Origin of the sequence: Mesorhizobium onobrychidis (assembly GCF_024707545.1) — a bacterium.
GTDB lineage: Bacteria > Pseudomonadota > Alphaproteobacteria > Rhizobiales > Rhizobiaceae > Mesorhizobium > Mesorhizobium onobrychidis.
The window spans coordinates 4,775,533-4,832,579 of sequence record NZ_CP062229.1; the positions used below are offsets into that span (position 1 = coordinate 4,775,533).

At 62.1% G+C, this 57,047-nt stretch carries 47 protein-coding genes, 2 tRNA genes and 4 pseudogenes (1 of these 53 running past the window's edge); 27 read left to right on the forward strand and 26 right to left on the reverse strand.

Features of this window, described 5'->3' with window-relative positions; genetic code table 11:
* On the forward strand, positions 1-225 hold the 3' portion of the coding sequence (gene tyrS, locus IHQ72_RS23815; protein ID WP_258117651.1) for a tyrosine--tRNA ligase. 1,029 nt of this gene lie to the left of the window's left edge; only the last 225 of its 1,254 coding nucleotides appear in the window; the start codon falls outside the window, past its left edge; its stop codon occupies positions 223-225.
* Between the two features lie 152 nt (positions 226-377).
* The gene (locus tag IHQ72_RS23820; RefSeq protein WP_258117652.1) at positions 378-2,108 is read left to right on the forward strand and encodes an adenylate/guanylate cyclase domain-containing protein; all 1,731 of its coding nucleotides are present in this window, start codon (positions 378-380) and stop codon (positions 2,106-2,108) included.
* Positions 2,109-2,287: 179 nt separating this feature from the next.
* Here IHQ72_RS23820 and IHQ72_RS23825 read toward each other — a convergent pair whose 3' ends face one another.
* A complete protein-coding gene (locus IHQ72_RS23825; RefSeq protein ID WP_258117653.1) occupies positions 2,288-5,671 on the reverse strand; it encodes a YhdP family protein in 3,384 nt (1,127 codons plus the stop codon).
* Positions 5,672-5,767: 96 nt separating this feature from the next.
* On the opposite strand from IHQ72_RS23825, the pseudogene IHQ72_RS23830 reads away from it, so the two are divergent.
* From IHQ72_RS23830 to IHQ72_RS23865, 8 genes and pseudogenes are all read left to right on the forward strand, one after another.
* Positions 5,768-6,219 (forward strand): annotated as a pseudogene (locus tag IHQ72_RS23830) (peroxiredoxin).
* Positions 6,220-6,404: 185 nt separating this feature from the next.
* Entirely contained in the window at positions 6,405-7,694 is a 1,290-nt protein-coding gene (locus IHQ72_RS23835; RefSeq protein WP_258117654.1) for a M23 family metallopeptidase, read from the forward strand.
* Between the two features lie 395 nt (positions 7,695-8,089).
* Positions 8,090-9,256 (forward strand): ROK family transcriptional regulator, encoded by a 1,167-nt coding sequence (locus tag IHQ72_RS23840; protein WP_258117655.1) that lies wholly within the window; start codon positions 8,090-8,092, stop codon positions 9,254-9,256.
* Positions 9,253-10,017 (forward strand): ATP-binding cassette domain-containing protein, encoded by a 765-nt coding sequence (locus IHQ72_RS23845; RefSeq protein WP_258117656.1) that lies wholly within the window; start codon positions 9,253-9,255, stop codon positions 10,015-10,017. The genes IHQ72_RS23840 and IHQ72_RS23845 overlap by 4 nt, the downstream gene beginning before the upstream one ends.
* 39 nt (positions 10,018-10,056) lie before the next feature.
* Positions 10,057-11,097 (forward strand): sugar ABC transporter substrate-binding protein, encoded by a 1,041-nt coding sequence (locus tag IHQ72_RS23850; RefSeq protein WP_258117658.1) that lies wholly within the window; start codon positions 10,057-10,059, stop codon positions 11,095-11,097.
* A 139-nt stretch (positions 11,098-11,236) separates the two neighbouring features.
* Entirely contained in the window at positions 11,237-12,232 is a 996-nt protein-coding gene (locus IHQ72_RS23855; protein ID WP_258117659.1) for an ABC transporter permease, read from the forward strand.
* Complete coding sequence (locus tag IHQ72_RS23860; protein WP_258117660.1) at positions 12,229-12,999, forward strand: SDR family NAD(P)-dependent oxidoreductase; 771 nt, start codon at positions 12,229-12,231, stop codon at positions 12,997-12,999. The genes IHQ72_RS23855 and IHQ72_RS23860 overlap by 4 nt, the downstream gene beginning before the upstream one ends.
* Before the next feature lie 429 nt (positions 13,000-13,428).
* The gene (locus IHQ72_RS23865; protein ID WP_258117661.1) at positions 13,429-14,544 is read left to right on the forward strand and encodes a hypothetical protein; all 1,116 of its coding nucleotides are present in this window, start codon (positions 13,429-13,431) and stop codon (positions 14,542-14,544) included.
* A 189-nt stretch (positions 14,545-14,733) separates the two neighbouring features.
* On the opposite strand, the gene IHQ72_RS23870 is transcribed toward IHQ72_RS23865, so the two are convergent.
* From IHQ72_RS23870 to asnB, 5 genes are all read right to left on the reverse strand, one after another.
* On the reverse strand, positions 14,734-15,972 hold the full coding sequence (locus tag IHQ72_RS23870) for a flavin-containing monooxygenase (RefSeq protein WP_258117662.1): 1,239 nt from the start codon (positions 15,970-15,972) through the stop codon (positions 14,734-14,736).
* Positions 15,973-16,378: 406 nt separating this feature from the next.
* A complete protein-coding gene (gene nadE / locus IHQ72_RS23875; RefSeq protein WP_258117664.1) occupies positions 16,379-17,386 on the reverse strand; it encodes an NAD(+) synthase in 1,008 nt (335 codons plus the stop codon).
* Positions 17,383-18,930, reverse strand: coding sequence for a class I adenylate-forming enzyme family protein (locus IHQ72_RS23880; protein ID WP_258117666.1), 1,548 nt, complete (start codon positions 18,928-18,930; stop codon positions 17,383-17,385). The genes nadE and IHQ72_RS23880 overlap by 4 nt, the downstream gene beginning before the upstream one ends.
* 22 nt (positions 18,931-18,952) lie before the next feature.
* Complete coding sequence (locus IHQ72_RS23885; RefSeq protein WP_258117667.1) at positions 18,953-19,216, reverse strand: acyl carrier protein; 264 nt, start codon at positions 19,214-19,216, stop codon at positions 18,953-18,955.
* A 20-nt stretch (positions 19,217-19,236) separates the two neighbouring features.
* Positions 19,237-21,174, reverse strand: coding sequence for an asparagine synthase (glutamine-hydrolyzing) (asnB, locus tag IHQ72_RS23890; RefSeq protein ID WP_258117668.1), 1,938 nt, complete (start codon positions 21,172-21,174; stop codon positions 19,237-19,239).
* A 1,038-nt stretch (positions 21,175-22,212) separates the two neighbouring features.
* On the opposite strand from asnB, the gene IHQ72_RS23895 reads away from it, so the two are divergent.
* Positions 22,213-22,575: a pentapeptide repeat-containing protein gene (locus tag IHQ72_RS23895; RefSeq protein ID WP_258117670.1), complete on the forward strand. Its 363-nt coding sequence runs from the start codon at positions 22,213-22,215 to the stop codon at positions 22,573-22,575.
* A 121-nt stretch (positions 22,576-22,696) separates the two neighbouring features.
* Here the strand turns inward: IHQ72_RS23895 and IHQ72_RS23900 are convergent.
* Positions 22,697-22,772 (reverse strand) — tRNA-Val (locus IHQ72_RS23900).
* Positions 22,773-22,987: 215 nt separating this feature from the next.
* Between IHQ72_RS23900 and IHQ72_RS23905 the strand changes: the two genes are divergently transcribed.
* Both IHQ72_RS23905 and IHQ72_RS23910 read left to right on the forward strand, forming a co-directional pair.
* A tRNA-Asp gene (locus tag IHQ72_RS23905) sits at positions 22,988-23,064 on the forward strand.
* Positions 23,065-23,236: 172 nt separating this feature from the next.
* Positions 23,237-24,011, forward strand: a pseudogene (locus IHQ72_RS23910) (ion transporter).
* Here IHQ72_RS23910 and IHQ72_RS23915 read toward each other — a convergent pair.
* Together IHQ72_RS23915 and IHQ72_RS23920 are read right to left on the reverse strand one after the other, a co-directional pair.
* Positions 24,008-24,130 (reverse strand): annotated as a pseudogene (locus tag IHQ72_RS23915) (hypothetical protein); the annotation flags it as partial. The pseudogenes IHQ72_RS23910 and IHQ72_RS23915 overlap by 4 nt on opposite strands.
* 8 nt (positions 24,131-24,138) lie before the next feature.
* The gene (locus tag IHQ72_RS23920; protein WP_258117671.1) at positions 24,139-24,750 is read right to left on the reverse strand and encodes an EF-hand domain-containing protein; all 612 of its coding nucleotides are present in this window, start codon (positions 24,748-24,750) and stop codon (positions 24,139-24,141) included.
* A 276-nt stretch (positions 24,751-25,026) separates the two neighbouring features.
* On the opposite strand from IHQ72_RS23920, the pseudogene IHQ72_RS23925 reads away from it, so the two are divergent.
* A pseudogene (locus tag IHQ72_RS23925) lies at positions 25,027-25,805 on the forward strand (ion transporter).
* Between the two features lie 312 nt (positions 25,806-26,117).
* Here IHQ72_RS23925 and rbsK read toward each other — a convergent pair.
* The 3 genes from rbsK to IHQ72_RS23940 all read right to left on the reverse strand — a co-directional run bounded on the left by rbsK (position 26,118) and on the right by IHQ72_RS23940 (position 28,649).
* Positions 26,118-27,044 carry a ribokinase gene (rbsK, locus tag IHQ72_RS23930; protein WP_258117672.1) on the reverse strand — a complete coding sequence of 309 codons (927 nt, stop codon included), beginning with the start codon at positions 27,042-27,044 and terminating at the stop codon, positions 26,118-26,120.
* A gap of 4 nt (positions 27,045-27,048) precedes the next feature.
* On the reverse strand, positions 27,049-27,501 hold the full coding sequence (locus IHQ72_RS23935; RefSeq protein WP_095495871.1) for an RbsD/FucU family protein: 453 nt from the start codon (positions 27,499-27,501) through the stop codon (positions 27,049-27,051).
* Between the two features lie 89 nt (positions 27,502-27,590).
* Complete coding sequence (locus IHQ72_RS23940; protein WP_258117677.1) at positions 27,591-28,649, reverse strand: ABC transporter ATP-binding protein; 1,059 nt, start codon at positions 28,647-28,649, stop codon at positions 27,591-27,593.
* Positions 28,650-28,942: 293 nt separating this feature from the next.
* Between IHQ72_RS23940 and IHQ72_RS23945 the strand changes: the two genes are divergently transcribed.
* The 3 genes from IHQ72_RS23945 (at position 28,943) to IHQ72_RS23955 (ending at position 32,760) form a co-directional block, all read left to right on the forward strand.
* A complete protein-coding gene (locus tag IHQ72_RS23945; RefSeq protein ID WP_258117678.1) occupies positions 28,943-30,607 on the forward strand; it encodes an ABC transporter substrate-binding protein in 1,665 nt (554 codons plus the stop codon).
* Positions 30,608-30,707: 100 nt separating this feature from the next.
* Complete coding sequence (locus IHQ72_RS23950; protein WP_258117679.1) at positions 30,708-31,829, forward strand: carbohydrate ABC transporter permease; 1,122 nt, start codon at positions 30,708-30,710, stop codon at positions 31,827-31,829.
* 13 nt (positions 31,830-31,842) lie between these two features.
* Entirely contained in the window at positions 31,843-32,760 is a 918-nt protein-coding gene (locus IHQ72_RS23955; protein WP_258117680.1) for a carbohydrate ABC transporter permease, read from the forward strand.
* A 205-nt stretch (positions 32,761-32,965) separates the two neighbouring features.
* On the opposite strand, the gene IHQ72_RS23960 is transcribed toward IHQ72_RS23955, so the two are convergent.
* Entirely contained in the window at positions 32,966-33,709 is a 744-nt protein-coding gene (locus IHQ72_RS23960; RefSeq protein WP_258117681.1) for a creatininase family protein, read from the reverse strand.
* Between the two features lie 301 nt (positions 33,710-34,010).
* Here IHQ72_RS23960 and IHQ72_RS23965 point away from each other — a divergent pair, with 301 nt between their 5' ends.
* Positions 34,011-35,033 carry an aldo/keto reductase gene (locus IHQ72_RS23965; protein ID WP_258117683.1) on the forward strand — a complete coding sequence of 341 codons (1,023 nt, stop codon included), beginning with the start codon at positions 34,011-34,013 and terminating at the stop codon, positions 35,031-35,033.
* Between the two features lie 110 nt (positions 35,034-35,143).
* Here IHQ72_RS23965 and IHQ72_RS23970 read toward each other — a convergent pair whose 3' ends face one another.
* The 4 genes from IHQ72_RS23970 to clpP all read right to left on the reverse strand — a co-directional run bounded on the left by IHQ72_RS23970 (position 35,144) and on the right by clpP (position 40,653).
* Positions 35,144-35,416: an HU family DNA-binding protein gene (locus IHQ72_RS23970; protein ID WP_023798342.1), complete on the reverse strand. Its 273-nt coding sequence runs from the start codon at positions 35,414-35,416 to the stop codon at positions 35,144-35,146.
* Between the two features lie 298 nt (positions 35,417-35,714).
* A complete protein-coding gene (gene lon, locus IHQ72_RS23975) occupies positions 35,715-38,126 on the reverse strand; it encodes an endopeptidase La (RefSeq protein ID WP_258117685.1) in 2,412 nt (803 codons plus the stop codon).
* Positions 38,127-38,455: 329 nt separating this feature from the next.
* Positions 38,456-39,730, reverse strand: coding sequence for an ATP-dependent Clp protease ATP-binding subunit ClpX (gene clpX / locus IHQ72_RS23980; RefSeq protein WP_027155315.1), 1,275 nt, complete (start codon positions 39,728-39,730; stop codon positions 38,456-38,458).
* A gap of 293 nt (positions 39,731-40,023) precedes the next feature.
* Complete coding sequence (clpP, locus tag IHQ72_RS23985) at positions 40,024-40,653, reverse strand: ATP-dependent Clp endopeptidase proteolytic subunit ClpP (protein WP_095485814.1); 630 nt, start codon at positions 40,651-40,653, stop codon at positions 40,024-40,026.
* 333 nt (positions 40,654-40,986) lie between these two features.
* Between clpP and IHQ72_RS23990 the strand changes: the two genes are divergently transcribed.
* The gene (locus IHQ72_RS23990; protein WP_258117691.1) at positions 40,987-41,577 is read left to right on the forward strand and encodes a hypothetical protein; all 591 of its coding nucleotides are present in this window, start codon (positions 40,987-40,989) and stop codon (positions 41,575-41,577) included.
* A gap of 1 nt (position 41,578) precedes the next feature.
* Here the strand turns inward: IHQ72_RS23990 and IHQ72_RS23995 are convergent, their stop codons facing one another.
* Positions 41,579-42,682: an NAD(P)/FAD-dependent oxidoreductase gene (locus IHQ72_RS23995; RefSeq protein WP_258123917.1), complete on the reverse strand. Its 1,104-nt coding sequence runs from the start codon at positions 42,680-42,682 to the stop codon at positions 41,579-41,581.
* A gap of 158 nt (positions 42,683-42,840) precedes the next feature.
* Between IHQ72_RS23995 and IHQ72_RS24000 the strand changes: the two genes are divergently transcribed.
* Positions 42,841-44,094, forward strand: a complete 1,254-nt coding sequence (locus IHQ72_RS24000) for a cytochrome P450 (RefSeq protein ID WP_258117692.1) — start codon at positions 42,841-42,843, stop codon at positions 44,092-44,094.
* On the opposite strand, the gene IHQ72_RS24005 is transcribed toward IHQ72_RS24000, so the two are convergent.
* The 5 genes from IHQ72_RS24005 to IHQ72_RS24025 form a co-directional block, all read right to left on the reverse strand.
* Complete coding sequence (locus IHQ72_RS24005; protein ID WP_258117693.1) at positions 44,095-44,445, reverse strand: cupin domain-containing protein; 351 nt, start codon at positions 44,443-44,445, stop codon at positions 44,095-44,097.
* Between the two features lie 21 nt (positions 44,446-44,466).
* On the reverse strand, positions 44,467-45,747 hold the full coding sequence (locus IHQ72_RS24010) for an O-acetylhomoserine aminocarboxypropyltransferase (RefSeq protein ID WP_258117694.1): 1,281 nt from the start codon (positions 45,745-45,747) through the stop codon (positions 44,467-44,469).
* A gap of 147 nt (positions 45,748-45,894) precedes the next feature.
* On the reverse strand, positions 45,895-46,416 hold the full coding sequence (locus tag IHQ72_RS24015) for a CoA-binding protein (RefSeq protein WP_258117695.1): 522 nt from the start codon (positions 46,414-46,416) through the stop codon (positions 45,895-45,897).
* Positions 46,417-46,571: 155 nt separating this feature from the next.
* Positions 46,572-46,994, reverse strand: coding sequence for a VOC family protein (locus IHQ72_RS24020; RefSeq protein ID WP_258117697.1), 423 nt, complete (start codon positions 46,992-46,994; stop codon positions 46,572-46,574).
* A gap of 2 nt (positions 46,995-46,996) precedes the next feature.
* Entirely contained in the window at positions 46,997-47,818 is an 822-nt protein-coding gene (locus IHQ72_RS24025) for an enoyl-CoA hydratase (RefSeq protein WP_258123918.1), read from the reverse strand.
* Between the two features lie 177 nt (positions 47,819-47,995).
* Between IHQ72_RS24025 and IHQ72_RS24030 the strand changes: the two genes are divergently transcribed.
* From IHQ72_RS24030 to rpsI, 3 genes are all read left to right on the forward strand, one after another.
* A complete protein-coding gene (locus IHQ72_RS24030) occupies positions 47,996-48,460 on the forward strand; it encodes a PaaI family thioesterase (RefSeq protein WP_258117699.1) in 465 nt (154 codons plus the stop codon).
* Between the two features lie 231 nt (positions 48,461-48,691).
* Positions 48,692-49,156, forward strand: coding sequence for a 50S ribosomal protein L13 (rplM, locus tag IHQ72_RS24035; RefSeq protein ID WP_023798353.1), 465 nt, complete (start codon positions 48,692-48,694; stop codon positions 49,154-49,156).
* Between the two features lies 1 nt (position 49,157).
* The gene (gene rpsI, locus IHQ72_RS24040) at positions 49,158-49,640 is read left to right on the forward strand and encodes a 30S ribosomal protein S9 (protein WP_023717316.1); all 483 of its coding nucleotides are present in this window, start codon (positions 49,158-49,160) and stop codon (positions 49,638-49,640) included.
* Between the two features lie 79 nt (positions 49,641-49,719).
* On the opposite strand, the gene IHQ72_RS24045 is transcribed toward rpsI, so the two are convergent.
* Entirely contained in the window at positions 49,720-50,628 is a 909-nt protein-coding gene (locus IHQ72_RS24045; protein WP_258117704.1) for a LysR family transcriptional regulator, read from the reverse strand.
* Positions 50,629-50,723: 95 nt separating this feature from the next.
* On the opposite strand from IHQ72_RS24045, the gene IHQ72_RS24050 reads away from it, so the two are divergent.
* The gene (locus IHQ72_RS24050) at positions 50,724-51,596 is read left to right on the forward strand and encodes an aldo/keto reductase family oxidoreductase (RefSeq protein WP_258117705.1); all 873 of its coding nucleotides are present in this window, start codon (positions 50,724-50,726) and stop codon (positions 51,594-51,596) included.
* Between the two features lie 70 nt (positions 51,597-51,666).
* On the opposite strand, the gene IHQ72_RS24055 is transcribed toward IHQ72_RS24050, so the two are convergent.
* Positions 51,667-52,725 (reverse strand): glycerophosphodiester phosphodiesterase family protein, encoded by a 1,059-nt coding sequence (locus IHQ72_RS24055; protein ID WP_258117706.1) that lies wholly within the window; start codon positions 52,723-52,725, stop codon positions 51,667-51,669.
* Between the two features lie 437 nt (positions 52,726-53,162).
* Between IHQ72_RS24055 and speB the strand changes: the two genes are divergently transcribed.
* Genes speB through IHQ72_RS24070 form a run of 3 tightly spaced genes read left to right on the forward strand, consistent with a single transcriptional unit; the run spans position 53,163 to position 55,966 of the window.
* A complete protein-coding gene (speB, locus tag IHQ72_RS24060) occupies positions 53,163-54,170 on the forward strand; it encodes an agmatinase (RefSeq protein ID WP_258117707.1) in 1,008 nt (335 codons plus the stop codon).
* A 23-nt stretch (positions 54,171-54,193) separates the two neighbouring features.
* The gene (argC, locus tag IHQ72_RS24065; RefSeq protein WP_258117708.1) at positions 54,194-55,126 is read left to right on the forward strand and encodes an N-acetyl-gamma-glutamyl-phosphate reductase; all 933 of its coding nucleotides are present in this window, start codon (positions 54,194-54,196) and stop codon (positions 55,124-55,126) included.
* Positions 55,127-55,966, forward strand: a complete 840-nt coding sequence (locus tag IHQ72_RS24070) for an aminoglycoside phosphotransferase family protein (protein ID WP_258117710.1) — start codon at positions 55,127-55,129, stop codon at positions 55,964-55,966.
* Here the strand turns inward: IHQ72_RS24070 and IHQ72_RS24075 are convergent.
* On the reverse strand, positions 55,956-57,047 hold the full coding sequence (locus tag IHQ72_RS24075; protein WP_258117712.1) for a COX15/CtaA family protein: 1,092 nt from the start codon (positions 57,045-57,047) through the stop codon (positions 55,956-55,958). The two genes, IHQ72_RS24070 and IHQ72_RS24075, sit on opposite strands and share 11 nt — an antisense overlap.

Here is a 57,047-nt window from a genome sequence, read left to right on the forward strand (position 1 = left end):
GCCGATCTGGAAAGCGGCGTCGGCATATTGTCGCTGTTCGTCACCGCCGGGCTTGCCGCGTCCAACGGCGAGGCGCGGCGACACATCCAGGGCGGCGCGGTGCGTCTGAACGACCAACCCGTGTCCGACGATCGCCGGTTGGTGACACTTCAGGATCTCGGCCCGGAACAAGTCGCAAAACTGTCGCTCGGCAAGAAAAAACACGTTCTGGTGCGGCCGGTCTGACCAGCGCCTGATCGATCCCGATGGAATCGGGATGGGGCTCCATTAGACCTTTTCCGAAACCGGTTTCACTTCTTGCTGCGCTGACCTTCGGTTCGCCCAAATTGCTGGATTTGGCAGCCCAGGAAGGATAGGCTTGGTTTTTGGTTCAAGCGATGGAACAGAGACTAGCCGCAATTCTGGCTGCCGATATGGCGGGCTACAGTCGGCTAATGGAGGCCGACGAATCCGGCACGCTCGCACGCCTTCGGACCCATCGCATAGAACTGGTCGATCCCGCCATCGCGAAGAACAAGGGCCGCATCATCAAGACCACCGGAGACGGCATGCTCGTTGAGTTCCAGAGCGTGACCGATGCCGTGAAATGCGCCGTGGAAATCCAACAGCGCATGAAACGGCGCAATTCGGATGTGCCGCAAGAACGGCGTATCGAATTCAGGATCGGCATAAATCTCGGCGACATCATTTTCGACGATGAGGACATTTTCGGCGACGGCGTCAATATTGCCTCGCGCATCGAGCAACTCGCCGACGTCGGCGGTATCTGCGTGACCGCAGCGGTGGCGACCCAAATTGCCGACCGTCTCGAAATTGCCATGGAGGACCTGGGCGAGAAGACGTTAAAGAACATCAGCCGCCCGGTTCGCCTCTATCGCATTGGGTTTGACAGTCATGTCCTGCCAGAAGTCGAGGCAAAGCGATCCATCTCGAAACCTTCGATAGTGGTGCTGCCATTCAACAACATGAGCGGCGACCCCGAGCAGGAATTTTTCGCGGACGGACTGACCGAGGACATCATCACCGAACTGTCCCGCCACCATGAGCTGTTCGTCATCTCGCGCAATTCCAGCTTCGTCTACAAGAACCACGCCGTGAATGTGCGCGAGGTGGCCGAGAAACTCGACGTCCAATACCTGGTGGAGGGAAGCGTCCGCAAGATCGGCGACAGGGTGCGCGTGACGGTTCAGCTCATCGACACGGCGAATGACGCTCATATTTGGGCAGACAAGTATGACCGGAAGCTGGACGACATATTCGCGATTCAGGATGAGGTGACCGCGGCGATCGCAGCCACGCTGCCCGGTCGTGTCGAGGCGGCTCAGCGGGACCAGCTCGCGCGGGCGAAACCTGCAAACATGGCCGCGTATGAATGTGTGCTTGCTGCCAAGGTGCTGCATCACCGAAGCACGATTGCGGATAGTGAACGCGCGCAAACCTTGATAGACAGGGCCGTCGCGCTCGACCCCGATTATGCCCATGCCCATGCCTGGCGGGCCTGCATTCTTGGCCAGGCCTGGGTCCATAACTGGTGCGAAGACAGGGATGCCGTCTGGAACGACATCATGGCAGCGCTGGACAGGGCGCTGGCGCTGGACGACAACGATGCCGATGTCCACCGCATCCTCGCTGCAGTGAACGTGAACAACAATGAGCTGACCACAGCGCGCTACCATCAAGAGCGCGCCCTCGCCCTCAATCCCAATTACGACCTCGTGGTGGTGCAGCAAGGCGAGTTATTGACGTGGCTGGGGAGGCCGGAAGAGGGAATTGAATGGATCCGCAAGGCAATGCAGTTGAACCCGCACCACCCGGAGAGGTTCTGGAGCCATCTGGGAAAGGCGCATTTCGCCGCGCGCCAGTATGGCGAGGCGATCGAAGCTTTCATGCATCTGTCAACCATGGACTCGGTTCAGCACGCTTTCGCCGCTGCCTGCTACGGCTGGCTCGGCGACGAAATCGCGGCCGCGGCGCATCTAGGCAAGATCAGAACGCTCGATCCCCAATTCGACCTCGATTCATTTATCGCCACCCTGCACTATGCCCAGGAGTCTGATGTGCAGCACGTCCGCGAAGGACTGCTGAAAGCCGGTATTGCCCACCTGTAGCCAGCCCGTAACTACGAACCAGATCCAATCGGGGACAGGCAAAAAAGACCCGCCCCCACCCGATACGGACCTTGTGGCATGACCGTACGACGGGCGGCTTAGGGTCATGGGCGTGAATTCGGCCGGGGCGATCCACTTAGGGTCAAGACTCGGTCGCTCGAAGTGATTGGGTTTTGACCTTACCGATACTCGAAGATCGACCTGAAAATCCCGGGGGCGATCACCGACAGCGGATTGACGTCCAGTTTCGGCTTGTTGGCATCGCCCCTGAGCCGGTAAGTCACGCCGATCAGGCCGCGATCGCGGCCATTGCCGAGCAGCGCGCCGAACAGCGGCAGTTCGCCGAAGATGCGGTTGAGGCCATAGACCGGCATGAAGGTGCCGGTCATGTCCATGTTGTTGTTCCGGTCGTAGAGCGTGCCCTGGAAGGTGGTGCCGATGCGCGGGCCGCGCAGCACCCCATTGGCCAGCTTCAGATAGCCGGCGCCCTTTTCGATCTCGGAAAAGCCGCGCTCGAACTTCACTCTCGACGTGTCGATATTGGCTTTGACAGCTTCGTTGAGGCTGCGGCTGTCGCCCGCCGGCGTCGTCGATACCAGCGAGGCGAGTTTCGGCTCGTTGACCACGAAGAAGTCGTGCGAGTCGACCTGACCCTTCATCGGCCCATCGCTTGACCCGGCGAGCGCCAGCGTGATCGAACCGCCCTCCATATGCTCGTAGATGTTGAGGAACCGCAGGATGGCGCCCGCATCGGCCGACCTTACGTTGAGGGCGCGCTTGCCGGCGCCGGTCGTATTGCTGATGCTTATGGCAGCACCCGAACTTGCCGTGGCGCTCACCTTGAGCCCATTCACCCTGGAGCCGGCGGCGCTGTAGTCGAGCTTAAGGTTCGACAGCGTCTCGTTGTGGAAGCCGGTCAGGGAATTGACATCGGCGCTGACCGAAATCGCGTCGGAACCCGTGGCCTTGGTGGCGGTGTCGACATCGGACGTGAATTGCTTGATCAACGAGCGGGCGTCCAGCGCGCTGCCGCTGATGTCGATCGCGTAGCCCTTGCCCGATCGCTTCACGGAAACGGCAACATCGTCTCCCCGGTTCAACTTGACGTTGCTGAACCGCGCCGAGGACAGCGCGCCGTTGACCAGCACCACGCCGCCGTCGATCGAAAAAGTCTTTCCATTCAGGTCGAAGTCGGACAGCGTCGTGGTGTCGCCGGACTTGGCCATGGCAAATGTGACATTGGCTGAAATGCCAGGCCCCTTGCTCCAGCCCGCCCAGGGAATGTCCAGCCTGGCATTGGTCAGGTCCGCCGAAACAGTCTCGTTGCCCGTGCCGCTCTTGTCGATCTCAACCTTGATGGTTCCGGAAAGTAGCGCCGACAGGCCAGGCATGGCGGCTGCACGCATCTTGTCGTCGAGCACCAGCGCCACTTTCCGGCTGCGTGGCGGTCCGCCATCCCTGAGCGGTTCGATCAGGTCGAGTTCGGCTGGAATGCCGTTGAGCAGCGCCTTGGCGGAGATCACGGCCTTCTCAGGCTCCACACTGATCGAACCGTCGGCGTCGGTCACCGTCTGGCCTTCGAACGGCTTGCCCAGCGACAGGTCCTTGTAATCGAGCGTCACCAGCCAATCGAGTTTCGACCTGTCGACGCCGGACTGTAGCGGAATGTCCGCCTTGACGTGGCCGGTCACCGTGCCCGACAGATCTTCCGGCAGCAGGCCGACATGGCGCATGGCATTGATCGGATCATAGGAGGCGAGTTCGGCGATTGCGGACGCTTCCCCGGCGACGTCGATATCGAGCGCGCCGATCACCGGCGGGCGGTTCGCCGCCTTGATCGTCATCGTGCCGTTGCTTGCCGCCACCGTGCGGCCGCTGCCCATATAGACGTTGCCCGAGGACAAGGCGATGTCGACGTCGTTGCCGTGGAATTCGGCGACGCCCACGGCATCGCGTATCGGCGGGATGTGGCCGGCCGTATCGAAACGCGATCCCTCGATCTGGAAACGGCCGAACACTTCATCTGATGAAAGCGGGATCCCGTTGCCGAGACGCCCTGGCACGACCTGGAATTGCAGGCTCGCATCGACGACGCGGCCGCCGAACAGGTTCTTCAGCACCCAAAGGCGAGCCTTTCGCGCGGAAAACCAGGGCCACAACTGCTTGACATGCGAGACCGGCATGTCGTGGACATTGAAGGCAACAGATATGCCCGGCACCTTTCCCTCGACGAACTCAACCGAAGCCGTGCCCAACGCCTCGCTGGCGGACCCCGACCTGATGCCGATCTGCTCGGCCACGAGCTTGTGGCTGCGGGTCTGGTAGACGCCGGCGACGCGGGCGATGAAATCGAGCGCAGGTTCGGACGATTCCGAAGGCGCCAGCGTCGAACGGTCGCTGGTCAGGTCGTAGCGATAGGACGGCTCCTCGCCCGCTGTCCCGGTCGCAGGCTTCGGCCCGATCGAACCGGCGAAATTGAAGATCGAGCGATCGGTTTTCAACAGCAGCTTGTCGACATGGATCTTGTTCGACCCGGCGACAAGTGTCGCATCCAGATCGGCGTCTGCTGTAAGCGAGCCACGCGAGCCAAAATCGAGCACGGAACCGGCGAACGACAACGAGGCCGTCAGCCGCGACGCGTTCTCGCCGGATCCTTCCGACCCCGCCAGCTTCAAGGCAATCGCACCCAGCGTCCCGCCCGGCGCGGCCGCAGCCTTGTCGGCCTGCGCTATCTCGACGCTGGCATCCAACGCCGTCACGCGCTGTGTCGTCGTATCCCGGGTGGCTGAGGCAGCGATGGTGAGCGCCCTGCCGTCGATATCCGCGTCGGATGAAAACTCCATGCCGCCCGGCCCCGACTGCGCAACGGCGGCATCTGTGATCCTGACCAGTTTGACCGACCCCGCCTCGGGCAGAACGAGGTCGACATTGTGGAGGTCGATCTGGCGCATCGAATCCTCGCGCACCGCATCGAGCGCGTGGTTGATGTTGGCAAAGACCGCATCGGACAGTCTTTCCGGATCGACGAGGCCGTCTTCATTGCGCAGCGCCGCCGTCCAGTCGCCGCCCGACGGCAGCGCCGCCATCACGATGCGTGCATCGGAAATCCTGGCGCTGGTGAGCCGCACCTCGCCCGAAAGCAGCGGTATCAGCCTTATGCCGAAGCGGACACGCCCGGCGTCGGCCATTGGCTTGCCGTCGGCGGCTTTGAGGCTGACGTCGCTGACCTGCAGCGCGATGAAGCTCGACCCGTCGAGCGTGAGACGGGCCGGCCCAACCGCAACATCGACGTCGACGCCGGCCAGTTTCTCGATGGCCGCTTCCGCTTCGGCCCGCAGCCGCTCGGCGCCGAAACCGGACATGCCGATCGCATACACAGCGGCGGTGGCCAGCAGCACAAGGACCACAAGGCCGGCAAACAGCCGCGCAATAATACGAACGCCGCGGCCGATCGACGCCTGGCCGAGCGGCGGTACGCGGCACGCGGACGGGAAGGCACCCAGGTCGGTGATCTCATCACGCCTGAATCTGATCTTCTCGTGCTGCGGCTGCTCCTGATCCACGCAATTTTCCGTTGAACGAACTCGACCGGTGGACGAATCCCAGTTTGACATTATATCGATGCGGCTTGGCGCGTAACCACAAACAAGGGCATCGATATGGCTGATCTCGACGTCGGCGATCTGGCGCCGCAATTCGATCTTCCCCGCGATGGCGGCGGATCGCTCAGCCTCGCGGCCTTGCTGGGAACGCCGGTCCGCAAGACGACACCACAGGCTGTACCAATGAGGCGATTGGCTTTTCGCAGTTGAAGCCGGAGTTCGAAAAGCTCGGCGCCGCCGTCATCGGCCTGTCGCCGGACAGCGTCCGAAAACACGACAAATTCAAATCAAAATACGATCTGACCATCGACCTTGTCGCCGACGAGGAGCGCAAGGTGATCGAAGCCTATCACCTGTGGGTCGAGAAGAAGCTTTATGGCCGCCGCTATATGGGCGTCGAGCGTGCAACGTTCCTGATTGGCAGCGACGGACGGATTGCCAGGATCTGGCGAAACGTTCGGGTCAAAGGCCATGCCGAGGCGGTGCTGGAGGCGGTACGCGCGCTTTGACGTAAACACCGGCTGTGGCCTGATGCCCCATGTGAGGCATCAGGCGCCGGAGCCTGCGCCTCAGCCCTGATGCCAATTCGGCTGCAACCCATGGGCTGCAAAGAGCTGGGCGCTAGCAACCGACCGTTAACCTTAATGATGTGTAATCAGGCTTGTCGTTGGTGTCGTAACGAAAGCTTGGTCCCGTGAACGTAGCCGGTCAGTCAACGGTCTTTGGCAGGCGCAAGGAGCCCCACACGGTCATTATCGCCCGGGGCAACGAGATAAGGCATTTCACCATACGGCCATGGGTAGCCGCATTTTGCGGCTCCGCGCTGGCGGCGATGGCCATAGGCTATCTGCTGGCGACCTCCTACCTCGTGCTGCGCGACGACCTGATCGGCGCGACCACGGCACGGCAGGCGCGCATGCAGCAGGCCTATGAGGACCGCATCTCGGCACTGCGCGCCCAGGTCGACCGGATCACCAGCCGCCAGCTTCTCGACCAGCAGCTCATGGAAACCAAGGTTGGCGAACTGCTGGAACGACAGACCCAGCTCAGCCTGCGCCATGGCCGTCTCGGCCCGCTCCTCGAACGCAGCGAGAACGACGTTGGAACGCCACCTGCCGCAGGCACTGCTGTGTCGGCAAAGTCGGATAAACGCGCCGACGCGACCGACGCCCAGCCGCAGGCCTATTCGGTTGCCGGCGTCGGCGCCAACCTTGGCGCCGGCGACACCAGGCCGTTCTCCTTGTGGTCGACCCGCTCCGATCCGCTGCCGAGCGACACGGCGGCCGATCGTGCCGACAGACTGTTCGTATCGATCAACGAGTCGCTCAAGGCGATAGAGAGCCAGCAGCTCACCCGCATCACCACGCTGGCCGACAACGCCTACAGAAACGCCGATGCAATTTCTCAGGCGCTCGAGGCGGCTGGCCTGCCGGTCGACAGCGATTTCGGCAAGAGCGATGCCGGCGGTCCGCTGATACCGCTCGACAGTTCGATGACGTTCGACAGCAAGGTCAAAGAACTCGACGAGGCGCTAGACGCGCTCGACCGGCTGAAGACGGAGGCGCGACGGCTGCCGCTTGCCAATCCCGCCCCCGGTCGCTCGGTCACCAGCCCGTTCGGCGTGCGCACCGACCCGCTGCTCGGCACCGCCGCGCTGCATTCAGGGATGGATTTCAGGGCGCCGACCGGAATGCCCGCCAAGGTCACGGCGCCCGGCATCGTCGTCAAGGCCGGCTGGAACGGCGGCTATGGCCGCATGGTCGAGGTCGACCATGGCAATGGCTTTGCGACGCGCTATGGACACCTCAGCAAAATCAACGTGACCGTCGGCGAGAGGCTCAACGCCGGCGACGTCATCGGCAAGACCGGCAGCAGCGGCCGCTCGACCGGCCCGCACCTGCACTACGAGATCCGCCACAATGGCGAAGCCATCGACCCGCTGCGCTTCCTGAGGGTCGGCAAGAAGGTCGCGCAGTATCTTTAGTCCCCGGCAGGGGTCCTTCTGACAAGTCGGAGGCCTGTCGGCTGCGAGCGTCACGTCGGTGCAGGACCTTTGATGCTGGCGGGACAGCGCCCCCCTCTGTCCTGCCGGACATCTCCCCCACTTGGGGGGAGATCGTGCTCACGGCGGCTTTCGCCAATCTCCACCGCAAGAAGAGCGCCACCGGCGAAGCTGCCAATCTCCCCACTTGTGGGGGAGATGTCCGGCAGGACAGAGGGGGGCGCGAAGGATCGCTACAGAACGGCTTAATTCTGCGCCGCTTTGAGGCTCCCGCGCCTTCGTCGCTGCGACGGCAAGCAAACCGATTTTATTTTTGAATTCCATTTGACTGAATAAATATTCGGTGCGAACCTCAATGTCTCCTAGGGACGCAAGACATGGCACTGCGGGGGACCAATCAGGAATTCGGGCGGCCTTACAACAGGCGCATCGTCCTCGAATCCATCCGCCTTCACGGTCCGATCGCCCGCGGCGACATTGCCCGGCGGGTCGGGCTCACCGTGCAAACGGTATCGACCATCGTTCGCGAGCTGGAAGAACACGGCTACGTTCTGTCCATGCGCGAAGAGCCGCGGGGGCGCGGGCTGCCTCCGGCGACCCTGCGGATCAACCCGGAGGGCGGCTATGCCGTCGGCATCCACGTCACCCCGCTGGGTATCAATGCGGCGCTGATCAATTTGAGCGGAGACGTGATCGAGAGCACCTACCGCGAGGCCCACAACGCAACGCCCGATCATGCCTTCGACCTGATCGGCGCGATGGTTCTTGAATTGACCCGACTGCGGCCTGGCGGTCGCGTTCTCGGCATCGGCATGGCGCTGCCCGGCCCTTTCGGCGTGGAGTCGATGAGCTTTATCGGCCCGACGACGATGACCGGCTGGAAGGACGTGGCGCTTCGGGAACGGCTGGAGGCCTCGACCGGGCTGCCCGCGTTTTTTGAGACCGACATGGCGGCCGCGGCAATGGGCGAGCGCCTGTATGGCCTCGGGACGGGGTATTCCGAATACTACTATCTCTATTTCGGTGTCGGTCTTGGCGGCGTCATGGTGCATGAGGGAAGCGCGTTGCGCGGCGCCTGGGGAAATGCCGGCGAAATCGGACACATCCCTGTCGTGCCTGGTGGCGAGCCGTGCCCCTGCGGCAATCGCGGCTGCCTCGAACGGTACCTCTCGCTTGAGGCGCTGCGGCGCCGGAACATCAGCGACGCCGACTGGGTCAGCGAAATCGGGCCAATCTTCCGCAACGCCATCACCATCATCGAGAACCTGTTCGATCCCGAAACCATCATCCTCGGCGGACTGGCTTCCACCGATTTGCTTGAACGGCTGGCCGGTTCGGTTGCGAACCTTCCCAACTCGATCTCGGCGCGAAAGGACCGCACGGCGCCCCGTGTCACCGTCGCACGCGGCGGCCAGCATGCGGTGCTGCGCGGGGCCGCAGCGCTTGCCGTCTCAGGGGTGCTTTCGCCACGCTTCGGCCAGATATTCGCCGCCGAGCGCGAACGCGGGCGAGATATCCTGCAAGGCAAGGGGATCGCGGCATGAGTGAACCTCTGCTGGTGCTCGACAACGTCGCCAAGAACTATGGCGCGATCGAAGCGCTCAAGGGCATCAGCTTCTCGATCGGCAAGGGCGAGGTGGTGGCGCTTTTGGGCGACAACGGCGCCGGCAAATCGACACTGGTCAAGATCATCGCCGGCGGCCTGGAGCCGACCTCCGGTCGCATGCTGTTCGAGGGAAAGGAATACCTGGCCAAATCTCCCGCCGAGGCCAAGGCAGCAGGGATCGAGACCGTCTACCAGGACCTCTCGCTTTGCACCAATGTCGACGTGGTGGCCAATTTCTTCATGGGCCGCGAGATCATCAGGAAATTTCTTGGTGTTGCCGTGCTTGACGAACCCGCCATGGAGCAGGTGGTCGAAAAGGCGCTGGCCCGCGCAGGCACGCGCATCCCTTCGCTCAGAACCAATGTCGAGCACCTCTCGGGCGGGCAGCGGCAGGCCATCGAGCTCAACCGGTTCGTGCATTTTGGCGGCAAGCTCGTGCTTCTCGACGAGCCGTTCGCAGCACTCGGTGTCGAGCAGACGCGGCGCGGTCTCGACATGATCCGCCAGGTGGCGAGCCAAGGTATCGGCGTCGTCATTATCACCCATATCATGCAACAGGCCTTCCAGGTCGCCGACCGGATCGTGGTGATCCGGCAAGGCGTCGTGGCGGGCGATGTCGCGCGCAACAAAACAAGTCCCGACGCGGTGGTCAACATGATCACCGGAGAGACGCTCGCTGGTGCCGGACCGGCAGGCTGAGGGACAAACGAGGGGTCCGGCGCAAAAGGAGCGAACGACATGAAGAAAATACTTCTTGCTGTCTTCGGTATCCTGGCACTGGCCTTTGCCACGCTCACGCCGGCATTCGCCCAGTCCAAGGGCACCGTCTACTACCTGGTGCCGACATTGCTCGACGAATTCCAGACCGGCTCGGTGAGCGCTCTGGAGATGTTCCTGAAGCAGGTCGGCTACGAGATGAAGACGCTGAACGCCGATAACAAGACCGACGCTCAGCAATCGCAAATGAACGACGTTATCGCGCTCAAGCCGTCAGCGATCATTCTCGCTGCCGTCGATTTCAATGCGTTGAAGCCGTCTATCGAGGCCGCCCGCGCCGCCGGCATCCCGGTGGTCGAGTTCGATCGCCAGATCACCTCGACACCGTCCGACTTCACGTCGGTGGCGGGAACGGTCGAGATCGGCCAGATTGCCGCCGATCAGGCCGAGAAGCTCTTGAAGGCGAAGCACGGATCGGTGAAAGGCAAGATCCTCCAGGTGCTCGGCGATCCCGGCGACCCCTACACGCTCGACATCCAGAAGGGTTTCGAGGAGAAGATGAAGGCGTTCCCGGACGTCAAGATCATCTCGGTTCCGGCCATGCAATGGGCGGCGGATGCAGCCGGGACCATCGTCAACGACCAGATGCTAGCCAACCCTGATATCGACCTGATCTTCAGCCATGCGGCTCACCTCTCGGTCGCCGCCGTCGCCTCGCTCGAGGCCGCCGGCAAGAAGCCGGGCGACGTCATGCTGATGAGCTCGAACGGTGCGCCGGTCGGCCTCGACCTGATCCGCAAAGGCTGGCTCAACGTCGAAGTCGAGCAGCCGCTCTACGCTCAGGCCGCCGCCGTCGCCATGTTCATGGACAAGGTCGTCAACAAGCAGGAGATCAAGCCGGGCGAGTACGACGTGCTCGGCCTGAAGTCGACCGTGACCATTGAAGCCTGGGGACCGAACATCAAGATCCCCGGCGCTGCGATTACCAAGGAAAACGTCGACAACCCGGCCTTCTGGGGCAATCTGAAGCCGCCCTCGGGCACCGTGAAGCCGGTTGAATAGCAAAGTCGCCTAGGGCTTCGGGCCACGCTGGCCCGGAGCTCAACCGGCGCGTTCGAACGGACGCGCAAAGGGAAGCTGGAGCAATTTTCAATCCGCGCATGATCCTTTCGGAGAATCGATGCGCTAGACGGATCAGCACATGAATCCCCGCACGCGCCACGCCCTCGAGTTCGTCCTCGACAACCTCGTCTGGTTCATGCTGGTCTTCGTGCTGGTGGTCTTCTCCATCTCCATTCCGAACTATTTCCAGCTCGGCATCTTCGCCAACATCATAGAGGCGTCGAGCGTGCTTGGCGTCATGTCGATCGGCCTGGCGCTGGTCATCATCACCGGCCACATGGACCTGTCGGTCGAATCCGTGGCGGCGCTCAGTGCGATGGCGGTCGGTATCCTGTTCTGCTCGGCGGGCATCGGTCTTGGCGTCCAATTGCATCCGGAATGGCTGATGGTTCCGGTTTCTCTGCTTATTGCCCTTGCTGTCGGCGGCATCATCGGCGCCATCAACGGCTACCTGGTCGTCAAGGTGAAGATGAGTGCTTTCATCATCACGCTGGCGTCCTACATCTGGGTGCGCGGCCTCGTGCTGGTTATTTCGGGCGGCCGTTCCGCACAGGATCTTGCGCCGGCAATCCGCTGGTTCGGCATTCAGCGCCTTCTTGGCCTGCCGCTCACCGCCTGGATCGCCATTTCGTGTTTCGTGGTCTTCTCGCTGATCATGGCCAAGACCCCCTTCGGCAGGCATCTCGTCATGATCGGCGGCAGCGAGACCGCAACCTTCCGCGCCGGCATCCGCGTCAACCGCAACCTCGTCATTGCCTTCGTTCTCGCCGGCGCCATCGCCGGCCTTGCCGGCTGGCTGCTGGCGATCCGCACCTCCGGCGCCACCGCCAATCTCGGCGTCGGCCTGCTGTTCAACGCCTTCGCCGCCGTCGTCATCGGCGGCGTCAGCCTGAAGGGCGGCGTCGGCACCCTGCCCGGCGTCTATGCCGGCGTGCTTTTGCTGTCGGCCATCAACACCGCGATCAACCTCATGGGCCTTCCGGCCAACTTCACCCAGGTGATCCACGGCCTGCTGGTGCTTGCTGCCGTGCTGCTCGACGCTTTCAAGCAAACCATTCGCCAGAGGCTGGCATGACCGGCCGTCTCGAAGACAAGATCGCGCTGATCGTCGGCAGTGCGCGCGGCATCGGCAAGGGCATCGCACAGCGCTTTGCCGAAGAGGGCGCGAAACTGGTCCTGGCCGATACCGAGGTCGAGGCCGGGCAAGCGGCCGCGGACGAGGTCGGCGCTGCCTTCATCCGCACCGACATCTCGCAGATGCCCGATGCGGAGGCCGCCGTTGCGCTGGCGCTCGACCATCACGGCTGTCTCGACATCATGGTCCAGAATGCCGGCATCTATCCGTGGCAGTTGCTGGAAAACACCAGTCCGGAGGACTGGGACCGTGTCATGGCGGTCAATTTGCGCGGCAGCTTCAATGCCGCCCGTGCCGCACTGGTTCCGATGAAGGCGCAGCACTTTGGCCGCATGCTGTTCACCTCCTCCATCACCGGCCCGCACGTCACCAGCCCTGGTCACGGCCACTATTCGGCGACCAAGGCCGGCATCAACGGCCTGATCCGGTCGGCCGCTCTCGAATTCTCGGCCTATGGCATCACCGTCAACGGCGTCGAACCCGGCAATATCCTCACCGAAGCAATCCAGCTGCATCGCGGCGCCGCCTATATAAAGAACATGGAGGACTCCATACCGCTCGGCCGCCTCGGCAGCCCGCGCGACGTGGCCAATGCTTTCCTGTTCCTGGCCTCGGACGACGCCAGCTACATCACCGGCACGACTATAATCGTCGACGGCGGGCAGCTGCTGCCCGAAGGCAAGGATTTCCGGCTCCTTCCGCCATGATCCTCGATTTCGGCGCCGGTTTTTTTCCTGCACCAGGCAACAGCGGCAGATCATGCAGCACTTGCCATGGTTCGTCTCAAGACCGGCGACGCGGGCCAGGATGGTAGCCAAGCGACTTGGCTTCGCGCCGGAAGTTGCAGACTGAGGCTTCGCCGGACGTGCGGCGGCGCCCCCGATAAAACTCGATTCGCTACCAATACTTCAACATCGGTTTACCCGAAGTTGGTAACAGCAACGACGCTCGTTTTCATGATCAAGCAAAGGGCCTACCTTGTCGCAGCATTGCAGCTCTCGTTTCGGCCGTCGGGGCGATTGCAACTGGTCGAGATTGTACCGCTATGAACACCTGACGGTCGCCGCGATGGCCGATGGGAAGCCTGGCCTTGCCATGGTCTGGAAACGCGGGGACTCCGGTGCCGGGAGCGGGGCTTGAGCGTCATTCGCGCCCTGGAAGGTGCCGATCTTCCGGCAGTCGCGGGCATGTTTCAACGCGTGCTGCGCAAAGAGCGGACCGAAGCACCGGCCGCGCTCATCGACTATATGAGACGGTTTTATCTGGAGGCGCCCGGTTGCGGAGGCGAACTCCGCTCGCTTGTCCATGTCAACGACGCCGGCCGCATCTCCGGGTTTGTCGGCGTTCACGTGTTGCCGATGCAATTCAACGGCCGACAATTACGCGCCGCCATCTGCAGCTCGCTCATGGTCGAGGATCATGAGCGCGACCCGATGGCCGGAGCCCGCTTGTTGAAAGCTTACCTGGACGGTCCGCAGGACATCTCCTTCAGCGAGACGGCCAATGATATTTCCACGAAATTGTGGACCCGGCTGCGCGGCGTTGTCCTGCCGCAATACAGCCTTGACTGGGTACGCGTGATGCGGCCGTCGAGCTTTGTGCTCGGCCTTTCCGCCAGTCGCATGAAGCTTGCCAGAATGCTTAATCCGTTTGCGCATGCCCTCGACCGATTTTATTGCAGGCGAATGAAGTCAAGCGAACGACGCTGGTCCGGTGTGGCGGCGGACGGGGCAGGCCATGGCGCTTTTCGGACGTCGGAAATCGACAGCGGCACATTTGCCACGCTCGTCGAACCGTTGACCGCCCAGTTCGCCCTGCGCCCGGCGTGGGCGGAAAGCCAACTTGCTCATATCCTGACCGATGCGGCACAAAAGCTGGATCTGGGCGAGCTTGTCTACGTTTCCGTGGCATCGCCAGTCGGCAGCAATGTCGGCGCATTCGCCTATCACGTACGGGCGGGTGAAATCGGTCGCGTGCTGCAGATCCTCGCCCTCCCCGGCCAGGCGGGTTCCGTCATCGACTGCCTGATCGATCATGCCGCCGTACGCGGCGTCAGCGGCCTGCGCGGACGCATTCAACCCGCACTTCTGGAAGCAATGCTTGGGCGACGCATAGCTTTCCTAACCGTTGCCTCGACCGTGGTGCATTCACGCGATCCCGAGCTTTTGGATGCCATGAAGAACTCGCAAGCTTTCCTGAACGGGCTTGCGGGCGAGCAGTGGAGCCGCCTGATCGGCGGCCGCTTCACCTGAAGCATTCAGTCGTGCGGGAGCGAAGTTATTGGCTGATCGTTGGAGGCCTTTGCCTTCGCTCAGTGGGAACGTCGCTAAGGGGCGAGACGTGACCTGGTGGCGGCGCAAGGCGGTGGCTGACGATCTGCCGGCCTCTGACACTGATCCCGGCCCTGACTGTCAGGAGCTTCTTGACTATGCCAAAGGCGGTCACGAATGCCCTGCGATATGTTCGACAAGGCGAGGTGCTTCCTCGGCGATCACCAAGATGATGCCTGACTTGCGTGTGGAGGCGAAGTCCAGCCCTGCGAAGTAAAGGCCCGGCAGGGCGGCCACGCCATCCACGTGAACAGGCTGTCCCGCGTTGTCGAGCGCACCGGGAAGCCTCATCCAACTGAAATCGCCCTTAAAGCCCGTGCACCACACCACGCTCGTTACGCCGGAGCGGGAGAGATCGAGCGAACCGATCGTCGGGTTCGGCTGACGCATCGCGACCGTCTCCGCCGGGTCGGGCTCCGCAACGGGTGCATCGATCCCCATGCGGCTGATATAGTCGTCGACATGGCGTTTGACATTTTCGGAGGCTTCATCCGCAAAGCGGACATTCGCTTCGAGATCGTCGGCAAACGAGAGGTTGCCGCCATCCTCGATGCCGGTGAGACGCCCAAGCAGCACGACACCTCGGGCGCTGAGCGCTTGAAGGCTTATCGTGTGCACCGACCCGAGCACGCCACGCGGCGGGATGCGTCCCGCAAGTCGAATGACATCCTCCCGGCAGACGTCGAGAAACCCGCTTTCGAGCAGCCAGACCATGATGTCGCGACCCCGGTAGCGCCGTGGAAGCCGTCCGACACGACTGGTCGCAAGGAAGACCGTTCGACCCGTGTCTGCCAATTCCTCCGCGATCTGAGCACCAGATTGGCCGCTTCCGACCACCAGCACCGCTCCATCGGGCAGATCGGCAGCGCTGCGGTAGCCGGAAGCGTCGATCTGGCGGAGAGCTGGCGACAACGCGGCGGCCCAGACCGGGCGCACCGGACAATTCAGGCTGCCGCTTGCGACGATCACATTGCGCGCCCAAAGCGTGCCCTGTGAGGTGGTCAGCCGATAGGCGCCATTCTCGTGCGTGAGTTCGCTTACCGCAGTATCCGGTTCGATCGGTAGCGCGTTGCGCCCGGCGAAATCCTCAAGGAGAGTGACGAACTGATCGCGCGTCAGGGCACCATCCGGATCCGGACCGTCATAGCAATCGCCCGGCATGACGGTCTGCACGTTGGGAGTATTCATCCGAAATAAATCCCATCGCTGTGTGCGCCAGGTCTCTCCTATGCGGCCCCGCTCCAATACGCTGTGGCGCAGGCCCCGTCGCGCCAGCCAATAGCTGACACCCAGGCCGGCCCAGCCGGCCCCGATGACGACAGCATCGAGAACATCGCCGCCATCGGTCATTTGCTGCGGTGATCTCATAATCGCCCCCGGCAATCTCGCCATCCCCGCGCAGCATTAAGCCTTGTCCACGGCAACGAGTCCAGCACCGCCGATTTCCGTCCGACTGGCCGAGCGCATTCCGGTTCGCCAGCCTCTCGCCAGACCACAAGGCGAACCCGAGAACCTCCAACGTAGTCTCCATCGAGAAACTCCCTTTGCTCGTCCACGGAAAGCCGATCACAGATCAAGACGGGACAGGGCAATGTGGGGGCGGAACATCGGTCACCCTGAAGCGCTCGCCGTGGCTAATGCATGTCGCGCAAAAGTGTGCAGCGGTTTTGCGATAACGACATGCATAAAAACAACAACCTAAAGCGCACCGCATGAGGCCGGTCAAACGCGACGCGCTTTAGGTTGGAGAGGCAGCTCAGGTATCGACTTCCTCGACCTCATTAACGAGTTGCGGACGCAGGTGCAGATAGCGCGTCGCCTTGCGCTTGGCCGCGATGTCGGTCCAGACGCGTTCAACTTGCGAGGCAGTCAGTCCCGCCGCCTGCCCCACCACTTCGGCGGCCACGCCGTTGTTGAGGCCGCAAAGGCAAAGATCCATGCGGTCATAGGGAAGCGAGAAGTAGAACTCCTCCTGCGTCTGTGCCAGCGAATAGGTATCGGTGGTCGGCGGCCGGATACGGATTTCCTCGGGAACGCCGAGATAGGCCGCGAGCGTGTAGACCTGCGTTTTATAGAGGTGGGCGATCGGCTTGACGTCCGCCGCGCCGTCACCGTTCTTGACGAAGAAGCCCTGATCGTATTCCAGCCGGTTGGGCGTTCCAAGAACGGCGAAGTTCAGGCGGTCGGCATGAAAATATTCGATCTGTTTGCGGGTGCGCTGCTTCATGTTGGTTGCGGCGACGATACCGAGATAGACCTGGAGTGGCATTCTTATTTTGGTCTGCTTGCCATTGGGGTCCTGCACCACCAGCGACGAAATATTGTAGCCCTCGCCCTCGAGGGCGTTCGCAATCACGATCTTCGAGGCCCAGCCTTCGCCGTATTCCGGGACCAATTCGCGGATGAAAGCGTCGCGACGATCGTAGCAGCCCATCGCACGCAGGGCCGGCCCGATATCCTCTGCGATAGCCTCGACACCGAAAGTATCGGCGACAAGGCGGCCGAGCCGTAGACTTTCCGGATCGGAATCGTTTTCCGGCATGAAGAGGCAAAGTACATTCTGGTGGCCGACGGCGCGCGCGGCCAAGGCGACCGAAACGCTGGAATCGATCCCGCCGGAAAGACCGAGCACGAGGCCGCGCTTGCGGATGCCGCGCAACTGCTTGCGCAAGGCCGTCACGATCCTGTCCGTTTCGACGGCGGGGTCGATCGCCAGAGCCTGCGCCAGAAAGGTCTGCGCGTCCTGGGTCGGGCGAACACTCACTGCGCGGCCTCCATCATCTCTGCCGCAAGCCGACGGCTGACCTTGCCCGTATCCGTCTTCGGCAGTTCCCGGCGGAACTCGATGACCTTGGGGACCATGAAGTCCTCAAGGTGACGTGCGCAATGGCGCATGACATCTTTTTCGCTGAGCTTCGGGTCCGAGCGTACGACGAATGCGCCGATCGCATGCCCGAGCACCGGATCCGGCACGCCGACGACAACGGCTTCCGCGACGCCGGGATGGGCGTGAAGCACGGCTTCCACTTCCTTCGGGGCCACCTTCTCTCCCCGCGTCTTTATGATGTCGTCCTTGCGGCCGACGAAATAGAGAAAGCCGTCCTCATCGGTCCTGAACAGGTCACCGGTGTAGAGAACCTTCTCCCAAGGAACCGGGCCCGCTCTGAGCACTCGTTCCGTCGCAGCTTCGTTTCGCCAATAACCTTGCATGACGTGCGGTCCGCGAATGACCAGTTCACCCGCTACGCCTGGCGGCACGCGTTGCCCGTGGTCGTCGACGACAAAGGCTTCGGTGTTCGGGATGGCTATTCCGACCGACCCCGGCCGGCGATCGAGCTCCTCGGGCGGCAGGTAGGTGCAGCGCTTGCATTCCGTCAGGCCATACATCGAATAGAGCCTGACACCGGGAAAAAGGAATCGCAGACGTTCTATATGAGCCGGCGGCAAGGCAGCCGCCGTGTTGGAAATATAGCGAACGCTGGGCAGGAAGCCCGGCGTCAGGTCACGCATCTGCAGGATCATCGCTGCCATCGTGGGCACAAGCGGAAAACCGGTGGCGCCTTCCTCGCGGATACGCTCAAAGATCGCTTGAGGAAAGGCGAAGGACTTCTCGAGCACGAGCGTGGCGCCGAGCCTGACGGCCATCAGCAACTGATAGAGGCCATAGTCGAAAGAGAGTGGAAGGACATTCAGAATGATGTCATCGGGCGTGTTACGCAGATAGGTGGTGATGGAGTCCGCTGCCGCGTCGCAATTGCGGTGCGTCATCATCACGCCCTTGGGCCGGCCCGTTGAGCCTGAGGTGTAGATCAACATCGCAAGATCGACGTCAATGCCACGGTGGTCTATCTCTCTGGCTTCGAGCGTCAGGCAGTCCGCCAGGGATGCAGCCCCTACCGGGCATTGGCCATCGGCACCAGCGGTCGAAGCCACGAAGATGCCGGTTTTGCCGTGCGATCCGCAGGCTTCAGCGACCACGGGCATCAGTTTTGCTTGCGTGAGGATCGCCGCAGCGTCGCAATCGGCAATAATGTAGGCAAGCTTGTCGGCCTTGGTGGATGGGTTGACCGGACTGAAGGTCGCACCTGCCTTGAGGACGGCGAAAATCGAAACCGCGGCCTCCCAGCAATTGTCCATGAAAACGATGACGCGGTCATCGCGCCTGACGCCGTTCAGGAAAAGGGCTGCGGCAAGGCGGCTCGAAAGATCGTCCAGTTCTTCGTAGCGCAGCCTTTTATGCGTGGTGATCAATGCCGTTTTGGCGGGATGGGCAGCGGCCTTTGCGGCCAGAAAATGTTCGATCCGCACGGACGCTCCTCGCCGATGGCGCCTACGCTGCCAGCGTTTCTGCTTTCGCCTTGATGAAGGACGAAATACGGTCAACCGAATCCAGGTTGGCCGGTACAATGTCGGAATCGACCATCGCAATACCGAAATTGTCCTCAATGAAAGCCACGAGTTCCACCACGGCGGTCGAGTCGATGATGTCGTTCTCGATCAGCGAGGCTGTATCTGCAAGTTCGTACGACGTGTCGCCAAACAAGAAGTTGTCAACGATAAAGGCTCTGACCTTGTCCTTGATTGTTATCATCATTTTTTCCTTCCCTGGATTTCTCAGGCCGCTCGTGCTGCGCTGACTTCTTGGCTGGTGAAATTTTTCTGCCACAGTTGGGTCGATAGGATGCCGACGAAGGCCGCGTTGTCGCGGAACCCGGACGCTGGCTGCGTGCGGCATTTCTCATGAAGGTTCGCCACCGCCTTGGCGTTGAACAGTCCGCCGGCAGCGATGCTCGCTTCACTCAGCAAGTCGCGGACATAGTCCAGTTCCCCGGCTCCAACGAAGGAGCGGGCTTCTGGAGCCCGGTAAGGCTGTTTGGTACGCTCCCGGATCGCGGTGGGAAGCAGGTGCTTGGCTGCCTTGCGCAGTATGTGCTTTTCGACCAATCCCTTCAGCTTCATTTCCGGCGGAAGTCTCCCTGCGAACTCCACCAAGCGATGGTCGAGGAAAGGGAACCGTCCTTCGATACCGTGCGCCATGGCCATGCGATCGCCTTGGCTGGACAGGATATAACCCGGCAGGAGGAAGCGGGTTTCGAGATATTGCGCCTGATGCAGCGGGTGCCACAGGGAAAATGCTTGGGGCAACCGGCTGACCAGGTCCTCGGCGGCATCATAGCCCTTCAACGTCGCACGCAGGTCGCCGGAAAAGAAAATCTTTGCCGCCGCCGTCGTCTTGAAGCGCGGCCGATGCGAGAACAGCGGATCGTCGAGGGCAGCGTTGCCGGTGCCAAAGAATGCAGACAGGTACTCCACGGATTGCTGTTGCAGACCAGGCAGATAGGGATAAAGCCTGCGGAACAGCTGCGGCCTCATGCGCGATGCCGGCTGACGTCCGCAGAACCGCCGAACACGCGCTTCCCTAAAGACATCGTAGCCGGCGAAGACCTCGTCGGCGCCCTCGCCGGTCAGCACCACTTTGAGGCCAGCCTGCCGAACAAGGCCGGACAACTGGTAGAGAGGTGCCGGTGCCGTGCGGATGATCGGCCGCTCGGCAAAGCGGATGACTTCGGGGAAGACGCCGGCGATATCGCCGGCACGGCAGGCAACGGTTCGATGCCGGGCGCCAAGTGCTGAAGCCATTTCGGTCTGGAAAGCGCTCTCGTCGTGCTCGGCGCTGTCGAACGTCACGGAAAACGTCTGCAGTCTCCGAGGAGTCATGCCGGCGGCAAGCGCCGAAACAAGAGATGAATCGAGCCCGCCCGAAAGATAAGAACCGACTGGCACGTCGGCGCGCATGCGAAGCCTCACCGCATCGGTCAAAAGGGCCTGCAGTTCGTCGGCCGCATCGTCCTCGTTCGTGACCTTCGACGGCGCATCCCGATGCGGATAGTCGAGGTGCCAATAGCGTTTGACCGTGACTTGCTCCTGTGTCGCGATCAACACGCTTGCCGGCTCCAGCTCGTGGATATTGCGGAAAGCCGTGCGGGGAGCGATCGGCGCCCACAGCGTAAAGATCTGGTCGAGTGCAATCGGATCGATTTCGGCCGAGACGCCGGGGACCTTCAGGAGGGCTTTGATCTCCGACGCAAAGTAAAGCACGCCGTCCTTGCTCGTGTAGAACAGCGGCCGGACACCCATCCGGTCTCGGGCAAGCACCATACGCCGATGCCTGTTATCCCATATCGCGAAGGCGAAATCACCGTTCAGAAGCGACAGGCAGTCTTCGCCCATCTCGTCATACAGGTGCAGGATGACCTCTGTGTCGCTCGACGTACGGAAGCGCCGGCCCTTGGCTATCAGCCCTTCGCGCAGTTCCAGGTAGTTGAAAATCTCGCCGTTGAACGCAATCGTCAAATTGCCTGACACGTCGGACATCGGCTGCTGGCCATCACCGATCCCGATCACCGACAGCCGCGCATGCCCGAGCCCAGCGTCCGGTGTTACAAATTTCCCTTGCTCATCCGGCCCGCGATGGGCGATCGCAGCTATCATGCGCGCAAGCAAAGCTTCCGCATCCCGGATCGAACCGAAATAGCCCCCGAATCCGCACATTTCCTACGACTCATCTATCAGCGAGGTCCGAAACATAACCTCAATAGTTGCCTCAAGCGTTAACCGGATAATTTCGCCCAGCACGTGGTTAACAATATTTAAACAACAAAGGTACCCTTTTAGTTCTATTCTTACCTATAACATGGAAGTATATTTCAAAGCTAAATGCAACTTTGTTCGAGTTAGGGCGGCGCCGTCGCGTTGCCGCACATGGACGGCCAGTGGGTCCGTCACAGATCGCTTGTTCGCTCGATGGATTTGCAATCCCGAACCGCCCCGCTCTAACCCGACAAAACGTGCGGAAACTAAAAGCGATTAGGTTTGCCCCGAAGTCAGCGAGCGCCTGTCGATCCGCTCACGTGCAACCTTAAGCGCTGATAGTCGAATGAACCGGCGGAGATGTCCAGGAGGGAACCGAGGGGCATTTCTGCCAGCTCAACTGGAACCCGGAGGAGTCATTCTGGGTTGCCAGTGCGGCCTAACGCAGTCCGGCCCTGATCTGTTCCGCGTCTAGAGCCCGCAACAACCCTGAGATCGTGTTGGGTAGCCGGTCCCCGTGATACCATTCGGCGGCGTGGCCTGTGGCCACTCCCGAGGACTGGCGCTACTTCGGGTCAAACGGTAGTGCCAGCCGCCCCACCGCCGTCTGCCGGAACAAATTTGATCGTGCCGCCGTTGATCCACCGTCGCACCGCGAAACACGAGATATGGCCAGCGAAGCCGGAAATGAAGGGAGCGATTGCCGAGGAAATGTACACGGCCGCGCAACGGCTCGGCGCTAAGAGCGACTGCTCGGCCTCATCGGGTCGTTTGGCGACATGGTGGATGAAGACTGGGCTTTGGCGCAGTTGAGCCGGTGGGTCGCATTTTGCCAAATAGAGCCGCAAACATGTTGGGATGGCGAATAAAACAACTGATAGTTCCACTGTGCTGGCCGTTGGCCTGGGCACTTCTTACTCGACTGCGTTCGATTTGGATGCGGTTGAGCGTCTCAGGTCCAAGCCAATATGCGCAGACTGCGACCTATCGGGCGCCAGCATGACGGGGAGCTATCTGCCGGGCGCGATTCTGACGAACCTGACGGGCGCCGACCTTAAAGAAGCAAACATGAATGGTGCGGACCTTCTCGGTGCGAATCTCTCCGGCGCGGAACTACCTGGCGCGAATCTGTCGAATGCGAACCTGTCGAAGGCGAGCCTTTCTGGCGCAAACCTGTCAAACGCGAGCCTGTCAGGAGCGGTCTTGACTGTCGCAAGCCTAAGGGGCGCGCGCCTTGCGCAAGTGCAGCTGTCGGGCGCAAACCTGGAGGGAGCAAACTTGCATTTGGTGCTAAACTTAGACGCGGCGCTGCTTGGACGCGAAACTTTGCAACACAACAATGCCGGACGGCCTCATAGATAACAGAGGGTGCTAGGTGTTTAGTCCCGGCATTTGATGGAGAGGGGGTGCCGTTTTGAATTGCCTCCGAGTTCAATGAACCCGGAGGTAACTTCGTCTTCTGGGCGGAAGTTATTGATTTTTATGGTGGGCGATGACGGGCTCGAACCGCCGACATCTTCGGTGTAAACGAAGCGCTCTACCAACTGAGCTAATCGCCCGCTCCGGGCCGGACCTTTAAGCAGTTAGGACGGGGTTCGCAAGGCCAAATGAGCGCACGATGCCCTCGCCGCTGGTCGTTTTCGGCAACAAAATTCGCCTTGTCAAAAAACCTTCTCCTGTTTGCTGTTATGCTGTCGCGCTCCGCTTGACACCCGGTGGCTTACGCCTTATCCACCGCCCCAACGACGAACACGGCTGACCGTGCTCGTCTTGCGCGGGTGTAGCTCAGTTGGTTAGAGTGCCGGCCTGTCACGCCGGAGGTCGCGGGTTCGAGCCCCGTCACTCGCGCCATTCCTTTTGAATGGCTCAAGTCCTTTCGTACAAAAAGTTTCAACTTTCAGTTTCCTGAGAGTTTCAACTTTTTGTATTCGGTGCGTCACAACCCGGCCATATGCGTTTGAGCATTGGATTTTCCCAAGCCCGGTCCCACTTTTGGGTCCGATGCTCTAACGGAGAAGAAGCCTTGGATGCCCTGAAGTCGCTCATCGAATCGCGCCGCTTCGACCTCGCGATCATGGTCCTGATCCTGATCAACGCTGTCACGGCCTCGAAACCTCGCCCGACGCGATTGCTGCTTTTGGCCCGCTTCTAACGGCCATCGACCGCGCGATCCTCGGCGTCTTCGTGCTCGAACTCGCGATCCGGGCGGTCGTCTACAGGACGCGTTTCTTCCGCGATCCATGGCGCATCTTCGACCTCTTCGTAGTCGGTTTCGCGCTCATCCCCGCGACCGGTTCGCTCTCCGTGCTGCGGGCGCTGCGCATCCTGCGGGTCCTGCGCCTGATCAGCATCGTTCCGTCGCTGCGCCGTGTCGTCACCGGCTTCATCACCGCCTTGCCCGGCATGGGCTCGATCATGCTGTTGCTCGGGTTGGTGTTCTACGTCTTTGCGGTGATGGCGACGAAGCTCTACGGCTCGTCCTTTCCCGAACTGTTCGGCGGCAATCGCTCTTCACGCTTCTCCAGGTCATGACTCTCGAAGGCTGGTCGGACGGCGTGGTGCGCCCGGTCATGGAGGTCTACCCGACCGCCTGGCTGTTCTTCATCCCGTTCATCATCGCGACCTCGTTCACCGTGCTCAATCTGTTCATCGGCGTAATCGTTTCGGCGATGGAGGCCGAGCATGAAGCCGCGGAATCGGCCGATCGGGCGACGCTGCATAGCGATCAGGCCATCATCCTGGCGGAGTTACAGGCGCTGCGGGCAGAAGTCCGCGAATTGTCCGGCGTTCGCGGCTAGATCGCCTCATTCGGCGCCTCGACCTCCTGCAGTGACAGAATCGACGGCGCCGTGCCGGGCCGCGTCACCGAAATGGCGGCAACGGCGCAGGCGAAGCGCACCGCCCGCAGCGGTTCCATCTGCGGGTTTATTCACCCGTTTCGTCGGCACCTCCGTGGAAGAAGGATCGGATTTCCTCCCTGTCGACGCTGTCATCGCCGTTCTCGTCGACGGCGTTGAATATCCGCTCGATGAAATCCTGAACCTCGGTTTGAGAAAGCGCGCCATCGCCGTCGGCGTCGACTATGGCGAACATCATTCGCATCCGTGCGCCATGCATCACCCCGCCTCCCATCCGGCGCCCGTCATGTGGACCTCTTCGGAAATCGCGATGCCAACGATCGCCACCTCGTCGTTCTGCTCGGGGGCGGCGATGCTCCTGCATTCTCTCCTCCAGCATCTCAGTCATCATCTCACGCATCGTATTGCGCATGGAGTCTTCGGTTGGCCCGCTCACTCCTGGCGCTGGCTCTGAGCCACGATCCGGTGCAGGTGCGGCGGGCGCAGGTGAACTCGTCTGGGATAGTGCCGGCGAAGCCAGCATAGCCAACGCCGCGGCAACTGCTGTGGTCTTGCTTGCTAATGTCATCGTATTCTCCTTGGAGAATGGTGAACCGAACGTGTCGGCATCCAGCCAAACCCGCTGCTCCCCCGCATGGTTCCTGGCGACTTGGTAGATGATCGCTGCGTGCCGCTTCATCCTTCGCGCTGCCGTAGAAAAATGCAGTCCCTGCAGCGACATAGAGTAGTGATTGGCTTTGACAGCGGGCCAGAGGCCATTTCCGGCCGGGGCCTGTCACGCTGGAGGTCGCGGATGGCCCAGGTTCCTTAATACAAAAAGTTTCGACTTTCGGTTTCCTGAGAGTTTCAACTTTTTGTATTTGTTGCGTTCCAAGCCTGTCATATGCGTTTGAGCATTGGATTTTCCCGAACCCGGTTCCCACTTTGGGTCCGATGCTCTAACGGAGAAGAAGCCTTGGACGCCCTGAAATCGCACATCGAATCGCGCCATTTCGACCTCACGATCATGGTCCTGATCCTGATCAACGCCGTCACGCTCGGCCTCGAAACCTCGCCCGATGCGATTGCTGTTTTTGGCCCGCTTCTAACGGCCATCGACCGCGCGATCCTCGGCGTCTTCGTCCTCGAACTCGCGATCCGGGTGGTCGTCTACAGAACGCATTTCTTCCGCGATCCATGGCGCATCTTCGACCTCTTGGTCGTCGGTTTCGCGCTTATCCCCGCGACCGGTTCGCTCTCCGTGTTAAGGGCGCTGCGCATCCTGCGGGTCCTGCGCCTGATCAGCATCGTTCCGTCGCTGCGCCGTGTCGTCACCGGCTTCATCACCGCCTTGCCCGGCATGGGCTCGATCATGCTGTTGCTCGGGCTGGTGTTCTATGTCTTTGCGGTGATGGCGACGAAGCTCTACGGCTCGTCCTTTCCCGAACTGTTCGGCGGCAATCGCTCTTCACGCTTCTCCAGGTCATGACTCTCGAAGGCTGGTCGGACGGCGTGGTGCGCCCGGTCATGGAGGTCTACCCGACCGCCTGGCTGTTCTTCATCCCATTCATCATCGCGACCTCGTTCACCGTGCTCAATCTGTTCATCGGCGTGATCGTTTCGGCGATGGAGGCCGAGCATGAAGCCGTAGAATCGGCCGACAGGGCAACGCTGCACAGCGATCAGGCCACCATCCTTGCGGAGATACAGGCGCTACGGGCGGAGGTCCGGGAATTGTCGAGCGTTCGCGGCTAGATCGCCTCCGCGAGCATTGCAAAACACAGCCATTCCTATCCGTCGGCGGCATGTGATGGTGTGGTGCCGTGAAAGAGCCCGCCGCTCCATTTGCGAAGCGGCGGGGCCCCCCGATTACCCCCCCCGATTGACAGGTCAAGATCGCCCCCCGGCATCGCCGACCGTGCATTGCGGCGCCAGACCCAGTGACCCATTACAGGACACCTATGCCAATGACGCAAGATAGGTTTTCCGATTTACATTAACTGTGGCTAATATGTCACCGTGGTCGGAACGGACTAAAGTCGAGACCGCCGGCGAGGCTGCGCGGCCTCACCCCTTGGCGAGCAATGCCTCGACCTCTTGCAGCGTCGGCATCGACGGCGCCGTGCCGGGCCGCGTCACCGAAATGCCGGCGACGGCGCAGGCGAAGCGGACCGCCTGCAGCGGTTCCACCCCTCTCGCAAGTGCAGCGGCCAGGCCGCCATTGAAGGCGTCGCCTGCTCCGGTGGTCTCGACCACCGGGCCGGCATTGATCGCGCCGACATGGTCGGAGCGGCTGGCCGTGTGCAACAGCGCGCCTTTTTCGCCGAGCGTCACGATAACCGCGCCGACGCCCTTCTGGAGCAGACTGTCGGCGGCGCGGCGGGCGTCGTCGATGGACGACACCTTGATGCCGGTCAGTTCCTCGGCCTCGGTCTCGTTGGGCGTGACATAGTCGCAAAGCGTGTAGATGCGCTCGGGCAGGCTTGCCGCGGGCGCCGGATTGAGGATGGTCGTCACCCCTGCCCCGCGCGCGATCTCCAGCGCCCGCAGCGCCGCCTCGATCGGCTGTTCGAGCTGGGTGACGAAGACGCCGGCCGAGCGGATCAGGCCGGCGTTAGCCTCGATGTCGTCGGGCGAAATCAGCATAGCCGCACCCGGGCTGACGATGATGGCGTTGTTGCCGGTCTTCTCCTCGACGAAGATATAAGCCGCCCCCGTGTAGCTTTCCGGCGTGTCGATGACGGCGCTCTTCACGTCGGCCTGCGCCCAGGTTTGCCTGGCCATGTCGGCAAAGGGATCGACGCCGAGGCGCGTCAGGAAGGTGATGTCGGCACCGAGACGGCCGGCCGCAACCGCCTGGTTGGAGCCCTTGCCGCCCGGGCCGAGGGTGAAGGATGTGCCAAGGAGCGTCTCGCCCATGCGCGGCTGGCGGGCGGCCCGGTAGGCGGTGTCGGCGACGAAGACACCCAATATGACGACAGGCTTGCCTGGCATCCTGCTACTCCCCGTCCGGCGGCACGACGCCCTTGCGGAAGGCGAAACAGCCATAGAAACGACGCTCGCCGGTCTGGATGACGCAATAGGCTTTCTTGGCACGTTCGTAGAAGGCGTAGCGCTCGACCGGGATCATCGGCCATGCCTTGCCCTCCGCCGCGTCGATCTCTCTTTGCACTTCCGTCTGCACTGCGGGAATCTCGTCCGGCTTGCCGACGATCTCCATGCGGGCGGCCGCGTCGTCTACGAAATTGTCCAGCGGATAGAGCGACAGCACCGCCTTGACCACGTCCGCGGCCGGCGCATCGATACGCAGCAGCCGGCCGAGGACGGTCTGGCGCGCCACCGAATCGGAGGGGAAGTTGGTGTCGGCGATAATCAAATCGTCGCCATGGCCCATCGCCCTCAGCGCCTGGAGCACGTCGGCATTGAGCAGCGGATTGATCCCTTTGAGCATAATTCCCTCCCGAACGGGCTTTTTTTGATGCGAAACCTGGCGCATGATCCCGAAAAGTGTTGTCGGTTTTCAGGCGCAAATTCAAAGTGTTAAAGACGACGGCCGGTCTCTGAGTCGAAGAGATGGACCTGGTCGAGCCGGGGTTTCAGGTGCAGCGTGTCGCCCGGCTTGAAGTCGTGGCGCTCGCGAAACAGCGCCACCATCTCGCCGTCACCGAAACGCAGGAAGACCAGCGTTTCAGAACCGGTCGGCTCGACCACCGAAATCTTAGCCGGCACGCCGTCGGGGTGGATTTCGAGGTGCTCTGGCCGCACGCCGTAGACGACATTGCGCCCGTCTTCCACCTTGCTGTTTGCGGCGATCGGGAACGGCGTCCCGGCGATCTCGACGACGGGCTTGTCGCCCTTGCGCACGACGCCCTTGAGCAGGTTCATCGAGGGCGAGCCGATGAAGCCGGCGACGAACAGATTGGCCGGCCGGTCGAACAGTTCCAGCGGCGCGCCGACCTGCTCGATGCGGCCGTCACGCATCACCACGATCTTATCGGCCATGGTCATGGCCTCGATCTGGTCGTGCGTGACATAGATGGTGGTGGTCTTCAGCCGCTGGTGCAGCTCCTTGATCTCGGTGCGCATCTGCACGCGCAGCTTTGCGTCGAGGTTAGACAGCGGCTCGTCGAACAGAAATACCTGCGGGTTACGCACGATGGCGCGGCCCATGGCGACGCGCTGGCGCTGGCCGCCCGAGAGCTGGCGCGGATAGCGCTTGAGGTAGGGATTGAGGTCGAGGATATCGGCGGCACGCTTGACCCGCTCGGCGACCACAGCCGGGTCGGTCTTCCGCAGCTTCAGCGCAAAGGCCATGTTCTGCTCGACCGTCTTGTGCGGATAGAGCGCGTAATTCTGGAACACCATGGCGATGTCGCGCTTGGCCGGCGGCAGATGGTTGACGACACGGTCGCCGATGGCGATCGTGCCACCGGAAACGGTCTCCAGCCCCGCCACCATCCTGAGCAGCGTGGACTTGCCGCACCCCGAAGGACCGACCAGCACCACGAACTGCCCGTCGGCGATGTCGACGCTGACATCGTGCAGGACCTTGACGGTTCCGAACGCCTTGGCCACATTGCTGATCGCGACTTGAGCCATCGGCCCCCCTTTCGTTGCGGTGAAGCTAAACAACGCAAACGGCGAGGGCAAGTCAGTCTTTTATAGATAAAAAACCCCATTCTCGTTTGACACGGCACTTGGTTGTGAGAATAGTGAAAGGGCTCGGGTTTTGACCCTGTTCCGGGCGCGCCGGCACAGTTCGGACTACGGAAATCGAAGTGTCGCGGGAGGAAAACTTGGGCCGCTATTTCCAGGAGTCGCTGTTGTTGGGGAACACGTCCAGCGCTCCAAACACCCGAAACAATCACCATTGAGATTCTGGGAGGAACGAAATGAAAGTCAGCCTTTACAACCAATTTATGCGCGCGGGAGCCACTCGCCGCGATGTCCTCAAGGGCGCGGCCAGCATGGCCGCGATCGCCGCGGCATCCGGCGCCGGGCTTGGCGCACTGACGCGCCCTGCTTCCGCCGCAAGCGAGCTGCGTGCGCAGATCCTGCAGATCCCCGGTGTCGGCAAGGGCCAGCCGACCGATGCCGACTTCCAGCAGGTCGGCGAGCTTTGCCTGGAGGCGACCAAGGCCAGCGTCAAGGAAGGCGAATTCGCCGGTGTCCAGCTCACCTTCATGGGGCTCAACAACCAGAACCTGCATAATGTGCTGTTTCGCGGCTTCCTGAAGCCGTGGGAGACCTATACCGGCGCCAAGATCAACTGGATCGACCTGGCGCAGGCGGACTACAACGCCCGCCTGCAGCAGTCGATCGCCACCGGCACCGTCGATTTCGACATCATCGAGATGGGCGCGCCGTTCGAAGGCGACGTCTGCGGCAAGGGCCTGACCTCCGAAATGCCGGACTGGGTCAAGGACCAGATCGACATGAAGGACGTCGTGGCCTATCTGCAGCCACCGGTCGGCACCTGGGACGGCAAGCAGTACCGCGTGACCGTCGACGGCGACGCGCACAACTTCAACTACCGCACCGACGTGTTTGCCGATGCCGACCTCGCCAAGGCGTGGAAGGACGGCGGCGGCGGCGGTGAATGGGGCGTGCCGAAGACCTGGCAGCAGGTGCAGGCGGTGACCAAGTTCCTCAAGGGCAAACAGTTCCAGGGCCAGGACGTCTTCGGCTATCTCGACGCGCCCAAGGCGTGGGGCGGCTTCGGCTTCTACTTCCTCGGCAGCCGCGCCAGCGCCTATGCCAAGCATCCCGACGACAAGGCCTGGCTGTTCGATGCCGATACGATGAAGCCGCGCATCAACAATCCAGCCTGGGTGCGGGCGATCCAGGACGTGATCGACGCGCTGCCTTCCGAGCCTGCCGATCAGATCAACGCCGACCCGAACACCACCGCCTTCCAGCAGTTCCTGGCCGGCACCGGTTCGATGGTCACCTGGTGGGGCGACGTCGGCTCCAACGTCAAGACCAACGACAGTTCTGTCGTCGGCGACGTCACCGGCTTCTCGATCCTGCCGGGCTCGGATGACGTCTACAATTCCAAGACCGGCCAGTGGGACAAGCTGGCCAGCGGCCCGAACCATGCGCCGAACTGCGCCTATCTCGGCTGGGGCGTCTACGTCATGGCTCGTGTCGATTCGGATGAAAAGAAGAAGAAGGCGGCCTGGTCTGCCGCCGCCCATCTCGGCGGCAAGGACCTGTCGCTCTGGTGCGCGGCATATCCGTCCGGCTTCCAGCCCTACCGCAACTCGCATTTCGACGTTCCAGAATGGGTGGCGGCCGGTTACGACGAGGCGTTCATCACCTCGTATCTGAAGTCGGAGGCCGACAGCTACAATCATCCGAACGCCGCAATCGAGCCACGCATCCCCGGCATCTTCCAGTATTACAGCGCCGCCGAGGACATCCTGGCCAACACATTCGCCGGCAAGATGACGGCGCAGGAAGGCGCCGACGCCATCGCAGCCGCCTGGGAGAAGCTGACCGACCAGATCGGCCGCGAAAACCAGATCAAGCTCTACAAGGCCTCGCTTGGCATGTAGGCTGAGATTCTAGGAACCGTGGTCCGGCGACGCAAAGCCGCCGGACCGCAGCTTGACCGGCCAGCCGGTCATGAAAGCTTTCAGTGAACGGACGAGACGCGTGGCTGACCAGACTTTGCCCACCAATGCGTGGCCGGCAGACGCCGCTCCATCCGATCTGATATCGCCGGGCCGTAAGCGGCTCGGCCGGGCGTTGATGGCCGCTGCGACGCTCGGCCTGCTGGCGGTGATCGCAGTTCAGATCCTCTACAAGACAGAGGTCAACACGATCGGCTTCGAGACCTGGCGGCCGGTCGTTTATGCCTATGTGCTGTGGGGTATAGCACTCGGCATCGGCCAGGTGCTGACGCGCGGCGAAGACGGCCAGCGCGCGCTGTTCCTGCTGCCGGCGCTGCTATTCACCATCGCGATGGTGATCTTCCCGACGCTGTTCGGCTTCTACATCGCGCTGACCGACTGGAACCTCAGTTCCTTCTCTGGCCGGAAGTTCAACGGGCTCGACAATTTCTGGCAGATGCTGGCCGACCCCTACTACCGCAACGCGCTGTTCAACATGGTGCTCTATGTGCTTGCGGTGCTGGTCGAATATGTCATCGCCTTTGGCCTCGCCCTGTTGCTCAACGCACAGATCAAGGCGCGCAAATTCTTCCGTGTCGTCTTCCTCATGCCGTTGATGCTGTCGCCGGTCGCGGTGTCGTGGATGATCGGCAAGTCGCTGATGGAATACCGGTTCGGGCCTGCCGCGGCGCTGGCGCGCCAGCTCGGCTGGGAAAATCCCGCCTTCTTTTCAAACCCGATCACCGCCCGCATCTCGATCATGGTGCTGGATGCCTGGACGTTCATCCCGTTCATGATGATCATGCTGCTCGCCGGCCTTCAGGCGATGTCACGCGAGGTTCTTGAGGCGGCCAGGGTAGACGGCGCCAATGCCTGGCAGACCTTCTGGCAGGTCACCTTCCCGCTGATGCTGCCGGTGTCGGTGACGGCGATCATCCTGCGCATCATCTTCAAATTGAAGCTTGCCGACATCATCATCACCGTTACCTCGGGCGGCCCGGGCGGTGCAACCGATTCCGTGTCGAGCTTCATCTACCGCGAGTATCGCGACCGCTCGAATGTCGGCTACGGCACCATGCTGGCGATGGCCTACCTCATCATCATCATCGTGTTCGTGACGTGGCTGTTGAAATTCGCCAACCGCTTCGTGCGCAACGTCAACTGATAGGGGCGGCGACATGAGCGTTCAGACCACCGACTATGCCGCTTCCGAAATCCGCTCGCCGGCGAGCTTTTTCGCCAATCGCGTCTTCATCTATGGCGCGCTGGTGTTCTGGGCCTTCATCTGCCTGTTCCCGATCTACTGGACGATAACCACCTCGTTCAAAACCGCGGTCGACGTCACCCAGGGCCATCTCATCCCGTTCGTCGACTTTCGGCCGGACTGGAAGGGCTGGCGCTCGCTCGGCCTGTCGCCGGACTCGATCTTCCGGACCTCGACGGTGCGCGATGAATTCATCAAGCGCTTCATGAACTCGGTCATCACCTCGGTCGGCGCGTCAAGCCTCGCCATTATCATCGGCAGTCTCGCCGCCTATGGCCTCACCCGCTACCGCTATCACTTCGCCTGGTTCAAGAATGAGGACATCTCCTTCTTCTTCCTGTCGCAGCTGATCCTGCCGCCGGTCGTGCTCGCCCTGCCCTTTCTCGTGCTGTATCGGGAAGTCGGCATGCTCGACACGCGCATCGGGCTGATCCTGCTCTACACGCTGATGGTGCTGCCGATCGTCATCTGGATCATGCGCGACCAGTTCAATTCGATCCCGGTCGAACTGGAGGAAGCAGCCCTCGTCGACGGCCTGTCGATCTGGGGCGCCTTCTTCCGCATCGTCATGCCGATCGCGCTGCCGGGCATGGTTGCCGCCTTCATCCTGGCGATGGTGCTGTGCTGGAACGAGTATTTCTTCGCCGCACTGCTGACCTCGACCGATGCCAAGACCATTCCCGTGATGGTGGCGAGCCAGACCGGCTCGCAGGGCATCAACTGGTGGTCGATGGCGGCGCTGGCCACCGCCGCGATCACGCCGCTTGCCGTCATCGGCATCGCGCTGGAGCGTTATCTGATCATGGGCATGACCGCGGGCGCGGTGAAGTAGCGCCTCCTTCTTCCCTTTTCCCCTTGTGGGAGAAGGTGGATCGGCGCGTAGCGCCGAGACGGTTGAGGGGTGCTGGACGGAGCGCTGTTGGTGCCAAGCTGGAACACCCCTCATCCGACCGAGCGGAGCCTGTCCTCGGGCTTGCCGGAGGCAAGACCCGTGGGCTCGGCCACCTTCTCCCACAAGGGGAGAAGGCAGAGCCACGCTAGGCCGACAATATCGCCCGCAGGTGATCGAGGATCATCGCGACGCCCTTTTGCCCCAGTTCCATCGAAGCCTCAGGGGCGGTCGCCGTGTACCATCCCGTATTGTCGGCGAAGTGGCCGGCGTCCACCGCTTCCGGGCACAGCGCCAGCATCAGCGACGTCTCGCCGACGCCGGCATGATCGAAGGGATACTGGCCGTCCGTCACCGTCGGCATCAGCGGATGCACCTGCACCCAGTTGAAGAAATTGGCGCCTTCGGCGTGTTCGGCATAATAGCCTGCCATCGCCTCGGAGCCCCACCAGCCCTCGCCGCGCTCCTTCTCCAGAAAACGGAAGATCGCCTGGCGGCCGGCGGTCTTGAAGGCGAGATCGGTCGGCATACCGGCGGCAAAATTCTCGGTCTGGTGGTGGATGATGGCGTGGATGTTGCGAAAACCGATGCGCAATAGGCTGTAGAACAGTTCCTCCGCGAACGGTGCCAGCGCCCTGCCGCCGACCTGAACCGAGCCATTGCCCTCCGGCGGCGCCACCGCGTAGCTCGCCGCGCCATAGTAGAAGGCTGGCAGGATGACGATGTCGGCTTCCTTTTCGAACAGCTCCAGCATCTTGACCACCGCCAGCGTATCCATGCCGACGGCCATGTGCTCACCGTGGTATTCGAGCACGCCGAGCGGGAGCGCGACCGGCCAGTTCTCGGCGATCGCAGCGCGGATCTGGTGCGGCAGCATCAGCTCGTAGCGCATGACGCCTACTCCATGTTGGTGTGGCGGGCTGCGTCGATACGGCTTTCGCCGATCCGAGCCAGCACAGTGCCAAGCTCGTCGAGCCCAATTCTGAACAGATCTGTGCCGGCATTGGTCACGATGGTTCCACCAATTTCCCGGAACCCGAAACTTGCCTGAATGTTTGGGCCATTTTTTCCCGAACAGCTTGTTTTTGCTCATGCTATCACCGTGAAAGTTCGTGTCCAACGGCTCGGAGTGCTTTTGCAGCGCCCCAGGTGATAGTGTCGTGGCAATTGCGTACGTGAGGAAACAACAGGACATGAAGACACGGCATTTCGACCGCATCGGCAATGGCGGCATCAGTTTCACTGAACTCGGCTTCGGCACGGCGCCGCTCGGAAACCTCTATCGCGCCGTCTCCGACGAGGATGCCAACGCCACCCTGGAGACCGCCTGGCGGGTCGGCTGCCGCTACTACGACACCGCGCCGCTCTACGGGCTTGGCCTGTCGGAAACGCGGCTCAATCCGTTCCTGCGCTCGAAAAAGCGCGACGACTACGTGCTGTCGAGCAAGGTCGGCCGCATCATGCGCGCCTGCCCGCCGGACCAACGCACCGGCATCGGCAAGTTCTTCGACACGCCGTCGCGCCGCGAGGTCTACGACTACAGCTATGACGGCGTCATGCGCTCCTTCGAAGCCTCGCTCGAGCGCCTCGGCGTCGACCGCATCGACATCCTTTTCGTGCATGACGTCGACATCTTCACGCACGGCAGCAAGGAGGCCTCGGACCAACGCATCGAGGAGTTCATGCGCTCGGGCTATTACGGGCTGCTGGCCTTGCGTGATCAGGGCGTCATCAAGGCGTTCGGCGGCGGCATCAACGAATGGCAGGTTGCCGAGACACTTGCCGAGCGTGGCGACTTCGACCTTTTCCTGCTTGCCGGGCGCTATACGCTGCTGGAGCAGGAGGCACTGCAATCCTTCCTGCCGCTATGCCAGAAGCGCGGCATAGGCATCGTTCTCGGCGGGCCGTATAATTCGGGCATCCTGGCAACCGGACCGAAGCCCGGCGCCCATTACAATTATTCCGAGGCGCCGCAGGACATCCTCGACCGCGTCGCGCGCATCGAGGCCATCTGCAAACGCCACGGCGTACGCCTGATCGAGGCGGCACTGCAATTTCCGCTGCTGCACCCTTCGGTCGTGTCGGTGATCCCCGGCGGCCAGCGGCCGAGCGAGGTCGAAAGCAACCGGTCGCTGCTCGACGCGAAACTGCCATCAGCACTCTGGGCCGATCTCAAAAAGGAAGGGCTGATGCGCGCGGATGCGCCGACGGCATAGAGCCGTCAACTGTCAACTATTCTAGACAATATGAGCCCACCAAAGTGGGTGCAAAAGAAAAGCCGGGCATGCCCGGCTTTTCTGATCTCTGAAAAGGGTAAGAAGGCCGCTTAGTTGACTGCGTCCTTGAGGCCCTTGCCGGCCGAAAACTTCGGCACGGTGCGCGCCGGAATCTGCACTTCCGCGCCGGTCTGCGGATTGCGGCCGGTCGAGGCAGCGCGTTTTGACACTGTGAAATTTCCGAAGCCGACAAGCCGGACATCGCCGCCCTTCTTCAGTTCGCCGGTGATGACGGAGAACACCGCATCGACCGCCGACTGCGCGTCACCCTTCGAAATACTCGCGGCATCGGCGACAGCGGACACCAGTTCGTTCTTGTTCATAAAAATTCCCTTCCATGAGAAACCGGAACGTACGACTCGTCCGGCAGGAAACGGACTTTAGAAAGAAGCGCTTCCGCAACCAAGTCGAAAAGCGTCAACAGGGTCGAAAAAACCCCGGAATTCCGGGGTTTTTCACATGAAAAGGCCGGGCGCTAGGCCCGGCTCTCTCTTGTGCATTGCAACCTTAGCGGATGCTAATGCACGAGTCCGAAAACCGGTTTCGGTTTTCGCTGGGGATCATGCATAGACTCAGTAGCGTTAGAGCGTCCTTTGCGCGTCCAATTGGACGCGCGGCGCTCTAATGGGCAAGTGACTTGCTGGCGTCGTCTCCGGCATCCACCGCAGCCGGCGCATTGACCGGTTCAACCCAATCGATCGGCTCCGGCATACGCACCAGCGCATGGCGCAAGACTTCACCGACCCGGCCGACCGGAACGATCTCCATACCGTTCTTCACGTTGTCCGGAATCTCCGCCAGATCCTTGGCGTTGTCTTCCGGGATCAGTACCTTCTTGATGCCGCCGCGCAGTGCTGCAAGCAGCTTCTCCTTGAGCCCGCCGATCGGCAGCACCCTGCCGCGCAGCGTGATCTCGCCGGTCATCGCCACGTCCGCCCTGACCGGGATGCCGGTCAGCACCGAGACGATCGCGGTCGCCATCGCCACACCCGCCGACGGTCCGTCCTTGGGCGTTGCGCCTTCGGGCACGTGGACGTGGATGTCGCGCTTGTCGAACAGCGGCGGCTCGACGCCGAAATCGATAGCCCGCGAGCGGACGTAGGAGGCCGCCGCCGAGATCGATTCCTTCATCACGTCGCGCAGATTGCCGGTCACCGTCATGCGGCCCTTGCCGGGCATCATGACGCCTTCGATCGTCAGCAGCTCGCCACCGACTTCCGTCCAGGCGAGCCCGGTGACGACGCCGACCTGATCGTCGGCCTCGACCTGACCGAAGCGGAAGCGCGGAACACCGAGGTAATCGGCGAGATTGTCCGCCGTGATGTCGACCGTCTTCTTCTTCGTCTTCAGGATCTCGGTCACCGCCTTGCGGCCGAGCTTCATCAGCTCGCGCTCCAGGCTCCTGACGCCCGCTTCACGGGTGTAGGTCTGGATGATGCCGCGGATCGCGTCCTCGCCGACGGAGAACTCCTTCGGCTGCAGCGCATGATCGCGGATCACCTTGGGCATCAGGTGGCGCTTGGCGATCTCGATCTTCTCGTCCTCGGTGTAGCCGGCGATACGGATGATTTCCATGCGGTCCATCAAGGGCGCAGGGATGTTCAGCGTGTTCGCCGTCGTCACGAACATCACGCTCGACAGGTCGTATTCGACTTCGAGGTAGTGGTCCATGAAGGTCGAGTTCTGCTCGGGATCCAGCACCTCAAGCAAGGCCGAGGACGGGTCGCCGCGGAAATCCTGGCCCATCTTGTCGATCTCGTCGAGCAGGAAGAGCGGGTTGGACTTCTTCGCCTTCTTCATCGACTGGATGACTTTGCCGGGCATCGAGCCGATATAGGTGCGCCGGTGACCGCGGATTTCGGCCTCGTCGCGCACGCCGCCCAGCGCCATGCGGATAAACTCGCGGCCGGTCGCCTTGGCGATCGACTTGCCGAGCGAGGTCTTGCCGACGCCGGGAGGTCCGACGAGGCACAGGATCGGCCCCTTCAGCTTCTTCTGGCGGCTCTGCACGGCGAGGTATTCGACGATGCGGTCCTTGACCTTGTCGAGGCCGAAATGGTCGGTGTCGAGCACGTTCTGCGCGAAGGCCAAATCCTGCTTGACCTTGGAGTTCTTGCCCCACGGTATCGACAGGATCCAGTCGAGATAGTTGCGCACGACGGTCGATTCAGCCGACATCGGCGACATCGTCCGCAGCTTCTTCAGCTCGGCTTCCGCCTTTTCGCGGGCCTCCTTGGAGAGCTTGGTCTTCTTGATGCGCGCCTCGATCTCGGCGGCCTCGTCGCGGCCGTCCTCGCCTTCGCCGAGCTCCTTCTGGATCGCCTTCATCTGCTCGTTGAGGTAGTATTCGCGCTGCGTCTTCTCCATCTGGCGCTTGACGCGTGAGCGGATGCGCTTCTCGACCTGCAGGACGGAGATTTCGGCTTCCATGAAGCCCATCGCCTTTTCCAGCCGCTCCTTGACCGAAAGCGTGGCCAGCATCTCCTGCTTCTCGGGGATCTTGATGGCAAGATGCGAGGCAACCGTGTCGGCGAGCTTGGAATAGTCGTCGATCTGGCTGGCGGCACCAACCACTTCGGGCGAGATCTTCTTGTTAAGCTTGACGTAGTTCTCGAAGTCGGTGACGACGGAACGGGCCAGCGCCTCGACCTCGACCTCTTCCTCATCCGGTTCGACCAGCGCCGCGGCGTGGGCCTCGTGGAAGTCGGGACGGTCGGTGAACGAAACGATTTTCGCGCGCGAGGCGCCTTCGACCAGCACCTTCACGGTGCCGTCCGGCAGCTTCAGCAACTGCAGCACATTGGCGAGCGTGCCGATGTCGAAGATCGCATCAGACTCGGGATCGTCATCGGCGGCATTCATCTGGGTCGCAAGCAGGATCTGCTTTTCCTGACCCATCACCTCCTCCAGCGCCTTGATCGACTTTTCACGCCCGACAAAGAGCGGAACGATCATGTGCGGGAACACCACGATGTCGCGCAGTGGGAGGACTGCGAAGACGCCGTCGCTGGGAGCCTTGGATACTTTGGCCATTGTCCAACCTTTCATGTCGCGACCGCCAATCGGCCAACCGCGAATCTCATATTAACGACCGAGGATCGTTCCGCCTACCACCGTTTGTGACGGGAGTTTTACAGCACAGAATTCGGCACCCCGGCCTTCCTCAGTTAGTTGGAGGCACGGGGGGCAAAGATCAAGGGTCAACACGAAACCGTTCATCCAATCTGTCACAATCCGTTCATCCAATCTGTCACAATCCGTTCATCCAATCTGTCACAATCCGTTCATCACAAGTCGGCCCTCCGCAAAACAAAACGGCGCCTCACGGCGCCGTTTGAAGAATTCCACTGCAGAGGCTCACGTCAGGCGCTGACGTTGCCCTTCTTTTCCTTCTGCTCGGAATAGATGTAGAGCGGCCTGGCGTTGCCGGACACCACCTCTTCCGAAATAACCACTTCGCGCACGCCTTCCAGCGCCGGCAGCTCGAACATCGTGTCGAGCAGGATCGCTTCCATGATCGAGCGCAGGCCGCGCGCGCCGGTCTTGCGCTCGATGGCGCGCTTGGCGATCGCCGACAGCGCATTCTCGTGGAAGGTCAGGTCGACATTCTCCATCTCGAACAGCCGCTGATACTGCTTGACCAGCGCGTTCTTCGGCTCGGTCAGGATCTGGATCAGCGCCGGCTCGTCGAGGTCCTCCAGCGTCGCCAGGACCGGCAGACGGCCGACGAACTCGGGAATGAGGCCGAACTTCAACAGATCCTCGGGCTCGACCAGGCGGAAAACATCGCCGGTGCGGCGATCCTCGGGCGAAGCGACGGTGGCGCCGAAGCCGATCGAGGTCTTGCGGCCGCGATCCGAGATGATCTTGTCGAGGCCGGCGAAGGCGCCGCCGCAGATGAACAGGATGTTGGCGGTGTCGACCTGCAGGAATTCCTGCTGCGGATGTTTCCTGCCGCCCTGCGGCGGCACGGAGGCGACCGTGCCTTCCATGATCTTCAACAGCGCCTGCTGCACGCCTTCGCCCGACACGTCGCGGGTGATCGAAGGATTGTCCGACTTGCGCGAGATCTTGTCGATCTCGTCGATGTAGACGATACCGCGCTGGGCGCGCTCGACATTGTAGTCGGCCGACTGCAACAGCTTCAGGATGATGTTCTCGACATCCTCGCCGACATAGCCCGCCTCGGTCAGTGTCGTCGCGTCGGCCATGGTGAACGGCACATCGATGATGCGGGCCAGCGTCTGCGCAAGCAGCGTCTTGCCGCAACCGGTCGGGCCGATCAGCAAAATGTTGGACTTCGCCAGCTCGACGTCGTTGTTCTTGCCGGCATGCGCGAGGCGCTTGTAATGGTTGTGGACGGCCACCGACAGCACGCGCTTGGCGTAGGGCTGGCCGATGACGTAGTCGTCGAGAACCTTGAGGATCTCCTGCGGGGTCGGCACGCCCTCGCGAGACTTCACCATCGAGGTCTTGTTCTCCTCGCGGATGATGTCCATGCAGAGCTCGACGCATTCGTCGCAGATGAACACCGTCGGGCCGGCGATTAGCTTGCGGACTTCGTGCTGGCTTTTGCCGCAAAACGAGCAATAAAGCGTGTTCTTGGAATCACCGCCGCTGTTGCCGACCTTGCTCATTTTCATGTCCTTTCATAGCCGCCCGCCGATGGTCTGGTTGAAAGGGCGCATATCTCAATCTATCGCGGGAAATCGCCGCCGCCAGTATTCCGGCTCCCGCAACGCATTCCATACGAAACACATATCAGAAAACGTCGCAATGATTCGCACCAACCCCGCACAAAGCTAAGCCGTCGAAAATCAACATAGGCTTAACGTAGGCAATTGCTCCCGTCGAGGGAACAGCCAATTGTGGCCGAAATGCCGCAAGCGGCATCAAAAGCGTGTTTTCCCACCATCCAACTGCCACGGGCTTATGCGGCGGCAACCTCAGCCGGCTCGCGCGACGAAATGACCTTGTCGATGAGACCGAAATCCTTCGCCTCGTCAGCGGTCATGAAGTGGTCGCGGTCGAGCGTCTTCTCGATCTCGTCGTAGCTCTTGCCGGTGTGCTTGACATAGACCTCGTTGAGACGACGCTTCAGCTTGATGATGTCCTGGGCGTGGCGCTCGATGTCGGAAGCCTGGCCCTGGAAGCCACCGGAAGGCTGGTGGACCATGATGCGGGCGTTCGGCGTGGCGAAGCGCATGCCCTTCTCGCCTGCGGTCAAGAGCAGCGAGCCCATCGAGGCCGCCTGGCCGATGCACAGCGTCGCCACAGCCGGCTTGATGAACTGCATGGTGTCGTAGATCGCCATGCCCGAGGTGACGACGCCGCCGGGCGAATTGATGTAGAGGTTGATTTCCTTCTTCGGATTCTCCGCCTCGAGGAACAGGAGCTGCGCGCAGACCAGCGTCGCCATGCCGTCCTCGACCGGGCCGGTGATGAAAATGATGCGCTCTTTCAGCAGCCGCGAGAAAATGTCGTAGGCCCGCTCGCCGCGATTGGTCTGTTCGACCACCATCGGAACGAGGTTCATGTAGGTTTCGACGGGGTTCTTCATGGACTATCCCTTTTCAAAGGTGGGATTCCGGCGCCGGGAGATTAGCAAGTCGGGCAGAATCGGTTCTGGATCGTTGTCCTGTAAATAGGATGTCGGCTCACCCTAGCGCAAGGCCGCCCCTCCTAGCCATCCGGTTAAGTCGAATCAAGGTTTCTGCACAGGATTCGCCCGAGGCTATGTCGGCAGCCCTCTGCTGCTGTTGAAGCAGCACGGCTGGGTAGCAGTTTCTTAACCGCGTCGCTTACGAAATATCTCGAAACTGCTTTCCCGCGATACGGCTTCCCCTACAATTCAACGTTGAGCTTGAATTGAAGGTTCAACAGGGGGAGTGCCATGATCAGGAAAACTGCTTCCTCCGCCATCGCCAGCCTTGCCGTTCTCGGCATGGTGTCCGAAACGGCTGCCGGCGGACGCGCCGTCGAATGCTACGAACAGGTCAACACGCCGGCCGTCTACGAAACAGTCTACGAAAATTTGCTCGTCAGCCCGGCCGGCCAGCAGGTGGAGTATGTTCCCGCGATCTACGGGACGCGCGAGCGGGTGGTGCAGATCGCGCCCCAGCGTGTCAGCTACGAGATCGTGCCTGCCATCACCCGCACCATCTACCGAACGGTGAAGGTCAATGACGGCGGCTACTCCTGGGAATGGCGCGTCATCCATGGCCGCCAGGTGCTGTGCAAGATCAGGCACAAGGCGCGCTATGAACGCGTGGCCGAGACCGTGGTGGTGCAGCCGGAGCGCCGACGGCGCGTCGTCATCCCCGCCGAGTATGAGAGCGTGGCCGAAGAGGTTTTGGTGCAGCCGGAGCAGCGAGGCATCATCGAGGTTCCCGCCTCCTACCAGACAGTGGCGCGACGCGTGGTGGTCAGGGAAGGCTCGTCAGGCTGGCGGCGTGTGCATGTTCCACGGCACTGCCGGTATTAGGTCAGGCCACCTCGGCCCGCAGCCATTTCTTTAGACCGTCGACATCGCCATCGCCGATGGAAGCTGCAACACGCCGGCCGACCGCTGCGCCGAATTTGTAGCCGTGGCCGGAGCAGGCCGAGACGATCAGGCACTTGCCTTTCTGGTGGGCCAGGAACTTCTCGTCGGCGGTGAAGGTGTAGGCGCAGGTGACGACCTCGGTCACCCGATACTCCTCGATGCGGGCGATCGGCGGCGAAAACAGGTCGCGGATCGCCTCGCCCTCGCCCGCCACCGGCTGGCGGTTCCAGTCGGCGTCGCTGGTCGGCACCCTGTGCAGCCCTGAGCCGAATTTCATGCCGGCGCCGCCGGACGGCGGGATCACGTGGCCGTCGACGGCGCCGCCGACATCGAGGATGACCGGGGCTGCCTGCCATGCCGCTTTCAGATCCGCCGGCGGTTCGACATAGGCGAGCGCGGTGCGCCAGGTCTTCAGTTCGCCGTCCAGTTCCGGAAACAGTTTCAGCACCCAGGCGCCGGCGGTGACGACGATGCGGTCGGCCTGCATCGTCTCGCCGCTTTCAAGCACGATGCGGCCGGCCTCGGCGTCGACTTCCGTCACCTTGCTGTTCTCGTAGACATTGGCGCCGTTAGCCCGCAGCCATTTGGCGAGACCGGCGGCGATCCTGCGGCAATGCAGCGCACCGCCATCCGGTGAAAAATACGCGTAGCGGAAAGAGCCGGGCTCCAGGAACAGCCAGCGTCTAGCCGCGGCGTCCGGCTCGAACAGTTCGAATGGATAGTTTCCGGCTTCCATGCCCTCGCGGTATTCCTCGGCTTCGTCTCCCGGCTCCCGCGAAATGCAGATGAAGCCGCGCCGGTCGAGATGGTTTTCGCCGAGATCGGCCCACATCTCGTCCCAGGCCTCATAGGCCTCGGTGATCAGCCGGCCATAGCCCGCCGCTGCACCATAGGCGCGGCGGATGATGCGGTGATGGTCGCCTGAGGCAGCAAGCGGATTGGGAATCGACCCCTGCTCGACGATCGAGACCCGGTGCCCTGCCTTGACCAGCGACCAGGCCGTCGAAAGCCCTGCAATGCCTGCGCCAACCACGATCACATTCATCAAGTCAGTCTTTCCGCAGCCGCTTCGGCTGGCTCAACGCGCTTTTGTGCATGTCGTTGTCCCAAAACCGATTCACACTTTTGGGCGACACGCATCAGATTGCCGGGCGCCAACATACGGTCTGGCATCAAGCTGGCAAGCCGCGTTAATTGTCTGGCATGACCAAATTGATGCTGACCTATCTTGCCTTCGATTCCTCGACCCGCCATGTGCGACTGGACCCGCACGTGCCGGCTTTCTTCCAGAACCCCTATGAGGCCTATGCCTTCATGCATGGCGCATCGAATGTCTTCTTCTGGGAAGAGTTCGGCTTCTGGTGCTTCGGCGGCTTCGACGACGTTAGCCGGCTGCTGCGCGACCGCCGCTTCGGCCGCCAGAACCCGGCCGGCATCCCGGACAGAAGCGGCATCGGCCGGGATCGCACGCATCTCAACGCCTTCGACGGAATCGAGGCCAATTCGATGCTGGAGCTGGAACCGCCCGTTCACACCAGGCTCAGAACGCTGGTCAACCGCGCCTTCGTCTCGCGCCAGGTCGAGCGGCTGCGTCCGCGCGTCGAGGCGCTGGCCAACGAGCTGATCGACCGTTTCGAAGCGGACCAGGTCGACCTGCTGCCGGCTTTCGCATCGCCTTTGCCGATCACCATCATTGCCGAAATGCTCGGCGTGCCGGTCGAGATGGGGCCGCAACTGCTCGACTGGTCGCATCAGATGGTTGCCATGTACATGCATGGCCGCACACGCGAAACGGAAGAGACAGCCAATCGCGCCGCGCGCGACTTTTCGGGGTTCCTGCGCGGCTATGTTGCCGAGCGGCGCAAAAACCCCGGCGACGATCTATTGTCGCTGCTGATCTCGGCGCAGGAGGACAACCAAAAACTCTCGGAGGTTGAACTAGTGTCCTCGGCTATCCTGCTGCTCAATGCCGGCCACGAGGCAACCGTCCATCAGACCGGCAATGCGGTTCGCGCGATCCTCGCGCAAGGCGGCGACCCGCGCCGCTTCTTCCCCTCGCCTCAAACGACAGCCGCCACAGTCGAGGAATGCCTGCGCTTCGACGCGCCGCTGCACATGTTTACGCGTTATGCCTATGAAGAGATCGAAGTCGGCTCCGGTGTCATCGTGCGGCCGGGCGAGACGATCGGCCTGCTGCTCGGCATGGCCAACCACGACCCGGCAGCGTTTGCCGAGCCCCTCGCCTTTCGGCCCGATCGTGCGGACCAGAAGAACGTCTCGTTCGGCGCCGGCATTCATTTCTGCATCGGCGCGCCGCTCGCCCGGCTCGAATTGCAGGTGTCGCTGAAAACCTTGTTCGAGCGCCTACCCCAGCTCCATCTGGCCGAACAGCCGCGCTTCCGCGATACCTATCATTTCCACGGGCTGGAAACGCTCGCCGTGCACACCGGACAATGATCAAAGCTTGATCACATACTCCTTGCGAGTCGTTTCAAGCACTTCCCAGCTGCCCTTAAACCCCGGCCTGAGCACGAAACTGTCGCCGGCCCTGACGGTGCGCGCCTCGCCGGCGTCCTCTGATATCACCGAGACGCCCGACAGGATGTGGCAGAACTCCCACTCGTCATACTCGATGCGCCATTTGCCCGGCGTCGCCTCCCAGATGCCGGCATAGAGCCCGCCGTCGCGTTCCTCGACATTCCAGGTGCGGAACTTTGGATCGCCTGAAATCAGCCGATCCAGCGCCGGCGCGCCAGGTTCCGGCTCGACGCTTTCAATATCGACGGAGAGAAATTTCGGCGCGGTCATGGAAACTCCTTCCATCGGGGATCAAACCTTGGCGAGAGCCTGTTCCAGATCGGCGACGATGTCGTTGACATCCTCGATGCCGACCGAGAGCCTGACCGTATCCGGCCCAGCGCCGGCGGCGACCTTCTGTTCGTCGGACAGTTGCCGGTGCGTGGTTGATGCCGGATGGATGACCAGCGACTTGGTGTCGCCGACATTGGCAAGGTGCGAGAACAGTTCGAGCGCCTCGACGAATTTGATGCCCGCCGCATAGCCGCCCTTCAGGCCGAAGGTGAACACCGCACCGGCGCCAAGCGGCGAATATTTTTTCTGCAGCGCGTTGTTGTTGTCGCTGGGCAGGCCGGGATAGGACACCCAGACGATCTTTGGGTGGTTGGACAGCCAGCCGGCGACGGTGACCGCATTATCGCAATGGCGCTGCATCCTGAGCGGCAGGGTTTCCAGCCCGGTCAGAATCAGGAATGCATTGAAGGGCGAGATCGCCGGGCCCATGTCGCGCAGGCCAAGCACGCGCGCGGCAATGGCGAAAGCGAAATTGCCGAAGGTCTCGTGCAGGACGAGGCCGCCATATTCGGGGCGCGGCTCCGACAGCATCGGATATTTGCCGGATTTCGACCAGTCGAAGGTACCGCCGTCGACAATGGCGCCGCCGATCGAATTGCCATGGCCGCCGATGAACTTGGTCAGCGAATGCACGACAATGTCGGCGCCATGCTCGATCGGGCGCACCAGATAGGGCGAGGCCAGCGTGTTGTCGACGATCAGCGGCAGGCCGTGTTTCCGGGCGATGTCGCCGATCTTCTCGATGTCGACGAAGACGCCGCCCGGATTGGCTAGGCTCTCGATGAAGATCGCCTTGGTCTTTTCGTCGATCTGGCTTTCGAAGGTCGAGATGTCATTGGTGTCGGCCCAGCGTACCTGCCAGCCGAAATTCTTGAAGGCGTGGCCGAACTGGTTGATCGAGCCGCCGTAAAGCCTTGTCGCCGCGACGAAATTGTCGCCGGGCTGCATCAGATTATGGAAGACGAGCACCTGCGCGGCATGGCCCGACGCCACCGCCAGCCCCGCCGTGCCGCCTTCGAGCGCCGCGATACGCTCTTCCAGCACCGCCTGCGTCGGGTTCATGATCCGGGTATAGATGTTGCCGAAGGCTTTTAGCCCGAACAGCGAGGCAGCATGATCGGCGTCATCGAAGACAAAGGAAGTCGTCTGGTAGATCGGCGTGGCACGCGCGCCGGTCGCCGGATCGGGCTTGGCACCCGCATGGACGGCGAGCGTGTTGAAACCGGGCGTGCGGGTCATCGAATACCTCCCTTTTGAACCGTCTGAAAAACGCCGGGCATTCTTGGCCAAGCCCGGTCGCGAATGCAAAGGAGAAAATGCCCTTCGATGCACGTTCTGTGATCGAGGCACGAGAAAATGTTCCGATTGGCGGAATATTTCTTTGGCCTACTTCTGGCGGACGCCAAAACTCTGGAATCCCGGCCGCATCAGCGGCTTCTTCGACGACAGCACGCCTGAGTTGACGCCGGTCCAGCCGATTTCGCCCGACAGCTTGCCATACTCGATCTTGGGGCAGCGGTTCATCACCACCTTGATGCCGGCGGCCTCGGCGCGCGCCGCCGCCTCGTCGTGGCGTACGCCAAGCTGCATCCAGATGACTTTCGGCAACGGATCGAGTCGCAAGACCTCGTCGACGACGCCCGGCACTGCCGCGGAGCCGCGAAACACGTCGACCATGTCGATCGGCTCGGGAACATCGGCGAGCCTGGCATAGGTCATCCGGCCAAGGATTTCCTTGCCGGCCTGGCCGGGGTTGATCGGGAATACCGAAAACCCCTTGCCCAGCAGGTATTTCAGCACGAAGTAGCTCGGCCGCACATCGTTGGCGGACGCGCCGACCATGGCGATGGTCTTCACCGAATTGAGAATGCCGGCGATATAGGCATTGTCGTAGGCGTCGTGGTTCATGCCTCGTCCTCATACAGAGCTTCGGCGAGAAAACCATCCGGGTCGTTGCAGAAACTGCGCCAATCTGCGACCCGCGCTGGCTCGATCAGGATGCGCTTGAGATAGGGCGCCTTCAGTCACGTCAGTTGCTTGCGATATGCCATATGGCAGTGGTATCAGCCCGGCAGCGAGATGCTGCCGTCTTCCGCGATCGGAAAAGCCGGATTGTGCGCCACTTCCCAGACATGCCCTTCCGTGTCGGCGAAATAACCGTACCAGCCGCCCCAGAAGGCGCGGCCGGCCGGCTTGACGATACGACCGCCGGCCTTCTCGGCCATCGCAAGCACGTGATCGACTTCCGTGTCGGAGCGGGTGTTGTAGGCGAGGTAAATCGCCGACGGCGCCGTGCCGAAGGTGATGCCTGAATCCGCTTCGGCGCTTTCGCGCGGAAACAGCCCGAGAATGACGCAGCCCATCTGGAAGAAGGCGACGCCGTCGGTGATCCCGGCATGGCGGGTCAGGCCCATCGCCTCGTAGAAGCGCGTGGCGCGCTCGAGATCGTCGACGGCGATGGTGATGATGGAGATGCGGGGTTCCATATCTATTCGTCCGTCCATTCCGGCTTGCGCTTACCGATGAAGGCGCCGATGCCCTCTTCCGCGTCGCGCGCCAGCATGTTGTCGACCATGACCCGGCCAGTGTAGGCATAGGCCTCGGCCAGCCCCATCTCGGCCTGCGCGTAGAAAGCTTCCTTGCCGGTCTTCACGACCAAAGACGATTTGGCAGCAATGGTTTGCGCGTATTTGGTGACAATCTGATTCAGATATTCGCGCGGCACGACGCGATTGACCAGGCCGAATTCCTTGGCGGTCGCCGCATCGATCGTCTCGCCGGTCAAAAGCATCTCCATCGCGTGCTTGCGCGAGACGTTGCGCGACAGCGCCACCATCGGCGTCGAGCAGAACAGACCGATGTTGACGCCGGGCGTGCAGAAGGTCGCCTCGTGCGAGGCAATCGCCAGATCGCAGCTCGCCACCAGTTGCGCCCCGGCCGCCGTCGCCAGACCATCGACCTCGGCGATCACCGGCCTGGGATGGCGCACGATCGCCTGCATCAGTGCCGCGCAAGCGGAAAACGTCTCCTCGAAGAATGCCTTGCCACGATCGGCGTCGGCGCGGCGCGCGGTCATTTCCTTGAGGTCGTGTCCGGCGCAGAACACCTTTCCGGTCGCCGCCAGGATGATGACGCGGACGGATCTGTCTGGTTTCGCGCGGTCGAGCTCCGCCGTCAGCGCCGCCATCACCGCCAGCGACAGGGCATTGGCCGGCGGATTGGCGAGCGTGAGGCGGAGCACGCCCTTGTCCAGCCTCGCCACAACAGGACCTTCGGCAACAGCCGGCTTGATGGCGACGATTTCAGCCATGTCTCCAACCTCTTCATTGGCCAGCGGCATCGGATTCGCCGGCCATGGAACAAAAGAACTAGCACGCTGCCGATTGAAGAACAGCCTTGAGACGTGTTTTCTCGGCAGCGCGGCCTTAGCCAAGTGGCCTCGCCTTGAGACCGCCGGCCCCCACGGCGCCGTATATAGGAACCGCCTATGCCCGCCCAAAACAATCTCAAGCCGGTGCTGACCGCAGCACAAGTCAATGCGCTGATGGAAACGGTCTACCCGCAGCTCAACGACCAGTTCACCTTCTACGAGGCGATCGACGTGTTTCCGGGCGGCTGCACGGTGCGCCTGAATGCCGACGAGCGGCATTTGCGCCCCGGCGGAACCGTGTCGGGCCCGTCGCTGTTCACGCTGGCCGACATTGGCGGCTATGTCTGCGTGCTTTCGCATGCCGGGCCGGATGCGCTTTCGGTCACCACCAATCTCAACATCAATTTCGTCCGCAAAGCCGAGGCCGGACCGATCGACGGCCATTGCCGGATCCTGAAGCTGGGCAAGAGCCTGATGGTGTTCGAAATCGACATCGTCGCCGGACCGGGCGGACACACGGTAGCGCACGCCACGGGAACCTATTCGATCCCGCCGAAGCGGTTTGATGATGTGGTAAAATAATACCTTTCGCTCAAACCTTTGTTTTTACTGTGTTTTGCCTGCCTTGTTGGTTTTCACCAGCCTTGACGCGATAACCGCCCTCACCTATAAGCCCTCACAGAACAGCGGCCCGCAAAGGCCGCCGTTTTGTTATTGGCGGCGGGCGAGCGCTCTGCGTCATTCCAAGCAACAAGAAACGCCTTCCCTTGTCGATCGTGAATGGGGGAAGGTCCGAACCGAAAGCAACAATCCATGGCAACCTTCTCGCAGAAGCCTGCGGATGTGGTGAAGAAGTGGGTGCTGATCGACGCCGAGGGTCTCGTCGTCGGCCGTCTCGCCACTGTCATCGCCAATCATCTTCGCGGCAAGCACAAGCCCACTTTCACCCCGCATGTCGACGACGGCGACAATGTCATCGTCATCAATGCCGACAAGGTGGTGTTCACCGGCAAGAAATTCACCGACAAGGTCTATTACTGGCACACCGGCCACCCCGGCGGCATCAAGGAGCGCACCGCGCGCCAGCTGCTCGAGGGCCGTTTCCCCGAGCGTGTCGTCGAGAAGGCCGTCGAACGCATGATCCCGCGTGGCCCGCTCGGCCGTCGCCAGATGAAGAATCTCCGCGTCTATGCAGGCACGGAACATCCGCATGTCGCCCAGCAGCCCGTCACGCTCGACGTGGCCAAGCTGAACGCCAAGAACAAGAAGGTTTCGTAAAATGGCTGAGCTTTCCTCGCTCGCAGAACTCGGAACTGCCACCGGCAACACCAACACGCAGCCGGCGGCACCCGTCCATGTCCAGAAGCTCGACAAGTCGGGCCGCGCCTATGCCACCGGCAAGCGCAAGAACGCCATCGCGCGTGTCTGGGTGAAGCCCGGCTCCGGTAAGATCGTCGTCAACGACAAGGTGTTCGCCGAATATTTCGCGCGCCCGGTCCTGCAGATGATCCTCAACCAGCCGATCATCGCCGCCAACCGCGCCGGCCAGTACGACATCGTCGCCACGGTCATCGGCGGCGGCCTTTCCGGCCAGGCCGGTGCGGTGCGTCACGGCATCTCCAAGGCGCTGACCTATTACGAGCCGGCGCTGCGCGCCGTGCTCAAAAAGGGCGGCTTCCTGACCCGCGACAGCCGCGTCGTTGAGCGCAAGAAGTACGGCAAGGCGAAGGCCCGCCGCAGCTTCCAGTTCTCGAAGCGCTAAGCACTGCGCAGCTTCAGACATTCGAAAAGGCCGCCTCCGGGCGGCCTTTTCTTTTGGTGATTACTAACCTGGCCCAAATTCAAGACCGATCGGCCGGTACTTTGATGAAGTCGATAAACGCCCGCAGCGGCGCCGGCACGAGACGCCGGCCGGGATAATAGAGGAACGGCCCGGGGAAGCTCTGCCACCAAGGTTCGAGGACGGGTTCGAGCGCACCGCTCTCAAAGTAAGGGCGCAGCCAGTCCTCGAACAGGCTGACAATGCCGGTACCGGCGATAGCGGCATCGACGGCGAGATCGGCCGCTCCGCCCAGGGTCACGAGAAGCGGCCCCGTCGGATCGACCCGCACCACCTCGCCGGCACGCTCGAATTCCCACGGCGGCATCGCACCACTGGCGAAGCGGCCGCGCAGGCAGGCGTGACCGAGAAGGTCGCGCGGGTGTTCCGGCCGACCATGGCGGTCAAGGTAGGCAGGGCTGGCGGCGGTGGCAAAGCGCTGCAGGCGCGGTCCGATCGGCACCGCGATCATGTCCTGTTCCAGTCGCTCGTCGTAACGGATCCCGGCATCGCAGCCTGCCGCCAGTACGTCGACAAAGCTCTCCTCGGCGATCACCTCCAGCCGGATGCCGGGATAGGCAGCGAGAAACCCCGGGACGATGCTGGGCAGCACCAGCCGCGCCGCGCTGACCGGCACATTGAGGCGCAGCGTACCTGCCGGCCGGTCACGAAAACCGTTCACCACGTCAAGTGCTGCCTCGACCTCGTTCAGGGCCGGGCCGAGCCGCGCCAGCAAGCCGACACCCGCGTCGGTCAGCGCGACGCTGCGTGTCGTGCGATTGAACAGCCGGACGCCGAGTTGAGTCTCCAGCCGGCGCACCGCCTCGCTCAGACCCGACGCGCTGCCGCCGCTTGCACGAGCGCCCTCGCGAAAACCGCCGGCGCGCGCCACCGCCAGGAAGGCATTCAGATCACCAAGTTCGACATTCACTGTTCGCAATCCCGCACAACCCGTGCGGATTGTAGCGGATTATCAGGACAGCGCACAGCGGCTATTTCTGCTTCATCATCCGAAGGAGACAGGTCATGCCCAGCATCGACAAGTCAGGTACATTCACTCTTGGCGACCGCTCCGTGAAGCGGCTCGGCTATGGCGCCATGCAACTCGCCGGACCCGGCGTTTTCGGCCCGCCTAAGGATCATGACTCAGCCCTGGCCGTGCTGCGCGAAGCCGTCGCGCGTGGCGTCGACCATATCGACACCAGTGACTTCTACGGCCCACACGTCACCAACCGGCTCATCCGCGAAGCGCTCGCGCCCTATTCCGACGACCTCACCATCGTCACCAAGATCGGCGCCCGGCGCGGCGCCGATGGTTCATGGCTCCCCGCCTTCTCTCCCGAGGAGCTGACCCAGGCGGTGCACGACAATCTGCGCAATCTCCGGCTCGACGTGCTGGACGTGGTCAACCTCAGGATCATGTTCGACGCGCATGGCCCTGCCGAAGGGTCGATCGAGGCGCCGCTCACTGTGCTGGCCGAGCTGCAGCGGCAGGGTTTGGTGCGTCACATCGGGCTCAGCAATGTCACGTCAGCGCAGGTCGAAGAGGCGCGACGGATCGCCAAGATCGTCTGCGTGCAGAACCAATACAATCTGGCGCACAGGGGCGACGATGCCTTGATCGACAAACTCGGCAGCAACGGCATCGCCTATGTGCCGTTCTTTCCGCTCGGCGGCTTCAACCCGCTGCAGTCGTCTACCCTATCCGGCGTCGCTCAGCGCCTGGGCGCCAGGCCGATGCAGGTCGCGCTCGCCTGGCTGCTCGGTCGCGCGCCCAATATCCTGCTCATTCCCGGCACCTCGTCTGTCGCCCATCTCAGGGAGAACCTTGCCGCAGCCGAACTCGATCTGCCGGAGGATGCCGTCAGGGAACTGAACGGCGTGGCGATGGCTGCATGAGGATTGGCGAAAGCGGCAACGAGCCAATCTCCCCACTTGTGGGGGAGATCGGCAGCTTCAGCCACCACGTCTAGTTGATGCTCGCGGTGTTCGCCGGCTCCGCCGGTCGCGCCTCATCAGAATATGGCACGCGGTAGCCGTTTGCCGCCAGCCAGTCGATCGCCGCTTTCGGCTCGTCGGTCTGGATGATGGTGGCGCCGCGCTCGGCCCAGAAGCCGTACGTCTCGCGCGGCAGACTGGCGAGCACTGCCAACTCGTCGCCGCGACCGCCGGCAAGGAAGCCGCCCGGTTTGTTGACGATGGCGTAGGTATTGGCCCAGATGTGCCAGTCGCCCCTAATCGCCGCAGCGCGCATGCGGGGGCTGAACAGCGGACCGCCGGTGTCGGTCAACGTCTCCGCGCCGGCCCGCCAGTTGATCATCTCGACCGCGCGCGGCGAAAAGATCCCGCTGACTTTCTCGGCGAAGCCGGCATCTCGAACCGCGTCGTCGGCGATAATCGGCATGAACTGGAACCCACTGCCAATCGCACCCATGGCGGCCTTGACAGTGGTAATCCTGGCCGGGTTCCACAAGTTTTCCTTGACGATCACCTGTTCGGCCATGCCGAGGTCGCGCGCGACCGCGATCATGCCGGCCAGGCTGTCGACATCGAGCTTGTTGTCGATGTTGATGAGAATCCTGTCCTTGGTCGCCATCAGCATCTCGCGCAGCGTCGAAACCGGCTCATCGGTGACGGCGCCGGTGCCTTCGATCACCAGCCTGCAGGTTTTGAGTTCGGCTAGCGTGCGCTTGACCACCTCGCCCTTGCAGTTCGTCGTGCGGTCGAGCCAGCTGTCATGCATGACGATGAACTGGCCGTCCTTCGAGCGCCTGACGTCGACCTCGACGATTTCGGCACCAAGCGCGATCGATGCCTCGACGGCGGCGATCGAGTTCTCCGCATAGAGCGTCTTGCGGGCCTGCATGCTGCCGGCCCGGTGTGCCGCCACCATCACATGATCGCGCCACTGGTTGGCGTGTTCGAAACGGTCGAGAATCTGTCTGGCGCGTGTTTCGCCTGCCGATGCCGAGCCTGTGAAGAGCGCCAAGGCGGCGGAAAGCAGAAGATTCAACCAGATCGTTCGCATGAGAATCGCTCCGTACCGGATGGGACCCCGGTTAAGCGACGCACGTGACAGCCTAGTGAACGAAGCCGGCTTGGCAAACGCCGGAAGGTCAGGGCAATGCCGGCTAAAGCGACCGTTCTGCAATCTCGAACCATGAGGGGTAATCAGCAGGTCGCTGCAATCAGCTTGCCGCGATCGATGCTGCCGCCTAGCGGTCGGTGGGCCGGCTTGGCGCGCCCATATCTGTCCGCTCCGGGCCGCCACCCGTCCCATGAGGGGACCGCCATCTACTTTCGGTTGTATTTATGCTTACCTAGACAATTTCCGGGCTTGCCATGTGGGCTCACCTGGCAAGCAAGAATTTGTGACCGATCTCGAATGGCCATGGCCTCGGAAGGGGTCGCATTTCTGAGAATTATATCCAATAAGGTTGCGCCTCGACGCACAGGAGACCCTTCATGCCGAACACCAACATCGACCACGCCTTTACCGCCCGGGCCAGGACGGGCGCTTCCTTCGAGCCGACCTATGCCGGCGCGCTGTCGTTCATGCGGCGCAAATACACGAAGGACGTGAAGGGCGCGGACGCCGTGGTGTGGGGCATCCCCTTCGACGCCGCCGTCACCAACCGGCCGGGCGCGCGTTTCGGACCGCAAGCGATTCGCCGCGCCTCGACCATCCTCGACAACGACCCGCAGTATCCGTTTTCGCGCGATCTGTTCCAACAGCTTGCCGTGGTCGACTATGGCGATTGCCTGCTCGACAGCGGCAATCACCAGAAGACGCCGGGGACGATCGAGCGCGAGGCGGCAAAGATCCTGAAATCAGGCGCCTTCCTGCTATCGCTCGGCGGCGACCATTTCATCACCTGGCCGCTTCTCAAGGCGCATGCCGCCATCCACGGCCCGCTGGCTCTGGTGCAATTCGACGCCCACCAGGACACCTGGCCGGACGATGGCAAGCGCATCGATCACGGCTCCTTCGTCGGCCGTGCGGTCAAGGAGGGGATTATCGACCCCGACCGTTCGATCCAGATCGGCATCCGCACCCATGCGCCTGATACCTTCGGCATCAAGATCCTGTACGGCCACGAAGTCGAGGAAATGCGCGCGTCCGATATCGCCTATGCCATCGTCGACCGCACCGGCGGCAGGAAGGCCTATGTCACCTTCGACATCGATTGCCTGGACCCGGCCTTCGCGCCCGGCACCGGCACACCGGTCGCCGGCGGGCCGTCCTCGGCAAAAATCCTGTCGGTGCTGCGCCAGATCAATCAGGTCGATATCGTCGGCGCCGATGTCGTGGAGGTTGCGCCGGCCTATGATCACGCCGATATAACGGCAATTGCCGGGTCGACGGTGGCCATGCACTATCTCGGGCTCCTGGCGGAACGAAAGGCCCGGCTCGAAGAGCTGAACAGCGGCAATAACGTCGTTGCCGCATTGAATCAGGCAAGCGGCATATAGCTATCAGGAATCAAAGGCAGGCAATGAAACCGAAAATCTTCATCGACGGCGAGCACGGCACCACTGGTCTCCAGATAAGGGCGCTGCTTGCCGAGCGCGGCGACCTGGAGATCATCTCCATTCCGACCGAGCGCCGCAAGGAACCGGCAGCTAGAGCCGAGTTCCTCAACGCCGCTGATGTCGCGATCCTCTGCCTGCCGGACGCAGCCGCGAAAGAAAGCGTCTCGCTGATCACCAACGACACCACCAAGGTCATCGACGCCTCGACCGCGCATCGCGTGGCCGAAGGTTGGGAATATGGTTTCGCCGAAATGGACAAGGATCAGGCGAAGACAATCGCCAAGGCGAAGCGCGTCGCCAATCCGGGCTGCTGGCCGCAAGGCCCGATCGCGACGCTCAGGCCGCTGGTGGCGGCCGGGCTGTTGCCGCCGGACTTTCCAGTTACCGTCAACGGCATTTCGGGCTATTCGGGCGGCGGCCGGCCGATGATCGAGGACTATGTCGCCAAGGGCGAGGATGCGTCGGAATTCCTGCCCTACGGGCTGACCCTGCAGCACAAGCATGTGCCGGAGCTCAGGACCTATGCGAAGCTGTCGCATGATCCGATCATGCAGCCTGCGGTCGGCAATTTCGCGCAAGGCATGATTACCGTGGTGCCGCTGCAGCTCGGCGGCCTCGACTATGTGCCGACCGGCGCCGAGCTCCATGCGGCGATTGCCGACCATTTCGCCGCTATCGCTGGCGGCGTGGTCGAGGTGGCGCCCTATGTGCAACTTGAGCGCGTGCCGGAGATCGATCCCGAAATCTACAACGGCACCAACCGGATGAAGCTCTATGTCTTCGCCAACGACGACAGGGCCCAGGCGCTGCTGCTCGCCGTCTACGACAACCTCGGCAAGGGCGCCTCGGGTGCTGCCGTGCAGAACATGGATCTGATGCTCGGCCTCGAGCACTGAATGGACGCTCCTGCATTTCCAGAACGCTGGAAGGTCAACGCGCCAGAACCGATCGCCGAAACCTTCAGCAGCCGCATCTGGAAGGTTTTTCGCGCGGATGGCTCGCCGGCGATCGTCAAGGCCCTCAAACCTTTCGACGATGTCGAAGACGAGTTGCGCGGCGAGCATTTTCTCGCCTGGCGGCGCGGCGAAGGCGCGGTGCGGCTGCTCGGCCGCGACGGTCACTGCATGCTGCTCGAATATGCCGGCGAAACCTTGCTGTCACAGGTTCTCGCGGAGCAGGGAGACAATGCCGCCACAGCAATCGCGGCCGAAGTGATGGCAAGACTGTTCTCGCCATCTGACCACCCTGCCCCACCGGATCTGCAGCCGCTGCAGCTACGGTTTTCCAGTCTGTTCAACAAGGCGAAGATCGATCGCGACGCTCGCGAAAAGAGCCTCTACGTCGAAGCGGCTGCGACCGCGGAACGGCTGTTGGCCGATCCTGTCGACGTGCTGCCGCTGCATGGCGACCTGCATCACGACAACATCATGCTGGGGCCGCGCGGCTGGCTGGCGATCGATCCGAAGGGCGTTCTCGGCGATCCCGGCTTCGATGCGGCGAACATGTTCTACAACCCGCTCGACCGCGACGATCTTTGCCGTGATCCCCGGCGGATTGCCCACATCGCCGAGATCTTCGCCAAGACGCTCGGCCAAACGCCGCCAGCCATTCTGGATCATGCCATCGCCTATGGCTGCCTGTCGGCGTCATGGCATCACGAAGACGGCAATGCGATCGAGGAAAGCCGCGAATTATCCATTGCCACGGCGATCAGGACGGTGCGGCTCAGCCTCTGACGGCGATCTGGTTGGGCAGCGGATAAGCGCCCTTGGTGCCGCGCCAATGCGCTGCGGCGAAACCCAGCAGGACAAGCGCAAATGCCTGATGCATCAGCGCCATGTGCAGCGGCACGTGCATCAGCAGCGTGCCGATGCCGATCAAGGCCTGCGCCAGCACCAGCAGAAACAACAACGTCGCGCGGTGCGCATGCGTCGTGCCTGGCTGGCGGCGGTGCGTCGCGATCATGTGCCAAAGTGCTGCGACGAAGATCGTGTAGGCGCCGAGCCGGTGGATGAACTGAACCGTCTTCGGGCTCTCGAAGAAGTTGCGCCATGCCGGCTCGAGGATCAACAGATCGCCGGGGATAAGCTTGCCGTCCATCAGCGGCCAGGTGTTGTAGCTCAGGCCGGCATCGAGGCCGGCGACCAGCCCGCCGAGATAGATCTGGATCAGCGCCAGCAACACCAGAAAGCCGGCCAGACGCTGCGTCGAACGGTCGGCGGCGGGCGCGGAATGAGGGGCCAATCCACGCGCGACCACCATGGTCGCGGTGAAGATCAGCGCGGCCAGCGTCAGATGCGTTGCCAGCCGGTACTGGCTGACGGAGACCCGGTCGACCAGCCCGGACGCCACCATCCACCAGCCGATCGCGCCTTGCAGGCCGCCGAGAAGAAGAATGCCTGATAGTTTCGGTCCAAGACCACGTTCTATGCGGCGCGTCGCCCAGAAAAACACCAGCGGCACGGCGAAAACCAAGCCGACACCGCGCGCCAGGATCCGGTGCACCCATTCCCACCAGAAAATCGATTTGAACGCTTCGATGCTCATGCCCTTGTTGAGCTCGGCATATTGCGGGATCTGCTGGTAGCGCTGGAACTCCTCCTGCCATTCTGCGTCGTTGAGCGGCGGGATGATGCCGTGGATCGGCTTCCATTCGGTGATCGACAAGCCGGACTCGGTGAGCCTGGTGGCGCCGCCGACCAGCACCAGTACGAACAGCACAAGAACCACGGCGTAGAGCCAGCCGCGCACCAGCGCCCGGTTGCGCAGGTCGCGGTCGCGGGCCACGAAAGGCGCGGCAGCTGATATGGCAGCCAT

Excerpts from the sequence above, each read along its gene's own strand:
- IHQ72_RS23820 (WP_258117652.1), top strand. The coding sequence starts at position 378 with ATGGAACAGAGACTAGCCGCAATTCTGGCTGCCGATATGGCGGGCTAC.
- IHQ72_RS23840 (WP_258117655.1), top strand. The coding sequence starts at position 8,090 with ATGGCACTGCGGGGGACCAATCAGGAATTCGGGCGGCCTTACAACAGG.
- IHQ72_RS23845 (WP_258117656.1), top strand. The coding sequence starts at position 9,253 with ATGAGTGAACCTCTGCTGGTGCTCGACAACGTCGCCAAGAACTATGGC.
- IHQ72_RS23850 (WP_258117658.1), top strand. The coding sequence starts at position 10,057 with ATGAAGAAAATACTTCTTGCTGTCTTCGGTATCCTGGCACTGGCCTTT.
- IHQ72_RS23855 (WP_258117659.1), top strand. The coding sequence starts at position 11,237 with ATGAATCCCCGCACGCGCCACGCCCTCGAGTTCGTCCTCGACAACCTC.
- IHQ72_RS23860 (WP_258117660.1), top strand. The coding sequence starts at position 12,229 with ATGACCGGCCGTCTCGAAGACAAGATCGCGCTGATCGTCGGCAGTGCG.
- IHQ72_RS23870 (WP_258117662.1), bottom strand. The coding sequence starts at position 15,972 with ATGACCGATGGCGGCGATGTTCTCGATGCTGTCGTCATCGGGGCCGGC.
- IHQ72_RS23885 (WP_258117667.1), bottom strand. The coding sequence starts at position 19,216 with ATGATGATAACAATCAAGGACAAGGTCAGAGCCTTTATCGTTGACAAC.
- asnB (WP_258117668.1), bottom strand. The coding sequence starts at position 21,174 with ATGTGCGGATTCGGGGGCTATTTCGGTTCGATCCGGGATGCGGAAGCT.
- IHQ72_RS23895 (WP_258117670.1), top strand. The coding sequence starts at position 22,213 with ATGACGGGGAGCTATCTGCCGGGCGCGATTCTGACGAACCTGACGGGC.
- IHQ72_RS23920 (WP_258117671.1), bottom strand. The coding sequence starts at position 24,750 with ATGAAGCGGCACGCAGCGATCATCTACCAAGTCGCCAGGAACCATGCG.
- rbsK (WP_258117672.1), bottom strand. The coding sequence starts at position 27,044 with ATGCCAGGCAAGCCTGTCGTCATATTGGGTGTCTTCGTCGCCGACACC.
- IHQ72_RS23935 (WP_095495871.1), bottom strand. The coding sequence starts at position 27,501 with ATGCTCAAAGGGATCAATCCGCTGCTCAATGCCGACGTGCTCCAGGCG.
- IHQ72_RS23940 (WP_258117677.1), bottom strand. The coding sequence starts at position 28,649 with ATGGCTCAAGTCGCGATCAGCAATGTGGCCAAGGCGTTCGGAACCGTC.
- IHQ72_RS23945 (WP_258117678.1), top strand. The coding sequence starts at position 28,943 with ATGAAAGTCAGCCTTTACAACCAATTTATGCGCGCGGGAGCCACTCGC.
- IHQ72_RS23955 (WP_258117680.1), top strand. The coding sequence starts at position 31,843 with ATGAGCGTTCAGACCACCGACTATGCCGCTTCCGAAATCCGCTCGCCG.
- IHQ72_RS23960 (WP_258117681.1), bottom strand. The coding sequence starts at position 33,709 with ATGCGCTACGAGCTGATGCTGCCGCACCAGATCCGCGCTGCGATCGCC.
- IHQ72_RS23965 (WP_258117683.1), top strand. The coding sequence starts at position 34,011 with ATGAAGACACGGCATTTCGACCGCATCGGCAATGGCGGCATCAGTTTC.
- IHQ72_RS23970 (WP_023798342.1), bottom strand. The coding sequence starts at position 35,416 with ATGAACAAGAACGAACTGGTGTCCGCTGTCGCCGATGCCGCGAGTATT.
- lon (WP_258117685.1), bottom strand. The coding sequence starts at position 38,126 with ATGGCCAAAGTATCCAAGGCTCCCAGCGACGGCGTCTTCGCAGTCCTC.
- clpX (WP_027155315.1), bottom strand. The coding sequence starts at position 39,730 with ATGAGCAAGGTCGGCAACAGCGGCGGTGATTCCAAGAACACGCTTTAT.
- clpP (WP_095485814.1), bottom strand. The coding sequence starts at position 40,653 with ATGAAGAACCCCGTCGAAACCTACATGAACCTCGTTCCGATGGTGGTC.
- IHQ72_RS23990 (WP_258117691.1), top strand. The coding sequence starts at position 40,987 with ATGATCAGGAAAACTGCTTCCTCCGCCATCGCCAGCCTTGCCGTTCTC.
- IHQ72_RS23995 (WP_258123917.1), bottom strand. The coding sequence starts at position 42,682 with ATGAATGTGATCGTGGTTGGCGCAGGCATTGCAGGGCTTTCGACGGCC.
- IHQ72_RS24000 (WP_258117692.1), top strand. The coding sequence starts at position 42,841 with ATGACCAAATTGATGCTGACCTATCTTGCCTTCGATTCCTCGACCCGC.
- IHQ72_RS24005 (WP_258117693.1), bottom strand. The coding sequence starts at position 44,445 with ATGACCGCGCCGAAATTTCTCTCCGTCGATATTGAAAGCGTCGAGCCG.
- IHQ72_RS24010 (WP_258117694.1), bottom strand. The coding sequence starts at position 45,747 with ATGACCCGCACGCCCGGTTTCAACACGCTCGCCGTCCATGCGGGTGCC.
- IHQ72_RS24015 (WP_258117695.1), bottom strand. The coding sequence starts at position 46,416 with ATGAACCACGACGCCTACGACAATGCCTATATCGCCGGCATTCTCAAT.
- IHQ72_RS24020 (WP_258117697.1), bottom strand. The coding sequence starts at position 46,994 with ATGGAACCCCGCATCTCCATCATCACCATCGCCGTCGACGATCTCGAG.
- IHQ72_RS24025 (WP_258123918.1), bottom strand. The coding sequence starts at position 47,818 with ATGGCTGAAATCGTCGCCATCAAGCCGGCTGTTGCCGAAGGTCCTGTT.
- IHQ72_RS24030 (WP_258117699.1), top strand. The coding sequence starts at position 47,996 with ATGCCCGCCCAAAACAATCTCAAGCCGGTGCTGACCGCAGCACAAGTC.
- rplM (WP_023798353.1), top strand. The coding sequence starts at position 48,692 with ATGGCAACCTTCTCGCAGAAGCCTGCGGATGTGGTGAAGAAGTGGGTG.
- rpsI (WP_023717316.1), top strand. The coding sequence starts at position 49,158 with ATGGCTGAGCTTTCCTCGCTCGCAGAACTCGGAACTGCCACCGGCAAC.
- IHQ72_RS24050 (WP_258117705.1), top strand. The coding sequence starts at position 50,724 with ATGCCCAGCATCGACAAGTCAGGTACATTCACTCTTGGCGACCGCTCC.
- IHQ72_RS24055 (WP_258117706.1), bottom strand. The coding sequence starts at position 52,725 with ATGCGAACGATCTGGTTGAATCTTCTGCTTTCCGCCGCCTTGGCGCTC.
- speB (WP_258117707.1), top strand. The coding sequence starts at position 53,163 with ATGCCGAACACCAACATCGACCACGCCTTTACCGCCCGGGCCAGGACG.
- argC (WP_258117708.1), top strand. The coding sequence starts at position 54,194 with ATGAAACCGAAAATCTTCATCGACGGCGAGCACGGCACCACTGGTCTC.
- IHQ72_RS24070 (WP_258117710.1), top strand. The coding sequence starts at position 55,127 with ATGGACGCTCCTGCATTTCCAGAACGCTGGAAGGTCAACGCGCCAGAA.
- IHQ72_RS24075 (WP_258117712.1), bottom strand. The coding sequence starts at position 57,047 with ATGGCTGCCATATCAGCTGCCGCGCCTTTCGTGGCCCGCGACCGCGAC.